Here is a 57,671-nt window from a genome sequence, read left to right on the forward strand (position 1 = left end):
CGCCGATGCTTTGTTCAATTTAGAGGGGGTTTTGTCCCAGCCTCTTTTTACTTTTGTCATCCTATACAGTTGAGCAGGTAATTTTTTTAGCACGAATATAAAGAAAAGTTTCTCGCCTCCTATTGTACGAACCAATGTTTACACAAGAACTTTATACTGTATTGCCTGCAGTTTACTGTGGGTGCAAATTTTTATAAATCAAACAATTAATACATTAAACAATTTATTTATAAATAGATAAATTCATATAGATAAATTTAAAATGGTTACTTTTTCACGTGTCATCGATAATAAACTATTTTTCACACCTTGGGCACCCATGCCTGATTTTTTTGTGCCGATAATTGGAAAGTGGTCAGGGCCGCGTTCTGTGCGTTGGCAATTGCGAACGCACGGTCAAGATTTTCTGTAAAAATACTTGCTTGTAAACCATATTCAGAGGCATTCGCCAGTGCAATGGCTTCCGCGTCTGAAGTGACACGAATAATCGGGAGTACCGGCCCAAATGGTTCTTCCCAAGCGATGCGCATGTTTTCAGTCACATGGTCAAATAATGTAGGTGCGATAAGATTATGTTGTCGTGTACCACCAGTGACAAGTGTCGCTCCTTGCTCGATTGCATCAGTAATTAGCCCTTCAACAAAATTGGCAGAAGCATCATCAATTAACGGTACAACGGTACAGCCATCTTCTGGGCGACCAACTGCTAGCTTTTTAATTTCATCATGTAATAAATCGACTAGTGCATCGGCAACTGATTCATGTACAAGGAGACGTTTTAATGCCGTACACCGTTGACCAGCATACGAAAATGCACCGCTAATAATTTGAGGAGCAATTTTCGCTAAATCAGCATCTTCACAAATGATGCCAGGGTCTTTGCCACCTAGCTCTAGTACGAGCGGAATCATTGTCGCTTTCTTGGCTAAACGCATGCCGGTATTTGTCCCGCCTGTAAAGGAAATCATATTAATGCCAGGATGTTCAACTAAATAATCACCAATTTCAGACCCACGACCTGTTACGGTATTTAGTACACCTTTAGGAAGCCCGGCTTTATGTAATGCTTGAATCATTTTAAGGCCGCTCATAGCCCCTTGTGTTGCAGGTTTAAAAATGACACTATTTCCCATCATCAGTGCTGGCGCTAATTTAGCAGCTGCTAAATTAACTGGATAGTTAAATGGTGGAATCGCTAACACGATACCAATTGCGACCCGTTCAACTACGGCAATTTTTGTACGACTGCCACCAGGGAACTGGTCGCCACGTGCACTTTCCCCATTTAAATGTAGTGCTTCTTCAACGGTATAGCGAATTAAATCAACTGTTCGTAAAACTTCATTTCGTGCGTCCTTTAAATTTTTCCCTACTTCTTGCATAATGAGCTGCGCAAGTTCATCTTTCATATGGAGCAGTTCATCTGCCCAGCGATATAAATAATGGGCACGTGTTTGAAGTGGCAACGCTTCCCAATCTTTTTGTGCTGCGTGAGCATAGACAATGGCTTCATTTACGTCTTGTTTTGTCATCGCTTGAATGTATCCAATGGGCTTTCTTGTTGAAGGTGAATACAGCTCAATCGTAGTGTTAGATGCATTGTTCACCCATTGTCCATTTATATAGCTATGGTATACGGGCAGATCGTGTGTTGTTGATGTTGTCATCATAATAAAACATTCCTCCCAATCGGTATTTGATAGATCATTTATGCTGCAGCGTCCTAATAAACATGTACTATATAAATGAGGGTTGAAAAACGTCCCTTTAAAAAGTAACGCGTCCCTCATTAGAAGTATTGTAGCAGAGGGGGAAATGAAGTATAATAAAATATTTTGAATAATCTAAAAATTATACTGTAAAATAATGAACTAATTGTGTGCAGAAAATGAGGATAACTGATAAAAACGCTATTGCTACATCGTAATCAAGTGGCTAAAATTTTTATAGTTTCTTCCTATTATAATAGTAGAAGAATGGTTAGCGAAAAACAGTATGTGTGCATAATAAAAGACAGCGAATTCATCGCTGTCTTTTATCATTATTTTGATTCGGTCATCATTAACAATTTTGTGACATGCTCTGTAATATTTTCGTACGCGCCTTCTAGTTCGTACATACTTGCAGAGAATTGTTGAGTGAAAGAGGCAATTTGTGTTGTTGTAGTTGTCACGACTTCAACGGAGCTACGAATATGTTCTAGCTGTGACGCAATTTGGTTGGCACTTTCTGTACTATTTTGCGCCATTTTTTGAATTTCATTGGCGACGACCGCAAAGCCACGACCATGTTCACCAGAGCGAGCAGCTTCAATCGAGGCATTTAAACCGAGAATTTTAGACATTTGAGCAATTTCTTTTACGAGCTGTACAATACTATGAATATGACGAATATCTTGATTCATTACATCTGCATAGTTCACTAAGCCGTCTAGCTGTTCCGAGACGTCACTACTTGCGGCAGTCAGTTCACTGTTTGTCGCAATCATCTGTTCGACAGCACTTGATAATTCATTGGCGACGAGTCGTAGTGTATTCATTTGATCATTAGAAATGACAACGCTTACAACTCCGATCAATGTAGTGCCATCAAAAATGGGCTGTGCTGTTGCAATATACGCAACGCCAAATTTTTCAGGACCTTTTTCTTCTTTCGTAAAACACTTTGTACGTAAAGCATATTCTGTCACTGTATTCGTAAAGTCTTTGATCTTCGTTCCAACTTGAATATGTAAATCAATCGTCTTGCCTGGCAAATAGCCAATGATTTCTTCTGTATTAGCGACAATAATACACGCATCATCTGGGAATGTAGTTTGGTACATCGGCATTGCTTCTATGACAGTTTGTAATTTTGGATGCAAAATGCCACCTCCTTTAAGTATTAGTTTTATTCTATTTTAATTTTCATACATTTACAATTATTCAGAAGGTTAAAATTTTACAATATAATCAAACTATTGGACTAAAAAAATTTGCGTTTTTGTACACAATTTGCTCGCTATTTTACTAAAATGCTGTATACTAGCATAGAGTAGAAACAGCTTATCGCATATGCTGGAAATATTTCTACATAAAAACAATCAAAAAATTTTACTAAAACATGTACGTTAAAAATTTTAAGGAGAGCGATTTTACATGACACCGCGTATCGAAAAAGACTTTTTAGGGACAATGGAAATTCCGAAAGAAGTTTATTACGGCATTCAAACAATGCGCGCACGACAAAACTTCCCAATCACAGGTTTAACAGTAGACCCGGAGCTAATCCGTGCGTTTGCGATCGTTAAAAAATCAGCTGCACAAGCCAATGCAGCAACAGGGAAGCTAAATGCGGAGCTTGCTGATGCGATTGTGCAAGCAGCAAACGAAATTATCGACGGCTTATGGCACGACCAATTTGTTGTTGACCCAATTCAAGGGGGAGCAGGTACTTCATTAAACATGAATACAAATGAAGTGATTGCTAACCGAGCACTTGAAATTTTAGGACATGACAAAGGTGCTTCATCAATCATTAGCCCAAACTCTCATGTTAATATGGCACAGTCAACGAACGATGCATTCCCAACAGCGATTCACGTATCAACTGTTGCATTATTAATCGAATTATTAAAAACGATGGAATACATGGTGGAAACGTTTGAGGCGAAAGCCCAACAGTTTGACCATATTATTAAAATGGGGCGTACACATTTACAAGATGCTGTACCAATCCGTTTAGGTCAAGAATTTTTAGCATATGCGAAAGTATTACGTCGTGATATTAAACGTATTAAGCAAACAAAAGAAGATTTATATGAAATTAACTTAGGTGCTACAGCCATCGGTACATGTTTAAATGCAGATGCAGCGTATATCACATCAGCAGTTGAATTTGTACGTGAAAACACTGGTTTACCATTTAAAGAATGTGAAAACTATGTAGATGGTACACAAAATACAGACATTTATACAGAAGTGTCAGGCGCACTTAAAATTTGTATGTTAAATATGTCGAAAATCTGTAATGACCTACGTTTAATGGCATCAGGGCCAAAAGCAGGTTTTGCTGAAATTAAATTACCAGAGCGTCAACCAGGTTCTTCAATTATGCCAGGGAAAGTAAACCCAGTAATGCTGGAAGTTGTTAACCAAATCGCGTTCCAAGTAGCTGGAAATGATGCGACAATTTCAATGGCATCAGAAGCAGGACAATTTGAGCTAAATGTAATGGAGCCAGTATTAGTATTCAACTTATTACAATCAATTCGTATTATGACAAATGGCTTCGAAGCGTTTACAGAGTATTGTTTAAAAGATATTGAAGCAAATGAAAATGTACTGCGTGCAAACGTAGACCGCAGTATCGGGGTTATTACAGCGATTGCACCACACGTTGGTTATGAAATTGCATCAAAATTAGCCCGCGAAGCGTTAGAAACAGATGAATCTGTACGTTCTTTATGCTTAAAGTATGAATACTTTACAGAAGAACAAATTGACGTTATTTTAGATCCGTTCCGCATGACAACATTACAAACGAAATAAAAATAAAAGAAATTGAGACAAAAAGAAATATCTTTCAGCAACGACAACTGCTGAAGGATATTTTTTTGCTTTTGGTGCTCCTCCTGCAGATGTCGCCGCTTGTGTCGGGACGCACCCGCACATTTTTTTCACCTCCATACATTCATTTTAAATAGGGCCTATCCGAGCCTCTTTGTTTATATATTGAAAAAAATAGAAAGTGGGTATTTTATTATTGAAACATACAATTTATTAGTAGTATTGGGCTAGTAGGTTACTACAATCGCTTATTTTATGCATTATATTCTTTTTTTGTATTTATTTTAAAATAAAAAGTTTATTTGGATAAAAATGTAGGTAATGTAGTGGTAGGTGTTTAAAATGAGCGCTGAGTAACATATTGCAGGGGGATGTTTTTTATGCGTTTAGAGCAAAAAGTAGCCATTATTACAGGTGGCGCAAAGGGAATTGGTGAAGCGGCTGTGCGACGATTTAGTGACGAAGGGGCAAAAGTGGTCATTGCGGATATGGATGATGCAGCAGGTGAAGCGTTAGTTTCATCATTAACAGATGCAGGAAAGGACGCCATCTATGTTCAAACAAATGTTGCCTCAAGTGAGAGTGTAGCTAATTTAGTCGAAAAAACAGTAGAAGCGTTTGGAACAGTTGATATTTTAGTGAATAATGCAGGGATTACAAGTGATGCGATGCTGACGAAAATGACGGCAGAACAGTTCGAGAAAGTATTAAGCGTTAATTTAACGGGCGTGTTTAATTGTACACAAGCAGTTGTGCCTCTTTTTATTGAAAAAGGCTACGGTAAAATTATTAATACATCATCTGTTAGCGGTGTATATGGTAATGTCGGGCAGACGAATTATGCGGCAACAAAAGCAGCGGTAGTCGGCATGACGAAAACGTGGGCAAAAGAATTAGGGCGTAAAGGCATTAATGTAAATGCCGTTGCACCAGGCTTTACAAAAACGGATTTAGTGGCGAAAATGCCTGCGAACATTATTGAAAAGATGACGGCAGTTGTGTCACAGCAAAGATTAGCAGAGCCAGTTGAAATTGCGAATGCTTATTTATTTTTAGCCTCGGATGAAGCTGGTTATATAAATGGTCACGTGCTGCATGTAGATGGTGGCATTATGATGTAAAGATGAAGCACGTGTTATCTGAAAAGAGCACGTGCTTTTTTGTGATTGTTGGAGCGCATATGGTAAAATAAACGTTTACAGTGAATTTAAAGAAAAGAGAGCAATTATGGTAGATGCATTAGTAGTGTTGTTACAAACAAATCCTGCTCTTGGCTTAGTAATCAGTTTTTTATTAATTGCTGTACTCGCATGTGTGCCATTTATGCCAACACCATTTGTGATTGTCGGACTGGCGACACAGTTTGATTGGTATATAGCAGCACTTGTTAGTATCGGCGGTAGCGTGTTTGGCTCGCTTATTATGTATAGTATTAGTAAATACTGGTTTACGTCTTGGGCACAAACGTATATCCAAAAGCGTCCGAAATTGAACGCATCAAGTAAGCTCGTAGCACAACATGGATTTACAGCAGTGTTAACAGCACGTGTATTGCCGATTATGCCATCAGCTGCCGTAAATGTTATTGCGGCGATTGTACATGTTCCGTTTATTGCATTTTTGGTGGCGACAGCGATTGGCAAAATGCCGAATACGATTGTGTATGCGCTAGCAGGAAGTGGTTTAGAGGAACATTTTAGCACAACATTATTAGCGATAATGATTTATATCGTTTGTGTGGGCGGCATTGCACGCGTTGTGAAGCAGCAAATTGGACGAAAATGAGCATTTGAACAACTAGACAGCCGCGAAAAGATATACATTTTCGCGACTGTTTTTTTGTGTTTACCAAAGAGGTGGTGGGAGGTCATTGTCTTCTGCTTCAATATATTCTACGCTATAGGGCATAAAGGCGCAGAATAAATAAATAATCATGGCAATAAATAAAATGGTAATCACCCAAACATTTAAGTCTATCATACGTACAAGTAGCGCGAAAAATGGAAAGCTTAATGTGTTTACAAATGACAGCTGATTTTCTTTTGGATTAATATATATTTTTTCATGACAATGTAAGCAGCGAATTGCTTTTAAACGGAATGACGTTTTCATAATTTCACGGTGTGTAAATGTAGTTTGGCAATGTGGGCAATGTTGCCGTACACGTTTACGAATAAGAAATTGAGTAACAGATATATACGTAAGGAATAGTATGCTTCCGAACAGGCCATGTGTAATATAGTCAGAGTGAAATAAACCGTTTGCTGTCCAAATAAGCGCCATACACGTAAGAAGTATCGTGGTACCGATGAAATTGCCCTGCCATGATTTGAAAAATTGGCTGAAGCGATGTTTGCGGCGTTGTGTATGTGCGGTCGCGACAAAAAAGCCGTAGCTAACCATTAATAAAAGCTGACTGCTAGCCGCATAAATTAGTTCTTCTTTTGATAAATACCAAGCAAGTGTAGCGGCTTGAACGGTGGACGTTGCAGAAGGGCTAATGAAGCTAAGTGCAATACAAGCGAGTGCGACGGCTGTAAAGCTTACATAGAGAAGCGGCATACGGTAAGAAGTCGTTCGTTTTTTACGTATATTTTTTTTGACATCTTCTTTACGGCGAAATGTTAACGTCTGAAGTTCGTCTTTCCATTTATGCATCATGTAACACCTCCCAAGAAATATGTGGTAGCTGGTCTTTTAATTTATGACGGGCTCGTTGTAAGCGAGATTTTACAGTCGATAAGGGCAAATCACATAATGTCGCAATCTGTTGCACGGATAAATCTTCATAGTAATAGTGAAGTAACACTTGGCGATATTTTAATGGTAGTGTTAATACAGCTGCTGTAATTTCTTGGCGCTGTTCGGTTTCAATAAGTTGCTGTTCAACGCTCGTCGTTGTGAATTGGTCGAATAATTGCATCGTTTTGTAACGAAGGCTTCGTGTGCAATCAATGCTCCGATTAATGGTCATCTTTGTTAAATATGTTTTCACGGAAGCATGCCCTTTAAAATCTGTATGAGTGTAAAATTTAAAAAAGACATCTTGTACAACTTCTTCAGCGAGGAAAATATCTTTTGTATAAATAAAGGCAATGCGAAATAAATAGTCACTATGTTCATCAATAAGTGCATCAATATCCACTGCGATTACCTCCTTTCATAGATTAGACGGACGAATAGGCGATTTGGACGCAAAAAATAAAAAAATTGTATTTCCTTTAAACTGTTGTAAAAATAGCGACTTTTCAAGGAATTGTCAATCATTTTATGGTACGCTAATAGTAATGAACAGATAGGAGTTTTGAATATGGCAAATCCAGCACAAGTCCAATACAACGGCATGATTTTATTACATTCTTATTTACAACGTATGTATGTATATGAAAATACAAAGTTGATTTTAAACTTTAATGGCCAACCAGACGTACTGACAGAAGTGAAAGGGTTCATGGAAGAAGTGAACTTGATGGTGACGATGTTTGAAGATACGAAAATGATGGCGACAACACAATATAAACGTTTACTTGTCATTACAACACGTATTGAGGCGTTATTAAAAGACTACTTTATCGATAATGAATATGATTTTTCCTATCAAGTAGCACTGGTCGCGTCTGCATTATACGGGGAGCGTGCGATGAACTCACATGTGATACGCTTAGGAAAGATTTTTGATGTAGAAGTAAGCGCTGATTTTGAACGTCGCATTAAATTTTATGAAGAACGTACAAAAGCAATTAATGCAGTTGTGCACATTTTAAAAAATGGTGAAGAGTTGCCACAAAAAATGATTGAAACGATTCGTTTATGGTTTGACGGTGTCGATAAGCAGCGTGAAACCGTGATAAAGGATGCAGATAAAATTAAGCCGATGTTATCGTACGGCATTCAGTAAAGTAGGCGGAGGTGTCCAGTTATTGGATACCTCTTTTTTCAAAGGGGTCGATAAAATGAAGCAAGTCGCAAGTGAAGTCATTCAATTTCGCGGAACACATTATGATTTTGGCATGATGCAAGGTGAACGTTTACGCGATTCTATCTTATTAAAGCGTCGTTATGCGTTGTATAAAAGCTTACAAAAGAAATTTCATGTAAATATTACAGATGTCCAGCAACTGCTGAGACGTTTCGCACCAGGCATTGACGAAGAAATTGCAGGGCTACAAGAGGCATTACAACTCTCGACAGAAGAAGCCTATTTCCGCTTCGGTGGCTATTATGCGAATAAGCGTAGTGGTTGCTCGATTATGATGTCTCCAACGTATATGATACGTAATTATGACAATGACCCGATCACATATGATGGACGTTACGTTCTATTTGCACCGAGTGATACAGGCTATGCAACCATTGGACCGACGATGCAAGGAACAGGTCGTACAGATGGTATGAATGAGCATGGCTTAGCGATGGGCTATAATTTTGTAAACTCGCGTAGTCACGGTGATGGCTTTGTATGTAATATGATTGGACGTATTGTGTTAGAAAATTGTCGCACCGTTGATGAAGCAATCACACTATTATCAGAAATTCCGCATAAGCATGCGTTTAATTATTGTGTAGTAGACGCAAGTGGACAGATGAAAGTCATTGAGGCATCTGCGCGACGCATTGCTACATATGACGCGGTTGGATGTACGAATCATTTCCGCGTGTTAACGGAAGAAAATCGTTATACGATGGCGGATTCTCTCGCACGTGAGCAACGGATTGATCAGCAAGCATATGCGCCGATTCGCGATGCATATAATGTACTAAATGATGTGGAGGAAGGCGTTTTTGCAACAAAATATGGTGCGTGGGACGGCACCATTCATACAGCTATGTACGAGCCACAAACAAAACGTGTTGGCATTGCATTAGGTAGCAATCGCCCACCACTGATAATGCCGTTTCATAGCTGGCTACAAGGAACGGACGTTGCAGTAACGAAAATTAAAGGACAGCTCGCATCGACAAATGGCTTTGCGAATGGAGAATAATAAAACGCTAGCAGCTACAAAAATGTGCTGCTAGCGTTTTTTAGTTTGTCGTCAAATAATGATAGATCGTTTCATTTATTTCATTTTTCAGTGTAAAATGGGCAGAAACGATGGGTACTTGTCTACCGCTCTTATTTTCAGTAAGATGTTCCTCTATGTTAGTTGCTTGTGGTGTTGCTTCCCCTAAATAGTAAAAGTCAGCTCCTTCTGCACCGTCTTTTTGAATGAAAATATGAAGCGTTAATGAGTCATCATAAAAAATACGATTTTCAATAGGCGAGGTGATTTTTTTACCAGGTCGTGTAAACCATTTAAGTTCATGTGTATTTATTAATTCATCTTCATATAAGACAGCTGTATTTAATGTATCGTCTTTATGATAACGAATAAAAAGAGGACAGGTTTTCGTTGCGTCATCAATTTTATAGCCATATATAACAGAAGACATATCTGAGCGCCAATTCATTAGGCGGCAATAATCTTTTCGTGAATATTTGGCGTTTATGGTGAAAGGATTTCGATCATATTGCTCGTTATTACGAAAAGCGCAATCTAATACATCGACAAATAATGTGTGGACGTATTTATCGTCTAGTACAGCTTGTATGTCTGGATGTAGTGCATAGTGTTCTTTGACTAGCAGGAGCGAAATATGCCCGTACTTTTGTCGGGATGGATTTGTGAAAAACTTTAACGTCAGCATATTTTCGACAGATGTTAATGTTTCAGCATCACTTTGTAATTGACATTGTACAAGGAGATGTTGAAAGGCACGTTTAGAAAGTTTAGGCGTCTGTAACAACAGTTTTAATAAAAGAATTTCATGAAGCCGTTTACCATTGATAAGCTCTTGAGATACAAATGTCAGTAAATGCTGTGCTGTTGCTGACAATGTAGAAGGTTGCTTTTGGATCGTACATAAAAATTCATCATAATTCGCTTTTTTTGTTAATAAAACATGAGGGTCTAATAAACGATGCTTGATAAAGTCTACTAGTAAAGGTGTATGTCCTAAACGACGTTGTAGCTCCTCAAATTGTACGACCATATGCTTAAAGGTAATGAGTGATGGGACTTGAAGCGATTCGAAAATACGCTTTTTCGCGATTTCTTCAAAATGAATGCTCGACACACCTTTAATATATGTTGCCTCCATTGTATGCCTACGTAAATTATCTTTATTAAAGCTATAATCACCAGCTAGCGCCATTGGAATCATGTAGTTATTTTTATAATTGCCAATGAAATCAATAATTGTGACATAGCTTTTAGAGGGATGTTTCCGAAGTCCACGTCCAAGTTGTTGTAAAAAGATAATACTCGATTGAGTTTGACGGAGCATGACAATTTGATTCAACATAGGTATATCAATACCCTCATTTAAAATATCTACGGTAATCAGATGTGTAAGTTGTCCATCTTCTAGTGCACGAATCGCTTGCTCTCGCTTTTCGATATGTGTATCCCCGGTTAACGCAATCGTTCGCAAACCTTTGTGATTGAGCGCATGACTTAATGCAAGTGCTTCTTCTTTACGACTACAAAAAATAAGGCCTTTTGTCTCGCTACCGTCATGCCCATAATAATGAATTTTGTCGATAAGATGATTTATACGCTCATCCATAATTAACTGATTGAAATCCGTTTTTTCATTAATGACGAGCCCGTCTTGTTGGTAATCGGTCACGCCGAAATAATGAAAAGGACATAACATTTCTTCTTCGAGTGCTTGTTGTAAGCGAATTTCATATGCAATATTGTAATCGAATAATTGGAAAATGTTATAATCGTCTGTACGTTCAGGTGTCGCCGTCATGCCCAATAAAAACTTCGGAGAAAAATGTTCAAGCACACGTAAGTAAGAACGTGCCCCAGCTTTATGTACTTCGTCAACAATGATGTAATCAAAATGCGAACGGGTAAATTGTGCTAAAACGTCGGGCTTAGAAATAGTTTGCACTGTTGCAAATAGATAACGGCAGTCACTCTGTTTAGACGCCCCTGTTAACAAGCCAATTTCATGATCTTGAAGTTGTAAAATCGTTTTAAATTGCGCCATCGCTTTTTTCAAGATTTGTTCGCGGTGCACCACAAATAATAATGTTTGAGGCGCAACCTGTTGTACATCAAAGGCAGATAGATAGGTTTTACCAGTACCAGTCGCAGATATAACAAGTGCTCGTTGCTCACCATGATCTCGAACGGTTTGCAGTTGCTGTAGAGCTTGTTGCTGCATTTTGTTGGGCGAAATGGTTGAATATACTTGTTGTTGTTCTGCAATTTTTTGACGGAATGGGGTTTGTGGCATATAGTTTGCTGCATAATGATCCAGCCAGTGCGGTGATAGCGGCATTGCTTTTTGCCAAACATGTTCAAATTGTTGCTTAAATTTTTTTAGTAAATCGCCGTTTTGAAGTGAATTCAATTTCACATTCCACTCGTAATTTGTTTTAAGTGCACTTTGGGTTAAATTAGAACTGCCAATAATCAATGTTTCATAATGCTGTTGTTCAAAAATGTAGCCCTTTGCATGAAAACCTTCAATCGCCGTAATCCGTACTTCTACGTTTGGAATACGTAATAATTGTTCAAAAACATGAGGCTGATTAAATTGTAAATATGTAGACGTCAAAATTTTTCCATGAATATTTCGTGCTGCTAAGTCAGCAAGCGCCGCTTTTAACATCGTTAGTCCACCGGATGTAATAAATGCAACTGATATACAAAAAGATTGACAGGACAAAAGCTCCTTTAATAACGTTGATAATACATTTGTAGATGTATCATTTGTTAATAGCTTTGGCTTTAACAATTCAGTTGTCGGTTGGGTATCATTTAGAAAACCGTATTCAAGTGCTGAGCGTAAAGATTGTAAGTGTGACATAAAAAGCCTCCTATCGTTGTAGTTTCCTTACAGCAGGAATATCAGCTGCAGCCCATTCGATTTGTTGTAACTCATGTCGTGCTAACCAACGTAGTTCCGCATGTTCGGTTGCTACCGGTACGCCCTGTACAATCGATGCTTTATATGTCTCTAAACGAACGATAAATGTTTCATATTCATATGTAGTATCTTCGACTTTTTGACCAACGATGATTTGACACTGCAGTTCTTCAGCGATCTCACGCGTTAAAGCTTGCTCCGCGGTCTCACCCTTCTCAATTTTTCCACCTGGAAATTCCCATAAGTTTGGTAAAGTCATCGTTTTACTTCGCTGTGCACACAAGATTTGTTGTGCATCATTTTCGATGATTGCGCCTACGACATGTACAAATTTTTTCATATTACGTCCACTCCATTTCTTTTTCTGTAATGATAGCAGCAATTCAAAGGAAAAGGAATAATTTGTATGAAACGAAAAAGAATCGCCTATATAATAAGCGATTCTTTCCATTATAAAAACTCATCCACATCTTCTTTACGTACTTGTATGTAATGCTCCATAATGGTTTGGTGCGATTTGTGTCCGGATTGTTTCGCAATTGTTGGAATGTCTGCGCCTTTATTATACATCGATGTAATTTGGGTTTTACGGAATGTATACGGAGCAAAGCCTAGCCATTTTGTTATCATGCGATTATAACTACTTTCATGTACCTTTGTGCTATGATAGTGTCCCCATTTGTCCACTTTGCCAACAAAAAAATGTTCAGGCTGTAACGAAAATGTACGAATATAACGGTCAACGGCTTGAATGCATTCAAGCGTTAAACGTTTTTCGACCATCGAGCCTTGTTTGGTCTGCATTGTCCATACAGTGCGTGCGCGTAAATCAAAATCTTTTAGTTGGATGCGTACCATTTCTGTCGGTCGGCAAGCTGTAATTAAGTTCACTAAACAAATTGCGCGAATGCGAATATCGAGCGAATCATCTGTATCGAAGCGGTCAATGAGGCGTAGCACTTCATCTTGCTTTTCAGCGCGTTGCCCAATTTGTGGTTTCAGTCGTAAATACTCGGGCTGGTTATATAAATCACGCAGCAAACGAATATCTTCGAGCTGCTGTTCCGTTGGTTGCTGTCCGTCTGCTTTTAAATGAAATTTAATGCCGGCAAGTCTACGTTCGAATGTTGAGAATTTAATGCGCTGTTGCGTAATTGAGTGGTGCAAGTAAAGCTTTAGACTGTCATATGTATGCGCTAACATATGTTCATCGCAAAATAATACGAAATGCTTCATATCGTATTTGTAACGGTCGCGACGTTTGTCTTGTATTTTTTGTAAATCGGCTTCAGCTTGTTTTTGAAGCAGTGAGGGATGAAGATGAATAATTTTTTCTTCCATAAAAGCGTCACTCCTTCGTTCATTCATCTTCTATATTGTAACGGAAATTGAGTGGACGAACAAATAAATGCCGTGCTAGTGCGAAAGACTTTAAAAGATGGCATGACAGAACGCATAAATATGACGGAGAGTGGCATGGAAGATTTATATCTTTTGATGCGCATATAAAAAGATAACAATAATTATTTGCCGAAAAAATGACTTTTTATTTAGAGAAGAATGTATAATAATGTAAAGAATGTCCCGTTTTGATGAAAGGTGAATAAAGTAATCTAACGAAAAGGGTGATACAGATGGAACATGTTTATATTGTAGAAGCTGTACGCACACCGATTGGCAAGTATAATGGTGTGTTTCGTCATATTCGTCCAGATGATTTAGCAGCACTCGTATTAAAAGAAATAGCCGCGCGTCAGCCAGCGTTGCAGCTATTACATATTGATGATGTTATTTTTGGCAATGTTAATCAAGCAGGTGAGGATAATCGAAATGTTGCGCGAATGGCCACACTGCTTGCAGGCTATCCTCAAGAGGTAAGTGCAACAACCATCAATCGTTTATGTGGCTCAGGTTTAGATGCCATTAGTTACGGTGCGCGTGCAATTCGTGCAGGTGAAGCGGATGTAGTCATTGCTGGTGGTGTTGAAAGTATGACACGTGCTCCGTTTGTGATGGCAAAACCCTCACAGGCATTTCCGCGTGGTTCGATGGAGATGTTTGATACAACGATTGGCTGGCGTTTTGTTAATCCAAAACTAGAGGCAATGTACGGGGCAGATGCGATGCCACAAACAGCTGAAAATATTGCACAGCGCTACAACATTTCGAAAGAACGTCAAAATGAATTTGCCGCAAGAAGTCAACAAAAGGCGCAGCAAGCCATTCGTAAACATCATTTTGCACGCGAAATAATGGCGGTAATGGGGCATGATGCGCAAGGAAACGAAATATGCGTGACCCAAGATGAAAACCCACGTCCGAATGTGACAGCTGAAGGTCTTCAAGATGTGCCGCCGTTGTTTAACGGGGGTACGGTCACGGCTGCGACGTCTTCAGGTATTAATGACGGAGCAGCAGCTGTACTGTTAATGAGTGAACGGTATATGAAAAAGCATGGTTTTACGCCACTCGCAAAATATAGCGGTAGTGCAACAGCAGGGGTTGAACCAGCTGTAATGGGGCTTGGACCAATTGCCGCCACTAATAAACTATGTAAGCAACTGAACATCGATATCGCACAGTTTGACATCATTGAACTAAATGAAGCGTTTGCGGCACAAGCAATCGCTTGTATCGATGCACTGCAGCTAGATGAGGCACGCGTCAATATAAACGGTGGTGCCATTGCACTTGGGCATCCAATTGGAGCGAGTGGTGCACGTATTATGACGACACTTCTTTATACGATGCAGCGACAACAAGCAGCAAGAGGCTTAGCTACAATGTGTATCGGTGTTGGGCAAGGGATTGCTCTTGCGATTGAAGCGCCATGAAGGCATTACAAAAGGTGGTTGACGGTAAATGAGAAGCTTATTAGTAAAAGTGTTCATTAGTATCGCAACCTTTACAGCCATTTTAATTATCATTATGTCACTTGTGACGAATCAAGCGATGCACCGCAATATTATTGAGCAGCAGCAAGAGGCGGAGCGAAATATAGAAGAGCATATTATTTCACAATTGCGCGAGATGGATAGTGCCCATGCTTATTTTGCACAGATAGAAGATGAACAAATGGAAAAAGGTTTGTACGAACTACGTGAATATTATGAACAAAATCCTGATTTTTCAACATGGGATTTAGCTGCGATAAAAGAAGATATTGGTGCACGTGAATTTTATGTGATTGACGCGAATAATCGTATTGTCATTACAACACATGCTCCGAGCGTTGGGATGGATTTTAATGAGTGTTGTACGGAGTTTGTACGGTTAATTCAAGAACGACTGCAAACAGATGAATTTTATTTCGATGGCTTAGAAAATTCAGCAGCGACACGCGATGCTTGGATGTATAGTTATTTGCCGACAAAAGACCATCAATATTTATTAGAGTATGGTATCCGGTTTGGTGATACATCAGTATCGAAGCACTTTAGCTATGAATCGACTGTTGAAAATTTAACGAAAATCTACACACAGCTTATCGATTTACGCATTATGACGATAGAAGGTTTTGTGTTAAATACAACTCCTGACTTTATGACAATTGATGATACCGATGAAAAATTACAGCATGCGTATAACGAAGCAGTAGATAAACAAAAAACGATGACTGTCGTGCAACAACTGGCAGATGGATATGTTGAAACGCATCGCTTTATTCCATATGAAGCAGAAGAAGCACGCGGGAATGCGACGCAGCGTATCATTTATGCCAAATATGATAATTCAACGGCACTCGCTTTATTGCAGCGCAATGAAGCGACATTAAAATGGATGCTTGTGCTCGGGATTGTTACGTCTCTTATTGTGCTCTTTATTATTTTGAAGCTCTTTAGTAAAACGATTCGTTTAGCAACATATGACGTTTTAACAGGTGCGTACAACCGTGCATCGTATTTGCAGTATATGGACGAAATTATTTCAAGCCGTAATAAATATCCGATTGGGCTAATGCTAATCGACTTAGATAATTTCAAGCAATTGAATGACCAATACGGGCATGCTGCAGGAGATGAAGTTTTGCAAGAGCTTGTGATGTTATTAAAAGAAGCCGTTGGGAAATCTGGTTATGTTGTACGCTTTGGCGGTGACGAATTTGCGATTGTGTTTGAGAAAGCAACACCGGACTTATTACATCAGTATGCCAATGCGATTTTAAAGAAGGTACGTGCAAAGCATGAGGACAATATAAAATGGACGAATTTGTCGGTTAGTATTGGCGCTGTTACACAGCACGAGCTGACGGAGCCAGAAGCAGATTTATTTAAACGCGCAGACACTGCGTTATATGAATCAAAAGAAACGGGGAAAAATCGCGCAACGATTCGATTTATTGCGTAATCAATATAGAGTATGAGACAAAAAGAAATATCCTTCAGCCGTTGTCGTCGCTGAAGGATATTTTTCTGCTTTAGGTGCTACTCCACATAGCGGACGCGTTTCGCAGGCATGGCTTGAGGCAAACACGATGTTTGTCACATCTGCCCTGCCACACGACGTGGCGTTCTTGGCAGATGTTCCTCTTAGTAGTCTCAAGCGCATGCTCCTGCGGTTACTCGTCGCAGAAAAACATTGCTTTTCCTGCTGAAGTCGCCGCTTGTGTCGGGACGCATCCGCACATTCTTATCATCTCAACACACTTATTTTCATCAGAAATAGGGTTTTGTCCCATCCTCTTTCCATCGTGTTTAAAATAATGCTACAACTAAAAACCACATCACTGGCACAACTAAAGCGGGTAATAAATTTAATGATTTACTATCTTTAATGCCTAAAATGGCTAAGCCTGAGCTTAAAATAAGGACGCCCCCGACAATTGAAATTTCTGTCATTAGCGCATCCGTTAAAAATGGCTCAATATAAATTGCTGCCAAATATAAACTGCCTTGCCACATGAATAAGACGATGGCAGATAGCGCAATGCCGAAGCCATATGTCGCTGCAAGTGCCATCGACGTCACTAAATCAAGTGTGGCATTTGTGAATAAGTATGTATGGTTGTCGTAAAGTGCGCTTTCAATCGGTCCGAGAATCGATAGCGTACCGACACAAAATAATAAAATAGCAGTTGACAAACCTTTACTTAACTCACTTTTCGCAAAGCGTCCAACGAATCGTTGAAACGCAGCATCAATATTGAGTATTGTACCGACAAGACCACCAATTGCTAAACTCATAATAAATAGCACAGGATACTGGCTATGTGGCATATTTTGCACGACAGCATTTATGCCGAGCACGGTTGCTGAAAACCCCATTGCTGTAAACAGTGCCGTTTGATATTCCTCTTTAATGCCCTTTTTTAACCAGCTGCCAACTGCACTTCCGATAAGAATGGCAACTACGTTTGTCATCGTTCCAATCATATGTATTCTCCTACCTTTCTTCTCTATCATCATAAACATTCAAGTTACATGAATGTCAATCTAAAAGAGGTAGTTGAATTTCTGTAATAAATTGTTGCGGATTTTGTGAAAGTCCATCGTCAATATAAGTAATTTCTAGTGCTTGCCCGTTAATCGTTAATTGTTCATCCTCAATGAATTGTAGTAATTGTGCATAGTACGGAGCAGCATCTGCATGCTTACCATGAAAGCGTATTGTAGCATATGTGCCAGCAGGTAACATAAGCATGTCGTCGACTACGTGCTGTTCAAGTAATAAAAAAATACCGTCATAAACAAGTGGTGCATCGGAACGCAGCGATGTTTCTGCTAAGCGAACACCAATTTTTCCTAAAAAGACAGACGCATGTAGCCCTGCTTTATTTTCTAATACGCGAATGGCTAGCTCTAAATCTGCTTGTTGATGGAGTGTTTGCTCCAGGAAGAGACAGGAGCGTTCCGGTAAGTGCCGAAGCATCACTTTTCCAGTAGGAGTTGTAAGTGCGGCAGTAATCTCTACAATACGTTGGTTGATCGTTTGTTGAATGTGCTGTAGCTCCGTAATTTTTTGTTCGGTAATATGCCGCTGTTGTATAAGCTGTTCGATTAATTCATACGGGTCGCGTGCATGGACAAATTGTTGAATCGCTTCTAAGGATAAACCTAATGCTTGTAAATATTTAATAGTATTTAGCTGTTCAAAATGTTGTGTCGTGAAGTAGCGATACCCCGTTTGAGGGTCTACTTTTACAGGGATTAATAAACCGATATCACAATAGTAGCGAATGGCACTGGTTTTTACTTGAAAAAGCTTAGCGATATCACCTATTGAAAAAAGTTGCATATGAAAACGTCCTTTTACAAATTACTATAGATGTTAGTATAACAGAAAAAAATGATGTATAAAAAATACAAATATTTGTAGTAACAGCATATTTTTTATTTGTTTATAACAAATTTTGTACATTTTAAAAGGGGAAGCATCATTTTGCAGCATACATACCGATGTAACAAGTGATAGGAAGGGGAGGGGTTGTACGATGAGTATTGCGAAACGATTGAGTCTGTCATTTTATGCGGTATTGGGCGTTGTGCTTATTTTATCAGCAGTGACATACTTTAATATGAATCGTGTAGAAGGATTAGTTGAAAACACAATGGATTCACGTATAAATCAAGTGCGTCTTGTAGATGAAATTCGTGTAGATTTAGGCATGCAGGGGTTATACGCACGCCAATTAGTAATTGAAAATTCAACAGAAAATCAAGCATTATTGTTGGATTATATGCAACAAGTTGACGAAAGTATCGCCACATTAAAAACATATTTTACCTCAACAGAAATGACAAATTATTGGGAAGAAATTAGTATATATAATGAACAGTTTAACAATGCAGCCGCGACATTAATGGCTTATGTAGACGAAAATAATGTAACGTCTGCGGCGCAACTTCTGACAGGAGAGTTAGAGGAATCGAACACAGCGATTTTAACTGTTGCGCAAGAAATGTTAGCATATCAAGACCAACAACTAGAAAGCAATAAAGATGGTGTATACGAAGCGGTGGCAACATCGAATATTACCTCAATCAGCTTACTGATTGTGAGTGTACTATTAGTTCTTTGGTTAATTCAATTTATTCGTAAAACCGTTACGCTGCGTTTACAGCAATTAGAGCAAGGGGCAAAAGTATTAGCGGCAGGTGATTTAACGCAAAAAGATTTTGATGTGAACTATCATGATGAAATTGGGGCAATTGCCGCGACATTTAATACGTTAAAAAATAATTTACATTCGCTTGTACATAATTTACAACTGAATGCGCAACAAGTGAGTGCTTCTGCACAACAATTATCAGCAAGTACAGAGGAAGTATCCGCCAGTGCTGAAGATATTTCAGGTCGTCTTCATGAAGCCGTCAATTTAAATGAAGGTGGAGCAGTTGCATCTCAGGAAAGTGCACTGGCTGTTGAAGAAGCAGCGCAAGGCGTTCATCGGATTGCTGAAGCGTCACAAGTTTTACAAAATAGCGCATTGGATGCAAATCAGTTAGCAACAAATGGTGCTGAAACGATTCACACAGCACAACAACGTATGAGCGAGATTCAAGCATCGACAACAGATGTTAATGTGCTTGTTAAAAAACTAGCTACGCAAATCGACGAGATTGAACATATTTCATCGGTGATTACAGGCATTACCGATCAAACGAATTTACTGGCGTTGAATGCAGCGATTGAAGCAGCTCGGGCAGGGGATGCAGGTAAAGGATTTGCAGTTGTTGCCGATGAAGTTCGAAAACTAGCAGAAGAGTCAAAGCAATCCGCTGCGATGATAACGCAATTAACGACAGAAATTAAAAAAGACACGTACAACGTCGCGACAGCGGTTGACCAATCAACACATGCGGTGGACGACGGGGTTATCGTCATTGAAGAAGCTGGACAAGCGTTTACGAACATTACAAATGCCGTTGCTCATATACATGCACAAATTCAAGAAATTTCTGCTACATCGGAAGAGATGTCAGCCGGTACAGAGGAAATATCTGCTTCTGTGCATGAAATTTCAACACTAGCGCAAGATTCTACACAAAATTTACGTGCTGTCTCTGCAGCGACACAAGAACAAACAACAACAATGGAGCAAGTGACGATTATTGCCGCGGACCTTGCAAAAAATGCAACAGAACTAGAACAAGAAGCGCACCAATTTAAAGTGTAATGGACAAATGAAAGCCCACTGGTATATCAGTGGGCTTTTTCTACATAAAAAATAAATGTATTAATGTCTTTATTTATTTGTGTGATGGCGACCAATTGGAATAATCAGCGGTGTTTGTGACACAGGATCGTCAATGACCTGACATTTTAGTTGAAATACATCGTCAATTAATGCGCTTGTCAAAATAGTAGCCGGCGTACCTTCAGCAACGAGTTGCCCATCTTTTAATGCAAATAAATAATCGGCATAGCGTGCGGACAAATTAATATCATGTAACACCATAATAATGGTTGTTCCGTGTTTTTTGTTTAAATCCGTTAATAAATCTAAAATTTCAATTTGATACGTAATATCGAGATACGTTGTTGGCTCATCCAAAAATAAAATATCGGTTTGCTGGGCAAGCGCCATCGCAATCCATACACGTTGGCGTTGTCCGCCCGATAATTCATCAATATGACGGTCTGCAAACGCTGAAATATTCATTAAGTCGAGTGCTTCTGCTACCGCTTCATAATCTTTCTTCGTCCAGCCTTTTAATAATGACTGATGAGGGTAACGCCCACGACCGACTAAATCGGCTACGGTAATGCCTTCTGGTACAACCGGTGACTGCGGAAGTAAACCGACCGTACGAGCGAGCTGTTTAGACGGAATCGTATGAATGGATTTGCCATCTAATACAACTTCACCTCCAGACGGTTTGATTAAGCGAGCCATCGTTTTCAGCAGTGTGGATTTACCACAACCGTTTGCGCCAATAATAATGCTCATTTGATTGCTTGGAATCGAAAGGCTAATGTTATCTAAAATAATGCGTTCATCATAGCCAGATGTTAGTTGCTTTGCGGCAAATGTATGGGCAGTTGTCAATTAAATATCCCCCTTTCGATTAATACGAATTAATAAGTAAATTAAATAAGGTGCACCGATAATGCCTGTAATGACACCAACCGGATAACGAGCTGTAAACGCAAACTGTCCGATTAAGTCAGCGGCAAGTACTAAAATAACACCGACTAATCCAGCCGGCAGCAGTGCAGAGAAGCCATGCCCAACTAATCGTTTGGCAATAGGACCTGCTAAAAAGGCAACAAACGCAATCGGTCCAGTCGTCGCTGTTGCGAGTGCAAGAATGATAACAGCGCTAACTAATAAGAGAACACGACTTTTATTTGTATCGACACCAAGAGCAGTCGCTGTCTGTTCGCCAAGTTCTAATATCGCTAAGCGTTTGCTTAACATCAAAATAATCGGTGTGAAAATGAAAACAGCCACTACAAGAGGCGTGAGTGTTTCCATCTTCGCGCCGTTAAGACTGCCGCTTAACCAACGCATCGCCGTCGGTAAATCATGCGTGTTGCCGATTAATAATAAATAGTTAATAAACGCCGTGAGCATCGCTTGAATACCAATCCCAATTAAGATTAAACGTCCAATGGAAAAGGAAGAGCCTTTTGATAAGAAGAAAATTGCGATGACGGTAATTAAACCACCAATCACTGAAGCAATAGAAATCATTGTGTTACTGGCTTGTAAAACAATAATGCAAAATACAGCAGCGGCACTTGACCCGCTCGTAATGCCGATAACGTTTGGGTTGGCTAAAGGATTGCGCAACATCGTTTGGAAGACATAGCCACCAAGGCCGAATGCAAAGCCTGCGAATAACCCAGCAAGCATACGAGGTAGACGAATGGTCCCAACAGCGAATGAAGCACCTTGTACGTCCTCGCCTAGAAGTACACGAATGACATCAGAAACGGGATAAATCGTATTTCCGAGCATCAGCATAGCGACGCAAAGGACAAGACTAATCGATGCTAATAAAGTTGTCAGCCATACAAAACGGCGTTTACGTTTTTGCTTTGCGGCAATAATAGATTGCATTGTGAAGTTTGTCATAAGGCACGTATTTTCGCTTTCATTGTAATTAAGATTAAAATGGGTGCACCAATAAATGCGGTTAAAATCCCAACTTCCAATTCTCCAGGGCTGCCAAGTAAACGACCAGCTACATCAGAGCAGGTTAAAATGATGCCACCGACAAAAGCTGAAAGCGGGAGAATATAACGAATATCTGGTCCAATAACTAACCGTACAACATGTGTCGCTAGTAAGCCGATAAACCCAATCGGCCCCGCAAGCGCGGTAGCTACACCACAAAGAAGTACACCTGCAAAGGCTGCGAATAAACGAATCATACCCGTATTAACGCCTAAGCCTGTTGCTACATCATCGCCGAGCGCAAGTGCATTTAATGCAGGTGCAGTCAGAAGCGCAATCGCAATACCCACGAGTAGAAATGGTATGAACAGTTGAATAAGGTCCCAGTTCCCAGCGCCGACACTTCCTACTTGCCAAAAGCGAAACTCATCCATAACGTTTGTACGGGGAATCATAATCGCTGTGACAAGCGATGATAAAATCGCACTTGTCGCTGCTCCGGCTAATACAAGTTTTAATGGCGTTGCGCCACTCGCGCCGAGCGAACCGATTGTAAACACAAAAATAGCAGTAATCATTGCCCCTGCTATCGCTAACCAAATATATTCATTTGCTGTACTAATATTAAAAAAAGCAATGCCACACACCACAAATAATGCGGCGCCTGTATTGACCCCTAAAATACTTGGGTCGGCAATTGGATTGCGCGTCACAGATTGCATCAGTGCCCCAGAAACACCGAGTGCCGCTCCGCACATAAAACTAAAAATCGTTCGGACAATTCGTTGTCGTACAACAATGGCTTCATGGGATTGGACATCTGGAGAAAATAGTCCATCCATCAGTCCATCCCAGCCAATTGTACGAGCACCAAATGCCAATGATGCCATCACGGAAACAATGAGTAATATGACGAATAACACCGTAACTTTCCAAAGATGTTTCGGTACGTGAGAAGGCATCGTTGCTCGTAAACGTGTCATTATTGAATGTTTGTTGCAACGTCTGAGATTAATGATACGTACTCGTCAATTGTGTACTCAATTGATAGTGGGTTTGGATTTCCGGCAGCAGCCAGTGGTGTGTTGTCTTCAATAATCACAACATTGCCATTTGCGATAGCTGGAATTTTCCCTAAAATTGGGTCTGCTTGTAATGCAGGTAATGTTTCGTCTGTGCCGTAAGCAATGAAAATATCGACATCTGTAAATGTATCTGTATTTTCTGCGCTTAACTCGATGTAGAAGCTTTCCTCATCCGCTACTTGTGCTTGAATGCTTGCAGGATATTCCATCCCTAAATCTGTTAACAGCTCGCCGCGTGGGTCAGCTGGTGTGTACACATAAAACTTCGATAAATCTGTTGTGTTAAACATTGCGAATGCTGCTTTCTTACCTTTAATATTGTCATATTTATTTGCGGTATCTGCAATTAACTGCTCGGTATCTTTAATTAATTGTTCGCCTTCTTTTTCCATTCCCATAGCGATAGCATTGTATTTTACTTGTTCACGCCATGAAGCAACCCAAGGCGTTTCTTGGTACGCTACAACGGGTGCGATTTGCGTTAATGTTTCATATTCTTCAGGTGTAATACCTGAATAAGCGGCTAAAATAACATCCGGATTTGAATCCGCAATGGCTTCAAAGTCTAGCCCATCTGTATCTTGATAAACGTTTGGCTCGTCTTCACCAAGCTCGTTTAGTTTAGCTTCTGTCCACGGTAAAATACTGCTGCCATCTGCCACACCGTAGTTTGCTGCTGAAAAGCCAACAGGAACAACACCTAAAGCTAACGCAACGTCATGATTCGCCCATGCGATTGTTGCGACACGTTCTGGTTTTTCTTCGATCACGGCTTCACCAAGCGCGTGTGTCACTGTAATTGGATATTGCTGCTGTTCAGTTGCTGTTTCTTCGACTGATGTGTCCGTTGTATCTGTAGTTTCTTCTGTTGATGAATCTGAGCAAGCTGCTAATGCGAATGTTAACGTTGCAGCTAACGGGAGTAACCAAGATTTTTTCATATGTAATTCCTCGCTTTATTTATATTTCTCAGTGATAATCATTATCACTCGCTTAGAAAATAATACGCTTTTTTGGCAGAAAGTCAATATTTTTTTATTTATTTCTGCGTATGTTCACGAGTTTTCTTATAGATGCGTTAAAAATATGCACAGATGTCAGTGAAACATAAAGATGGCGAGACGGACAATCGTTTGACAAGTTACGCTTGTTTTTGTAATGTTATTGAAAAAGATTCTCATTATCGATAGATGCGAACAGAACAGCTAGATTAGAGGAGTGAGTAGAATGAATGTGTATGACGTGACAATTATTGGTGGCGGTCCAGCCGGTTTATATAGCGCTTTTTATAGTGGTATGCGCGATTTGAAAACAAAAATTATTGAATTCCATCCGCAGCTTGGTGGAAAAATCAATATTTTTTTAGAAAAGATGCTATGGGATGTGGGCGGACAACCACCGATTGTTGCGCACCGTTTCGTTGAAAACTTAATTGAGCAAGCGATGACGTTTGAGCCAACTGTTTGTCTCAGTCAAAAGGTGAATTTAATTGAACGTCAAAACGATGTGTTTGTATTAACGACCGAAGCAGGCGAAGTCCATTATTCAAAGACGGTCATTATTGCCATTGGCGGGGGGATTTTTAAACCGATTAAGCTTGAAATTAATGGCGCTGAAAAATATGAAATGACGAACTTACATTATACCATTAATGGTATTGAACGTTTTAAAGATAGGCATGTATTACTGTCTGGTGGAGGAAATGCAGCCATTGATTGGGCTGTGGAGTTGTTACCAATTGCTAAAAAAATTACGGTCATTTATCGCAATGAGGAACTAAAAGCGCACGAGGCACAAATTAAAAAACTGACGCAGCACGGAGTAGACATTTTACTACATACAGAAATTGATGCGTTAGTATCGAATGCTGAAAAAACAGCGATTGAAAAGGTTGTATTACAACAGCATGGGCAACAATCTACACATTCATTTGATGAGGTGCTTGTATGTCACGGGTACAACCGCGAAGTATCATTGGCGTTTGCCGAAGGACTGCAACCTGTACGACTAGAGAATCAGTTATTTGAAAGTCAAGGACAATGTAAAACAACGGTTCCAGGAATTTTTGCAGTCGGCGATATTGTGTCGTATACGGATAAAGTCTATTTACTTGTAGGAACGTTCCAGGATGCTGTGTTAGCGGTAAATAGCGCAAAAGCTTATTTAGAGCCAGATGCGAATAGTTATGCGATGGTGTCATCTCATAATGAAAAGTTTAAAGAGCGTAATCAAAAAATTTTAGCTAAGGTATAGGAAGAAAAGAAGACTAGTCATCGGGCTAGTCTTCTTTTTGTGCAGTTTTTTGACGGAAATAATCATGGCAATGCTCAATAAATGCTTTAGAAATGGTCGTTTCATAGCTATAGCGATGCTTCAGTAAACCGATTGTTCGCGTGAAGCGACCGTTTTGAATTTTGACATGTTTTAAGCGGTTTTCATATAAATCGACCAAAAACGTATAACAAAAGGTCGTCTCACCTAGAGTGAGGCGGTTTTTTTATGGTATAATTTTTCTGAATATTGTTATAACATAGACATGGAAGGAGTTGGAGATATGCTGAAAACGATTTTAATCTATTTAGTCATTGGCGCAAGTGTCGGCGTAGTTGTTGCGATGCTGGATTTGCCGATTTATGTAGTATGGATTATTTTAATCGCGTTTATGCTGTGGAGTATGGGGCGCATTATATATGTATCGACAGCTGCAACCGACTTACGGGCGATTGAAAAGTTTGTGGATAAACATCAGAAAGATCCCGTATATGCGTATTTACATAAGCTACGTGATGGCACAAATGATGAGTTAAAAGATGCAGTGCAGCAAGTATTACAGAAGCATAAAAATGGCAAGTACCACGCTGCTTATGGAATGGTAAGCGCTATGTTAGAAGAGGATTTTGAAGCAGCGCAACGCTACAACAATGTGTTATTACCAGAAGAGAATGGCCGTTATAATGCGACGATTATTCAAATTTTAGCAGGGAACGAACTACATACAAAAGAACAATTTTCAAAGCCGTGGATGAATACGAGTATTGAAGCACATCAAGCGTATATGAAAAGAGATGCGGCGTATTTCCGTGATTTAGCCCAAGAAGCAGTTGAACAAACAAAAGGCGTTCAACGTTATATTAATCATTATTCGTTTCAGCGTATGATGGATAAATTAATATAAGGTTAGATGAAATGAGTTTGGGACAGAAGCTGAAAACCGCAAACCAACAGATGTCGGTTTGCGGTTTTTTGATAGTAGCGAGGTTCGTTTCGATGGACGATTTCCGAGTGAGTCACCATTTTCACGCCCTCGCCAACATATTGGTTGATGAAAAATAACATAGAACGCAATATCAGATCAATACAAATGAAACTTTATCGTTAGACGGGTAGCTTTGCTGTACGTTCTTTGTACGCAAGGCCTTGCGCTAAAATCAGTGCGCCAATCATTTGAATAACAGTTTTGACGATGATTTGCCCCATGATCGCAGCAGGTACCGCTTCCCATGGTAAGAAATTTGCGCCAAGTGGACTTAAGCCAATGACAACAAATACAACCGAATCGAAAAAGCCTCCAATGGTCCCACTATAAAAGACGCGCCAAGCCATTGGTAATTTTAAGCGTGTATAAATCTCCGTATCGGCTGTTTCAGCAATCGCAAATGATAAAGCAGAAGCTGCGACAATCATCAGCGTATCACCTAATGAGTAAGATACAGCGGCAGATAAAACAAGCGCTGTTAAAATAAAGAAGTATGTTTTTTTACGTCCGTATTTATTTTGTACGAGGTCACGTAAAATAAAAGTCGCCCCAACAAATAATGTCCCCATAGGTACGATAAACATGCCAAATTGAAGCGGTGCAAAATGTGCCGTGACAACGTTTGCAGTCACAATCGCAAGTAAGTAAAAGACAATGCGCATTTATTGTACCTCCTGCAAGTATGTCGTTAAACCATTTTGGCGTAATTGACAGGCAGGGCATGTCCCACAACCATCTGCAATAATGCCGTTATAGCATGTTAGCGTTTGTTCGCGAATGAAATCAAAGGCATTTAACGTATCTGCAAGTGCCCATGTTTGTGCTTTCGTTAGCCACATAAGTGGTGTATGAATGACAACAGGTGCATCAAGTGCAAGCTCTAATGTGACATTCAGTGATTTAATAAATGTATCCCGACAATCTGGATAGCCGCTAAAATCTGTTTCACACACACCTGTTACGAGATGCTTTGCGCCGATTTGCTGTGCTAACACGCCAGCAAATGATAAAAATAATAAGTTACGCCCCGGTACGAATGTGGAAGGGAGCGACTCTTCATCGCCATCTGTAATGGCAATATCATCACGTGTTAGTGCATTTACAGTGAGTTGCCCAAGTAGCGACATATCTAAAATGTGATGGCGTATGCCAAGCTGTGCTGCGATACGTTTGGCGCAGTCAATTTCAGCCGTATGTCGTTGCCCATAATCAAACGTTACCGCTTCAACTTCCCCGAACTGCTCCATTGCCCAGAACAGACATGTTGTACTATCTTGCCCACCGCTAAAGACAATTAATGCTTTTTGTTGTTTCATATGGCAGCTCCTCCTATCGGTTATCGATTGTTTCAGGATTCATATCATGATTCATTAAACGATAGTGTGCGATTTCCTCGTACTTTGTCCCAGGTCGTCCATAGTTACACCAAGGGTCAATTGAAATGCCGCCACGTGGTGTGAATTTGCCCCATACTTCGATATAGCGAGGGTTAAGTAGTTTGATTAAGTCATCCATAATGATGTTGACGCAGTCTTCGTGGAAATCGCCGTGATTACGGAAGCTAAATAAATATAATTTTAACGATTTGCTTTCCACAATTTGTTCATCCGGCACATAGGAAATATACATTGTGGCGAAGTCTGGTTGGTTTGTAATTGGACAAAGACTTGTAAATTCAGGGCAGTTGAATTTGACGAAATAATCGCGCCCTGTATGCTTGTTTGGAACTGCTTCTAATACTTCCGGTGCGTATGAGAAAGCATATTGTACGTTTTGATTTCCGAGTAAGGTTAAATCTTGTAATCCTTCTGTTTGTTTACGTGTAGACATAAAAAAATCCCCCTAAAAGTAAATTGGAAACTTTCGGAGGAGAGGGCATTCTATAGAAACAAGCATACATGTATGAAAAAAAGCCATGTCCGTGTATGGACATGGCGTAACGTCATGTATCCATAGTTTTTTATAGAGGGTATGCGCTATGAACCTCTCCTGATTGAAGTTTCAGGTATGTAATGTTGACAATCATATAAGTGATTGCATCTTTTGTCAACATTTTTATTGCTCGACAAGACGGTTGTATCGTCTGTTCATGCTAACGGACACACTTTTCCCTATGGCCAAGTTCTGCTCATATTTGTACGAATACAATATGGAATAACCGTGACATTGTCGAAAAAGCGCCTTTGTGTATACAGGGCACTTTTTTTATGTAAAAAAACGGTCGAGTGAGTCTTTTGTATTGAAAATAATCAGACTTATAGGCTGTTATTTAACGGTTGTTATTTTGAGAGGGGTAGTAAAAAAGTTTTATGAAAAAGAAATCGATACGTACGAAATTGATAGGGCTATTAGTGGTAGCTTTAACAATAATTATGACTTTTTCATCGGTTATGATTATTAACTTATTTAAAGAAGAAATTGAAACGATGTTACAAGAAGAAACGGTTGAGAAAGTGGCTTTTTTAAATACGTTTCTTGATAATTATTTAGAAACGCCGATTGCCCTTGTTGAGCATACTGCTACACATGTTATCGTGCCTGCAAATGAGGAAGAAAAAGCAATACTTCACACGCAATTGCAAGCAAAGGCAGAAGGCATTCAAGGGGTTTTAGGCTTGCACGTTGCGTATGATGGCGACCCACTGCTCTATTCATCAGAAGCATTAACGCTTGCATCAGACTATGATGCGAATACACGTGAGTGGTATATTGAAGCGAAAGAAAACCCGACAGAAATTCTTGTAACAGACCCATATGTTGATGCAATTACTGGTAAATTAATTGTCGGTGTTTCAAAAATGATGTCAAACGGTCAAGGGGTTGTGACACTTGATTTAGATTTGGCCTTTTTAGAAAATATTGCGTCTACTATTATCGTTGGCGATACGGGTTATACATTTGTATTCGATCAAAATGGGAAAGTTTTATATCATCCTAATTTTGAGCAAGGTGAACTCGTAACGGATGTTCCATTTTATGAAGCCTTTATGGAAACAAATTATTTAGAAACAGAAGATGAAGGTACACATATTTATATTAATCGCTTCTTTAACGAGACGATGAATTGGCAAATTGGCTCGATTTATACAGAAAGTGATATAGACAGTGCCTATAAGGATTCGGTTAGCTCGATTGTAGCGATTAATACCATTTGTATTGTAGTTTTATTAATGATCTTCTTCGTGATTGTGACACGTATTATTCGCCCATTAAAACAAGTAATGGCACACGCACAAGATGTAGCACAAGGAGATTTAACAAAGCAAGTAATGATTCAAACGACTGATGAAATTGGACAATTAAGCGCTAGCTTTAACGGAATGACGACGAGCTTACAAACGATGGTGCGTTCAGTCGATGAAACGTCAACACGATTGCATCACTTTACAACGGATGTATCGAGTAGTGTCGAAGAAAACGTACAATCGATTCACCAAGTTGTGGGACATATTCAAGCAGTTTCAGAACAGTCAAAAGACCAACTTGTCGCTACGCAAGATGTACAACACATCGTACAGCATATGGGGCAGCAAGTAGACCAAATTGCGCAAAATGTGAATGAAGTGCGTACAGCTTCAGCAAAAGCTGAACAAGAAACCTTATCAGGGGTCGAGATGGTAACAGCTGTGCGCCAGCAAATGCAACAAATTGCTACATATGCACAAGAAACAGCTATCAACTTTAATGAACTCATTACAGTAGCAAATCATATTCAGTCATTTAGTGAAGGCATTAGTGGCATTGCAGCACAAACGAATTTACTCGCGTTAAATGCCTCGATTGAAGCGGCTCGTGCTGGTGAGCATGGCAAAAGTTTTGCGGTTGTTGCAGAGGAAGTACGGAAGCTAGCAGAACAAACGAATACATCTGCAAGTGAAATTCAAACATTGGTTGCCACGATTCAAAAAACAGGTGCTGTAGCCAATGATTCTATGAAAGAAAGTGGCGACGCTGTGCAAGATGGCTTAGAAAAAATTGCTGATGCACATGAGCGATTTATCGTCATTCAACATGTGATGCTGACATTAGCAACGAGAGTAAACGAAGCGGAGACGATGCTCGCACAGTTAAATGATAGTAAAGAAACGGCAATTGAAGCAGTTTCGCATATTACGGAAACAACAAAAGAGGTTAGCCAAAATATTGAGCATGTTGCAGCGACAACGGAGGAACAAAATATGTCAATGGAGCAAATGGCGATTGCTGCAGAGCAATTAGCACAACAAGCACAACAATTGCAAGCGCTAATCCGACGTTTTACCGTTTAGCGGAATTGGTATCAACAACGTACAAGCTGGCAATTACAAGCTTGTACGTTTTTATGTTTGGGAAATGTTCTAGCATTTCGCGAAACTTGTGTCGTTAATTTATACACAGTTTATATAACCTTGATAAAGTAGCCAACGAGGAGGAATGACAATTTATGAATAAATTTTTAAACCCGATTACCGATTGGGTATCCACAAAGCGCGGTATGTGGATTACGATTATTGCGTGGCTTGTATTAATGATCGGTTTAAGTGCAGGGCCGATGTTAAGCGAGTTTAAAGTAACGAACTTCCAATCACTTCCGCATGATGCACAGTCGATTATTGCGCAAGAAAAAGTAGATGAATATTTCCCGAATGATCAAGGAACACCAGGGATTTTAGTCTTTACAAATGAAGATGGCGCGATTAATGTCGACGAAGTAAAAACGATTTTAGCTGCTATTGATGCAGCGGATGTAGAAGGTGTCGATGAAATTGTCGACCTTGAAAGTTTACCACCACAAGCGGTAGACACTTTTAAATCAGAAGACGGGACAACAATGATTGTGCCAATGGTGCTTGAAGCGGATTTAGGTAGCGGTGTATATGCGGATATAAACGATGAAATTACAAAAATCGGGAATGATACAGCAGCTACATTAGCAAGCACACAGTTTTACATTACAGGGCCAGCGGGAATTGCCGGCGATACAACAAAATTATTTGAACAAGCAGACTTTACCTTACTGTTAGCAACAATCGTTATTATTTTAGTGTTATTAATTGTGATTTATCGTTCACCATTACTTGCATTTATTCCATTATTAGCAACGATTATTGTATATCAAGTAGCAAACCAGTCTGTCGCACTATTAGGACTTGCCGGGTTAGAAATTAATAACTCGACGACATCGATTATGAGTATTTTATTATTCGCAGCAGTAATTGACTACTCACTATTTGTATTCTCACGTTATCGTGAAGAATTAAATCGTTATGAAAGTAAGTACGAAGCGATGAAATATGCGATGCGCGCAACAGGCGAGCCAGTATTCTTCGCAGGTGGTACGGTATTTGCAGCGATGCTTGTATTATTCTTTGCAGATTTCCGTGATTATCAAAACTTTGCACCGGTATTTGGGACGGCTATCTTTGTCATTATGATTGCATCTGTCACATTAGTACCTGCATTATTTACATTATTTGGACGCAAAGCATTCTGGCCAAAAGTGCCAAAATACGGTCAAGAAGTAGAAGTAAAACATGGTATTTGGGCACCAATTGCAAAATTTGTTGTTAACCGTCCAGGCGTTAGTGGTGGTGTTGTCGCAATTTTAATGGCCATTATGTCGCTAAACGTTTTTAACTTAGAGTTTGAATTTGATACAGTAAAAGCATTCCCAGAAGATTTACCATCACGTGTTGGGTATGAAATTGTTGAGTCAAAATTTGACAAAGGCGAACTTGCACCGACAACATTATTAGTCGAAGCAGATGATAAAGTAGACCAAACACAAATAGATGCCTTAACAAGCTTATTATCAGCAGAAGAAGGCATTGCAAGCGCACGTTTCCAAGGGGTAACGGATGATATGCAAAAGCTTAAATATAGCTTAGCGTTAAATATGAATCCATATTCACCAGAAGCTATTGAGTATGTTGAAACATTACGTACAATAGTAGATGAGCTAGTAGGTGAAGTAAATATTGCTGGAGATACCCACCTAGCAGGAATTACAGCGAAGCTTGTCGATGAGCGTGATGTGAACAATAGCGACATTATTAAAATTGTCATTTTAGAAACAATTTTAATTTTAGTGTTACTATTCTTCTTAACACGTTCATGGAAAATGCCATTATACATGATGGCAACGATTTTAGTGTCATATGTAGCAGCACTAGGATTTGGTTTATTCTTAGTTGATGTATTATTTGGCTATGAAGCGGTAAGTACACGTGTGCCAGTGTATGCATTTATTTTCTTAGTAGCGTTAGGTATCGACTACAACATCATTTTAGTATCTCGCTTCTTAGAAGAACGCAAAACGCATAAAGTGAAAGATGCACTTGAAATTGCGATTCGCAATACGGGTGGCGTAATTTCATCTGCGGGTATTATTTTAGCCGCAACATTTGCTGCCTTAACAACGATGCCAATTGCTGATTTATTCGTATTTGGCTTTATGGTTGCCATTGGTATTTTAATGGATACATTCCTTGTACGAGGCATGCTATTACCAGCGTTAATTTTATTGTTTGAAAAAGATAAATAATCGTGTAAAAGAGCATAGGACAGAACCCTATTTTTGATGAAAATGAGTGTATTAAAATGATCAAAATATGCAGGTACGTCCCGATACAAGCGGCGACTTCAGCAGGAAAAGCATGAGGTTGAGACTTTTAAGAGGAACATCTGCCAAGAACGCCACATCGTGTGGCAAGGCAGATGTGACAAACTTCGTGTTTACCCCAAGCCATGCCTGCGAAACGCGTCCGCTATGTGGAGTAGCACCAAAAGCAGAAACATATCCTTCAGCCGTTATCGTTGCTGAAGGATATTTCTTTTGTCCCAGTCTCTTTTTATATTCCCATGTACATTATTTTGGTATATAATTGGTAAAATAAAAGGAAGAAGGTGGATTTGTGGAGGTAAATTGGAAGATAATTAATGCAATATTGGTTATTTTACTAATTACTGTAGTTATTGGTGGGAAAGTGGTCGAAAAAAATCGTGCAGAAGACAATGCGATATTGTTTGAACAACGTGCAGCTATTGCAGTAAAGCAACCGGTATCGATTTACGATGCATTACAACAAGGTGATTTCCACGGCATTACATTAATCGGAGATAATGCAACGACAGGTATGAATAAAACAAGCATGAACGAAAATATGCAAGTTTATGCGAACGGAGATGAAGTACATTATGAACCTGTTCATGATAGTGCTACTTGGGCAAATGCATTTCGAGCGTTTACTGAGCAACAATTTCCGCAAATGACATTTACGAATGCTGCTATTACGAACAAATCTGCAGTATGGTTTAACGAACAAAAAGAATACATTCAAATTGGTGAAAACGAGCTCGTATTTGTGATGCTTGGAACAAATGATCGCTGGGCAACGGAAAGCATTGAGCAGTATGAGCAACATTATACAGAGTTTTTACAACATGTAAATGCACAAGCGAAGGACATGGTCGTTATCATTTCGCCACCAGCGATGACAGATGAGTTAGAGATGATGAACTTTGGAATGGATGAAGTAGCACAAGTGACGCAACAAATTTGCGACAAGCAGCAGTACACATGTATTTCGTTTTACGATGCTATTGAGCAGGCAACTACACAAAGTACGCCATTACAAACGTTTGTACAAACAGATGGTCCACATTTTACGGACAAAGGACATACAGTTGTGTGGCAGTATTTCCAACAACAAATATTACAATAACGATGTATAAAAAGATGTGCTGAGCGTTGGTTCTTAGCACATCTTTTTCTATGTAAGCAAAAGTTTATACTAACGTTATGTAAAGTGTTTATAATAACGACATGAAATGATAATTGAGGTGAACATGTTGCGAATTTTAGTAGTCGATGACGATGCAGATATTTTACAACTGTTGTCGATTCATTTAAAGAAAGAAGGCTATGATGTGCTACAGGCAACGAATGCCCATGAAGCATTACAATTACTTGAGCATGAAGTCGTCGATGTAGCGGTAGTAGATGTCATGATGCCAGGAATGGATGGCTTTGAACTAACGAAGATTTTGACACAAGATTTAGAAATCGCGGTCATTTTGTTAACAGCAAAAGGACAGCTGCATGATAAAGAATGTGGGTTTTTAGCAGGCTCAGAAGATTATATGGTGAAGCCATTTGAGCCAAAGGAGTTATTGTTCCGCATTGCAGTTATTGCTAGACGTTTAAAAAAAGCGCATCAGCAAAAAATTAGCTGTGGCAATGTATGTCTTCAACGTGCACATTATGAAGTCACCATTGCACAAAAGACCGTTATTTTTCCGATGAAGGAATTTGAACTATTAGCGTTATTAGCCGCGCGTGAAGGGACGATTACATCACGCGCATTATTGTTAGAGGAGATTTGGGGCGAGGATATTGCCTCAGAACTAACATTAAATACACATATTAATCGTGTGCGCGAGCGCTTAAAAAAATACGGGGCAAATGTTGAAATCATAACGATACGTGGCATTGGTTATAAACTTGAGGTGTGTGTATGAACACATTGTATCGTAAGTTAAGCATTGCGACAGTGATGATTTTAGTGGCGAGTACGGTTGTTGGTTTTATTATTGCTAATGTCGTTTACTACGGTAGTACAAAAGGAAAAGTGGATGCGCAAAGTGCTGAAGTTGCCGAAGAAATTGCAACAACATTAGCACAATATGAAGAAACTGCCTATGGCAAACAGTATTTACAGTCAGTTGGTGAAATGGGCTATCAAATACAACTGATGAAAGGGCAAGAGATTTTATCGTTTGGGAAACCTTTTACACAGCAGCAAGTATCCGAAAAAGCCCTACAGCAAGTCGAAAATGGCGAAGTTTATCATGGCATTGAAGAGTTTGATGGCAAATACTTTTTAATGGCGCATTTTTCGAATGATGTGCAAAATACAATTGGTATACCGGTGCGCTATAACGGAGAAACATATGCGATGTTTGTACGCCAAGATAATAATGTATTGTTTTCTGATATGCATATGATGCTTTGGAGTTTTTTAGTCGGCATTGTCTTTGTCAGTTTGCTAGGTGTATTTTTAATGACGCGTAAATTATTAAAGCCTATTTTACAGTTGACGGAGGCGACAAAAGCGGTTACAAAAGCGAACTATAATTACCCAATTCACATTTCACGAAATGATGAAATCGGGGAATTGGCTACAAGTTTTCAACTCATGCAGCAGCAACTGGCACATAATATTGAAGCGCGTAATGCCTTTATTTCAAATGTGAGTCATGATTTTCAGTCACCACTGATGAATATTCAAGGATATGCATCTTTACTACAAACAGAGACGACAATAGATGGCGCTGAATATGCGGCCATTATTGAACAAGAAGCAAAGCGGCTATCGATATTAACGAAGCAATTGTTATTATTAACGTCGTTAGAGCAGGCGAATCGTCCGGTTCAACGTGTAGAAGTGGCACTGCATACACAACTGCGTACAATTATTCGGAATCATTTATGGCGAGCGGATGAAAAAAATATTGAGTTGTCCTATGAATTAGAGGAAGTGTGTGTCAATGGTGATGAAGAACTGCTCTACATTGTATTTGACAATATTTTAGATAATGCACTTAAATATACACAATCAGGTGGAGATGTCACGGTACGTGCATATAAAAAGGATGGGTATGCTTACGTAGAGGTGGAGGACACAGGCATCGGGTTAACAGCTGAACAACAGTCACAAGTATTTGAGCGGTTTTATCGTGTAGATGTCGCGCGAAAAAAAGGCGGTACAGGGCTTGGATTAGCGATTGCAAAAGAAATTGTGCAACAGCATGAAGGTACTATTATGATCGTTAGTACTTTTGGACACGGCACGACGTTTCAAACGCAATTGCCAGCAAATGAAAAAATATCGTCCTCTATGTAAACACGTAGTAGGCATACAAGGCACACATATTTAGAAAAATAAGCATCCCTCAAACATTAGGAAAAATTTCACCGTTTGGGGGATTTATCATGGCTGAAAAGGTTTTTATAGCGACTTCATGAACGATAATATGTCACGTTAATTGGATTCATGCTCTATTAAAATAGGGTTTACATGTTGTAATTTCATGTAATAGAGCCGTGCTTTTTTCGTTGCGTTGTAAATGGTGTAATAAAATAATTTACGAATATGCAAGTTACTATGTAATAGCTGAGAAATATGGCGCCGGAATTCAAATAGTTGGTACATTTCAGCAGATTGTAGATCGCTATTTGTTAACGTATAAAAATGTTGGAGTTCTTTTAGTTGACAATCGTTCAATTTAAGATGCTCCGGTAATAGTGAATGGATCAATTCCACAATTTCATTTGATAAAAAATAAGCGAGTATAAATGCCGCATGACGATTCGAATAACGCGTTACGAATTCTTGAATTAATGAATGTTTCACCACTTGTTGATGAATGTCAATCGACAACCCGTGCATCATTAAAATATCAACTTTCGCAATACGAAGCTCGTCACTTTCAATCAGTTGAATCCAATAATTAAAAATAGAGGCGAGGAAATCTTCTGGAGCGTGGGAAAATACAGTAGAGGGAGGTAATTCATCTAAATAGAGATTAACCAACGCATTAAATTCGTCCAGTAGTTGTGGCGAATGCGTGTAAAGACTATATTCTTCAGAAATTTTTGGATAAATTCGAGTCATAAAGTCTCCTCCTTTTCAACATAATAGAAAGTATATAACGTATTATAAGACATATTCCCAGTAGAAAATAAAATAAACGTAGGTAAAAGGGTTTGCTCCTATTTAATAAAAATAATTTTATTTTACTATCTTTGCGAAGAAGTTCCAAATTTAGGGGAGCTTAATGTCTTTACAATATACCTTAGAGGGTATAAAATGAGGTCAATGAGTATTAAAGGAGCGAAAAAAACATGGAATATGATGTAAAAGTTGCGAATCGATTAAAGCGTATTGAAGGGCAATTACGAGCAGTACGTCGCATGATGGACGAAGGTGAGGATTGTAAAAGCATTATTACCCAATTAAGTGCAGTTCGTTCAGGTGTAGACCGAGCGATTGGGGTTGTTGTGACGGAAAATTTAGTGCAATGTATGCAGGAAACACTCGATGAAGGCGAAAAAAATGAACTTGTCAAGCAAGCGATGGATTTAGTCATTAAAAGCCGATAATTTTGGGTATATATATTTATTAGACAGAGACAAAAAGAGCTTGAGACAAAACAAAGTGTTAGGAGAAATGACGAGATTTCTCCTAACACTTTTCTGCTTTCGTCGCCGCTCACTTCCGAGCAGGCAATTCTTTTGTCGATTCTTTTCTATGCTTGTTCTTTTGTAGGGCCCATTACGCCAGGAACTTCTAGACCGGCTTGGCGTAGTAGTACGGTCATTTGTCCACGGTGATGTGTTTGGTGGTCAATCATCATACGTAATACAGCGCCACGCGGCATCGGTTGCTGCAAGCCAGGAACTTCTGTTAATAAATCTTCATCGCTTAATGCAGAAACTTTTGCTAGTACTTCAGCTGAAACCGCTTTATACGCTTCAACAATTTCGCTTGCCGATGTAGGATGTGGTTGCTGTGGATCAATCGATGTTTCTAAATTAAGTTGAGCAAGCATATTGCCAAAGAATAATGGCGCCCCTGTTAAATGCCATGCTAGCCATCCTAATGTATTATGACCTTCAACAATTGCTTGGTTTAATGTATCATCTGTTAATGCTTTAAAAACATTTGTTGTGCCTTTTGCAGCATTCGTCCATTCAAATGTGAAATCTTCAATTTTACGGTACATGAAAGTAGCCTCCTTATGTATATATACATACATTGTAGAGAAGGATTTATTTTAGGGCAACTATTTACACTTTTTGCGAAATGTTCAATCGCTTGATTATTTTTGGTATAGTAACGAAATAGTGCATTAATTTTTCATCTAAATGTAATATATACTATTGTAAAGTGAGGTAAATTATATGGAATTATTATCAAATAATGTTGTAGCGTTAATACCGATTCAAAAAGAGCACGCGAGCGGAATTTTAACAGCAGCACAGTTTCCCGAAATTTGGACGTATATGAGTGTAACGTTAAGCACATTACCAGAAGTAGAAGCCTATATTGGTTTATGGCAACAGAAGGCGCGACAAAGCAGTGCTTGCGCCTTTACAGTTGTAGACCAACAGACACAACAAATTGTCGGCGTGACAACATTTATGGATATTTCGACTGCTCATCGTCACTTAGAAATTGGGTCGACATGGTATACACCTTCAGTTTGGCGTTCAGCGGTAAATACGAACTGTAAATATTTATTGTTGCAATATGCTTTTGAAACGATGAATATGCAACGTGTACAAATTAAAACGGGGCATGAAAATAAACGTTCTCAGCGAGCAATTGAACGAATAGGAGCAACGAAGGAAGGTGTGCTACGTAATCATATGGTGCAGCGAGATGGACGAACGCGTCATACGGTTATGTACAGCATTATTGCGGAAGAGTGGCCGCATATAAAACAATATTTTAAAGATGTTTTACAGGTGAATTAAAAATTTTTTTAAAATAATGTTTGGGCGCTAGAAAAACGGGGAAATAGTAACGGTGACAAAAATATTTGAAGGAGATCGATATGAAGAAACTAGGTGTAGTTTTTTGGGGATCTGTTTCACTCATTTTGTTTGCCGTACTATTTGGTTTAGTCGCGCCAACAATGTTTGAAACGGTAACCGGTAATATTCAGGCGTTTTTAACGACCTCGTTTGGATGGTATTACCTACTAGTCGTTATTATTGTTGTAGTTTTTTGTGTGTTTTTAATTTTAAGTCCTGTAGGGGCGATTCGTTTAGGAAAACGAACAGATAGACCGGAGTACAGCAACTTATCATGGTTTGCGATGTTGTTTAGTACCGGAATGGGGATCGGGCTTGTGTTCTACGGCGCGGCAGAACCATTATCGCACTTTGCAGTTAGTGCGCCAGTAGCAGAAGAAGGTTCTCAAACCGCTTTAAAAGATGCGTTCCGTTATACATTTTTCCACTGGGGTATTTCAGCATGGGCTATTTATGGTATCGTAGCGCTTGCACTAGCGTATTTCCAATTCCGAAAAGGATTACCAGGTTTGTTAAGTTCGACATTATATCCTATATTAGGTGAGCGTATTCATCGTTGGCCAGGGCATCTCATTAATATTTTAGCTGCATTTGCAACAAGTGTTGGTATAGCCGCTACATTAGGTACAGGTGCTAGTCAAATTAATGGTGGTTTAGCTTATTTAGCAGATATTCCAGTATCATTTACCGTTCAATTTATCATCATTATTATTGCGACATTTTTATTTATTGTCTCCGCATCAACAGGCCTCAATAAAGGTATTCAAATTTTAAGTAATGTTAATTTGTATATTGCATTTTTCTTATTAATTATTGTATTTACTATAGGTCCAACAATATCAATTTTAAATAACTTTATGAACGGCATGGGCTCTTATTTACAAAACTTTATTAATATGAGCTTCCGTACAGCACCAAGTCATGCAGACCAACGTGAGTGGATTAATAGTTGGACAATTTTTTATTGGGCATGGTGGATGTCATGGTCTCCGTTTGTAGGTGTATTTATTGCACGTATTTCACGTGGTCGTACAATACGTGAGTTTTTAATGGGAGTTATTTTATTACCAACTGTGTTAAGTGCAATTTGGTTTGCAACTTTTGGTACGACGGGGATTCAGGCGTCACTTGAAAACTCACATATTGCATCATTACCGACCGAGCAAGTATTATTTGGTATTTTTGAGCAACTACCGTTAGGCACAATTCTTTCGGTCATTGCGATTTTATTAGTGCTAATTTTCTTCGTTACCTCTGCTGACTCGGCTACATTTGTATTGGGGATGCAAGTAACAGGAGGGTCATTAAACCCACCGTTTAAAGTGAAATTGATAATGGGGATACTTCAAAGCTCGATTGCAGCTAGCTTACTGTATACAGGAGGATTAGCGGCCGTACAAAATGCGGCAATTATTGCAGCTTTCCCATTCTCTTTCATTGTGTTACTGATGGTTTATTCATTGTATAGTTCATTGATGAAGGAACAAAAGGAATTAGGTTTATATATTCGTCCACGTGATAAGAAGCAAATTAATGTGGAGCGAGAAGAAAAAGATATACCTAAAAAATAAGCATTGAAAAACGCCCTAAATGAGAGAAAGCCTCTTCATTTTAGGGCGTTTTTGCATAAAATGATGTACAAAGGCTGTGAAAAGAAGGTACTGTAGAAAAGATAGAATGTGAGGGAGTATATATGAATATTGGAATTATTGGCGCAGGGGCAATTGCGCAATTTTTAATAAAGGAATTACCACCAGCATTTACGGTTTGTAGCATGCTTGTTCGTGACAAAGAAAAGGTAGCCTCGTTCATTACATCGCCGCATGTGGCAGTATACACAACGGTCGATGAATTTTTAGCTTCACCAATTGATATTGTGATTGAAGCGGCAACAATTGAAGCGGCTTCGTCCATATTGCCGACTGTGTTGGCTAAAAAGCCTGTCATTATCATGAGTGTAGGTGTACTTGCTGATGAAGCAGTTCGCGCCAATTTGCAAGCGATTAGTACAAAGCATGGGCACGCAATTTATATCCCATCCGGTGCGATTGGGGGCATAGATGTATTACAAAATGCAGCAAGTTTAGGTGCAGTAACAGCTGTCCATTTGACGACCTGTAAACCAGCAGCATCGCTCGGAGCAAGTGTAACAGAGCCAACCGTCATATTTGATGGCAATGCAGCACAAGCGATTGCTAAATATCCTAAAAATATGAATGTCTCGATTATATTAGCGCTTGCTGGTATTGGCTTTGAGAAAACGCACGTAACCGTAATTGCAGACCCACAAGCGCAAGTGAATAAACATGACATTAGCATATATGGCGACTTTGGCACAGCTCGTATGACATTTGAAAATGAAGCGCTTGCGATGAATCCGAAAACGAGCTATTTAGCTGCATTAAGTGTGATTGGCACACTGAAAAATATGAAGCAAGCTATTCGCTTTCAATGAATAGTCTAAAAGGACTGATCTTTATTACCTATTTAAATTCCAATTAAATCGGAAATCGTTTATATTTAGTACGACGATAGACGGTAGGAGTTGGCGAAATGAAGTTAAAGCTAGGGATGTTATTATTAGCAACAGTACCATTGATGAGTGCGTGTGATGCTGAAGTGGATGGTCTGATTGATGCATCAACGGAGCTGATTGAAGCAATCACATCGAAGTTAAATAATAGTGAGACACAAACAGGTACCTCGCAAAATGTGACAGAGGAGAAAGCAGCGGGCTTCTTATACGAAGAAGGCATTATTCCTTCTGATGCTCAAGTGCGTTCATTTGGCGCAAGTGGCGATAACAGTGATACGTATGTTTTTCAAGCGGTTGAATATAATGAATACAATGAGGAGATTTTCTTATGGTATGAAGTAAATGCTTCAACCGGTGATATTTATGCCATTGATGATGATAGTTATTATGATTTCACCTATGAAGACAATACATCGTACACACAATATAATGACGATATTCAATATGTATACGACGATGAAAGTTATGAAGACGAAAGCTATACTGATGACAGTTCAGACGTTGTGTATACAGCGGCTGAATATGAGGACGAAATATCTTATGTAGAAGAAGAAGCATCTGCTTTGTCAGAACAAACATCGACACAAGCAGTCGAGACTTACACAAGTGAAGATGTTGTCAGTGATGAGACGAGCGAAATCGATTCGATAGCAGAAGAAGTAGTTTATACCGAAGAGGACGCAGGGTATTTAGTCGCAGACATTGTACCAGAGGGATACTCCTTAGCGTTAGAGAGTGAAGAAGGGTTTATGTACCGTTACCATGTGTATATCGAAGTGGATGGTATACAAGAGACCTATGATTATTATGTTGTTGATGCGTATACAGGAGAGGTAACAGCTGAATCTACGCTATAAGTGAAGCTAAAGAACGTGGTAGGAGAAATGAGCACATTTCTTCTATCACTTTTTTTATGAGCATAGTCATGTATGCCGTGACGATGGAATTGCCTTGAAAAGAGGCTGCCTTTTTTGCTGCATACAAGCCAATATCAAAGTGATTTTTATATGCCCTACTTTTTCAAGACATACTTGTATAAAATAAGCGCTAATTTAATGGAAAAGACATATTAAATTAACAATTATTTCATTTTTTAGACACGAAATGGTCTATGAATTTAGAAGCATTAAATTATAATAATTGTATAGGACTAAAAAACTAAATAATTGGAATTGATGTAAGGAGGGCTTACATGAAAAAGCGAACTAAAATTGTGAATGTATCGATTAATTACAAATTAGGCTTTGCGTTTTTAATGGCACTATTTATACCTACAATACTTGTCGGTGCCACGTCTTATTATTCAGCGAAACAAGAAATTGAGTCTCAAATTCAAACAAGTGAATTACAAAGTGTTGAAACGGTCGATGCTTATATTGATAAACACGTGTCGCCGATTGTAAAGGATGTGGCCTATTTTGCTACGATATTTGAGCAAGCACAGTGGCAACAACAAGATTGGACAGCGTTATTAGCGCAACTGACGCAATATTATGAAACGAGTGAAGGCGTTGTGTCGTCGTTTATCGGTACGACAGCAGGAAATATGATTCAATCACCGGATCTAGGTTTAATGAATAATGCGGATTTTGATCCACGAACACGCGCTTGGTATAAAGACGCTATGGCGAGTCCAAATGACGTTATTATTTCGGACCCTCATCAGTCAGCTTCTACAGGTGACTGGGTTGTAACGATTTCAAAGCAATTAGCAGATGCAAGTGGTGTCGTGGCTGTCAATTTAGGCATGGATACGTTATTTAACATTATTGCAGACGTACAAGTTGGCACAAAGGGCTATCCATTTTTAATGACAGATGGGCAAGTCATCATTGCACACCCAACGATTGCTGCGGGAGAAGATGTATCGCAAGAAGAATGGGCACAGCAAATGGTAGCGGTCAATGATGCGTCCTTTTCTTACGGTTTTGACGGAGAAGAAAAACAAATGCAGGTAGAGACAAATGAGCTAACGTCGTGGAAAATTGGCGGCACCATGTTTGTGAGTGAGGTACAAGCAGCGACTGCACCGATTTTATATATGACGCTCATCATTATGACCGCTTCGCTATTAATTTTAGGCATCTTTGTGTTTGCGATTATTCGTTCCATTACGAAACCATTACAGCAAATGACCGAAGCAGCCGCGATTATGAGCAGTGGCGATTTACGCGATGTACCAGCGATTAAAAAGAAAGATGAAATCGGTGTGCTGAGCCGTTCATTGAGTACGATGCGAACGATGCTAGCCGGCATTATTCAGCAGTTACATGAAAAGTCTTCGGTTATTTCTGCATCTTCAGAAGAATTATCCGCAACATTAACAGAAAGTCGCCAAGCATCTGAGCAAATTACGATTGCAATGGCAGAGGTAGAAGACGGCTTTGATCGACAGTCTCAACAGTTAGAAAAAAGCTTTGCCTCTCTACGAAAAGTAACAACTCATATTCATACGATTTCAGATCAGACGCATACGGTTGCGCAAAATGCTGAACAAGCGGTAAAAGTAGCGGAGGAGGGGCATGAACTTGTCCATTCGACACAGCAGCAAATGTCCACAATCGAAGAAACTTTCCAACATTTATCAGGAAATATTCATACGGTAAATAATTACGCACATGACATTCATGAAATCGTCAATGTGATTACGTCGATTGCTGACCAAACAAATTTATTGGCGCTGAATGCGTCCATTGAAGCGGCTCGTGCTGGTGAGCATGGGAAAGGATTTGCCGTTGTGGCAGAAGAAGTACGAAAGCTAGCAGAGCAAACGAATCATTCATCTGTTCAAGTGAAGGAGCTTGTCGCAGCAATTCAACAAGAGTCGTCCAATTCCGTATATTCGATGACATCGAGCTTAGAAGAAGTGACAAAAGGTTTAGCGATGTTTAGTCGTACTGAAACAAGCTTTATGGATGTGAAAGCATTCATCTATGAATTGAAGGAACAACTGCATACGATTCAAGAGCGCGCACAGCATATTGCACAAGATAGTGATTATGTTGTTGGTGACATTGAAAAGGTTGAAGCGATTGCACAAAGCTCGCGTCAATTATTAGCGCAAGCGACAAATGCAACCGAAGAGCAACTTTGCTCGATTGAAGAGATTTCAGCAACTGCTGATGCACTAGAAGCAATTGTAGATGAACTGTTAGCGGAAGTAAGTACGTTTCAGACAACATCTACCTAGTGAAAGATAAGTAGGCTCGGACAACCTCTTATTTCTGATGAAAATGAGTGTGTTGAGGTGCTAAATATTTATTGGTGCGTTCCGATACAAGCAGCGACTTTTATAAGAATATCCTTCAGCACGTATCGTTGCTGAAGGATATTTTTGTTTCCACTCTTTTTTGGCATGGCAAAACGATGTCGTTTAGTTACTGCATCATAAATTGATTATATATAAAATATATAATTAGTTCATAAAAGAGATATTTTTTGTATATAAAGAAAGGTGGTACGATAACGCATATAGTAGGAGGGTGTTTTAATCGTATGAAAAAAAGAGTGCTCATTTATAGTATCGGTTTATTTTTATTGGCATTAGGTGTTGGCTTTTCGATTCAAGCTGATTTGGGCGTATCGCCGGTATCTTCGTTGCCATATGCACTCGCATTAATTGTACCGTGGTCAGTTGGGACAATGACATTTGTCGCGAATATGTTATATATACTGCTTCAAAAATTATTAGGGACAACGGTGACATGGAAAGATTGGTGTGTCCAAATCATTATTTCTTTAGTTTTTGCGGTATTTATGGACAGTGCTTTAGCAATCATTACAACTATTTTACCGCCAGCACAAGGATACGTCATGCGATTTTTTTATGTAGGCATTAGTTTAATGATTATTGCATGTGCATTGTTATTTTATTTTACAGCGAAGCTACCATTACTTGCCTACGATGGACTCACGTATGCCATTAGTGAACGCTTTTCGATTCCTTTTTCAAAAGCAAAAATATCAGGAGATTTAATGAATGTAGCGGTTTCCGTCATCATTTGTCTATTCTATTTAAGAAGTTTAGGCTCGATTGGTATAGGGACATTTATCGCGGCGTACGGGATTGGTAAAATTGCAGGCATTTTTTTAAAACGATGGCAACCACGTGTCATTGCGTGGGTGGAACGATAAAGATAGCGTGAGGTTTGCATAGGGAATTCTATGCAAATCTTTTTAATTTGGCTAAAAATGATGATATATGCTAGACAAAATAAGATACTTAGTGTTATTTTTATTTTAGAATAAAATCGAATAAACGACATAAAATACTTCTTTTTCGAGTTTTTTGGAGGCGTTGCGATGAAGGGAACAGTGAAACACCGCGTCATTGAAGCGGCCCTTGATTTATTTTATGAGCGTGGCTATCACGGCGTATCGGTTGATGATATTGTCCAACAAGCAGGCACATCTAAAGGTGGATTTTATCATAATTTTAAATCGAAGGAAGCTTTACTGTATGACATTCACGACGTATTTATTTCTCACGTATTAACGGAAACAAAGCAAGCGATGTTACAGTCGACAACACCGATTGAACAAATTCAGCAAATGCTCTATGCATTTACAAATGTCTTTGATGTGTATAAGCGGCACATTACGGTTTTTTATAATGAAAGCGTTTACTTAAAAGGGGCATATGAACAGGCGATTAACGACAAGCGAACGCAATATCGTAAATTATTTGAAGCGGTATTAGCGACAGGGAAAGAACAGCAAATGTTTCGTGCAGAGTTGCATACGACGATTACAGCGATGGCCATTATTGGCATGGTCAACTGGACGTATAAATGGTACCAGCAAGATGGTGCACTCACGATGACGCAAATTACGCATTACTTTAATGATGTCATATTGCATGGCATTGTGACACCTACGTATGCGGCAACAATATTTTTTTCGACACAACAAACCGACTAGTCGGTTTTAATTTGAAGGGGGCTTACAACATGAATTTTGAACTGACAAAAGAACAGCAAATGATTAAACAAATGGTCCGTGAATTCGCACAAGCTGAAATTGCACCACATGCAAGAGAATTAGATAAGACGCATGCATTTCGCAAAGAAAGCTTTGATAAAATGGCGGAACTAGGACTTTTTGGTATTCCATTCCCTGAAAAATATGGCGGCTCTGATGGCGGGACGATTGCATATGCGATTGCTGTAGAGGAAATTGGGCGCGCATGTGGCGGAACAGGTTTATCGTATGCGGCTGCTGTGTCACTAGGTGCTACACCGTTTTTACATTTTGGAACGGAGCAGCAAAAGGAAGAATTTTTAGTACCAATGGTCGAAGGAAAAACACTTGGATCATTTGGTTTAACAGAGCCAAATGCCGGCTCTGATGCGGGTGGAACACGCACAAAAGCGTATATAGACGGCGATGAGTGGGTCATTAACGGTGAAAAGTGTTGGATTACGAATGCAAGCTATGCACGCCAAGTTGTTGTTACAGCTGTCACTGGTCAGCGAGAAGACGGGAAAAACATCATTACAGCAATTATTGTCCCAACCAATACACCAGGCGTAACGATTCGTAGCGACTATGAAAAGATGGGCGTACGTGCGTCGAATACATGTGAAATTGTGTTAGAAAATGTTCGTGTGCCACGTGCAAATGTGCTAGGAGACGAACAAAAAGGATTCGGGCAGTTTTTAAATACATTAGACGGCGGACGTATTTCGATTGCCGCCCTATCCGTAGGTATTGCGCAAGCTGCTTTTGATAAGGCGAGACAGTATGCAACGGAGCGAATTCAATTTGGTCAATCGATTTCGAAATTTCAAGCCATTCAATTTAAGCTCGCAAATATGGCGATGGAAATTGAATTAGCACGGAATATGGTGATGAAAGCAGCGTGGCTAAAAGATCATGATAAACCATTCAAGTTAGAAGCGGCATATGCGAAATTATTCGCTTCTGAAATGGGCTTCCGCACATGTAATGAAGCCATTCAAATTCATGGTGGCTATGGCTATATGGCGGAGTATGATGTCGAGCGTCATTTACGTGATATTAAATTAATGGAAATTGGCGAAGGCACATCTGAAATTCAGCGTGTCGTCATTGCGCGACAATTAGGCTTATAAGGGGGATTTGAGATGTTTCAAAAAATTTTAATTGCTAACCGTGGTGAAATTGCGCGACGCATTATAAGAACATGTCAAACACTCGGTATTGAAACAGTTACCATTTACAGCGAAGCGGATGCGGACAGTTTACATGTGCAAGAGGCGACAGAAAGCTATTGTGTAGGTCCTGCCCCGGTTGCGAAAAGCTATTTACAAATGGATGACATTATAGCCATTGCGAAAAAAAGTGGTGCTGAAGCCGTTCATCCAGGCTATGGTTTATTATCTGAAAACGCACATTTTGCACAGGCAGTTGTCGATGCAGGGCTTGTGTTTATTGGACCACATGCAGATGTTATTGCGGCGATGGGCAGTAAAGTAGAAGCTCGAAAACGTATGGAGCAAGCGGGTATCCCGATTGTGCCAGGTGTAAATGAGGCGTTAGCAGATGCAGAAGAAGCGGTAGCAGTTGCTGCACGCTTTGGCTATCCAGTGATGTTAAAAGCTTCAGCAGGTGGCGGCGGTATTGGGATGCAACTCGTTCACGATGAACAAACATTGCGCGAGGCGTTTGATAGCAACCAAAAACGCGCGACCAACTTTTTTGGTGACGGTACGATGTTTATCGAAAAATTCATTGAAAATCCGCACCATATCGAAGTCCAAATTATCGCAGATGCATCTGGTCAAGTTGTGCCACTATTTGAACGGGAATGTTCGGTGCAACGACGCAACCAGAAGGTCATTGAAGAAGCACCATCACCATTTATTTCCGCACATACCCGTGAGAAGATGCTTGATGCAGCAGTGAAAGCCGCCGCTTCAATTGGCTATACAAATGCTGGGACGATTGAATTTTTAGTCGATAGTGAACAGCAATTTTACTTTTTAGAGATGAATACACGCTTACAAGTAGAGCATCCGGTGACAGAAGAGATTACCGGTCTTGATTTAGTCGAGTGGCAGTTACGGATTGCGGCAGGGGAAAAGCTAGCCTTTACACGTGAGCAAGTCACACGTAACGGTCATGCGATTGAAGTGCGCATTTATGCAGAAAACCCAGTCACATTTTTCCCGTCACCGGGCACAATTACAGCGCTATCTTTACCGCAGGGTGAGGGGGTTCGCCATGAAATTGCTGTACAAGCAGGTAGTGTCATGACACCATTTTATGACCCTATGCTTGCCAAAATGATTGTCACTGGCGCAGACCGCTATGATGCATGCGAAAAATTACTCGTCGCGTTAGCTAACTATAAAGTAGAAGGTATTCAGACGAATATTCCAATGCTCCTTCATATCGCTGCACATGAACAATTTAAAAATGGCCATACAACAACGAAATTTGTCGAGCAGTATTATACACCAACATTAACATAAAAGGAGAGCGATCAATATGACAACAGTAAAAGCAACAATGGCAGGTACAGTATGGAAAGTATTAGTGACTGAGGGACAACATGTAACAGCAGGGGAAGATGTTGTGATTTTAGAGTCAATGAAAATGGAAATTCCAATCGCGGCAGAAACAGACGGTATCGTGAAAAAAGTACTTGTAGCTGAAGGCGATTTTATTAATGTGGATGACAATTTAGTCGAGGTGGAATAAAGGGGGCATTTATATGTATCCAGCGAGTGTACACATTAAGGAAGTGGGACCACGAGATGGTTTACAAAATGAAGCACAATTTATTCGAACGGCTGATAAAGTGGCACTTATTGACCGCTTAAGTGACACAGGGCTTGATTATATTGAGGTAACGAGTTTTGTGCATCCAACGTGGATTCCACAGCTTGCGGATGCAGTCGAGGTGTTACAACAGATTAAACGTCGACATAATATAACGTATGCCGCGCTCGTACCCAATATGAAAGGCTTATACCGTGCACTTGAAGCAGACGTTGATGAGGTCAGTGTCTTTATGTCTGCAAGTGAAGGGCATAATCGTGCCAATATTAATAAGTCGATTGATAACACATTTCCGGTATTACAAGAAGTGGTTACAGAGGCACTTGCGGCAGGAAAGACGGTAAGAGGTTATATTTCCACCGTTATCGGGTGTCCGTATGATGGTAAAACATCACCGGAACAAGTCCGTTACGTAGCGGAGCATTTATTTGAAATGGGCGTTCAGCAATTATCGCTGGGGGATACGATAGGTGTTGGTGTACCAACAGATGTCGATGCATTACTGACGTATTTATTAGAGTATTACGAAGCGGAGCAATTTGCGATGCACTTTCATGATACACGTGGCACAGCACTAGCGAATGTTGTTGCCAGCTTATCACATGGAATCACAACATTTGATAGTGCGGTAGGTGGTATTGGTGGCTGTCCCTATGCACGCGGAGCTTCTGGGAATGTCGCGACCGAAGACTTAGTCTATTTACTTGAGCAAATGGGCATTGAAACAGGCATTGATTTAGGGAAAATGCAGCAAACAGGCTTATTTATGGAGCAATTACTACAAAAGGAACTGCCGTCAAAGCTGACAGCGGTCGCAAGGGGGGAGCAGCGTGACTAATGTACAACTTCATATTGAAGGGCATGTCGCAACGGTTACATTAATGCGTACGGCTTCTGCCAATGCTTTGTCTGTTCACTTATTAGACGAATTGTCACAATTGCTCACGACCGTTGCTACGCACGATGATATTTATGTAGTCGTGCTGACCGGGGATGGTGAGAAAGCATTTTGTGCCGGTGCAGATTTAAAAGAGCGACAGACGATGAATGACACACAAGTAAAGCAAACGGTTGCCAAAATAGGTGCATTAATGACGCAAATTGAACAATTGCCACAGCCTGTCATTGCGGCAATAAATGGCGTAGCCTTTGGTGGCGGTCTAGAAATGGCACTTGCGAGTGATATTCGCGTTGCAGCAAAACATAGTAAGCTCGGCTTAACAGAGTCTTCGCTCGGTATTATTCCAGGTGCGGGAGGGACACAGCGCCTACCGCGTTTAATCGGGATAGCACGCGCGAAAGAATTAATGTATACAGCGCGTCGTATTTCAGCCGATGAGGCGTATGCGTACGGTATTGTTGAATATGTCGTGCCATATGCAGAGTTACAAGTGTTTACGCAACAGCTTGCGCAAGAAATGGCGCGCAATGCACCGTTATCATTACGTCAAATTAAACTAGCTGTCAATCAAGGCATGCAAACGGATTTGACAACAGGCTTAGCCATTGAAACATTAGCGTACAGCCGTACATTGTATTCTGAAGACCGCTTAGAAGGACTCGCGGCATTTCAAGAAAAGCGTGCACCACATTATAAAGGGCGATAAAGGGGACGATGATTATGCAAGGTACAACGACAACATATACGACATATCGTGGACAAATTGCGACAGGTGGTGCTCCGAAATACCACGACAAAAATGCGGCGCAAGGTAAACTCTTTGTACGTGACCGTTTAGCACTCTTATTTGACGAGGGCATCTTAGCAGAGGACGGTGCGTTTGCCAATATTTTAGCAGGAAATTTACCAGCAGACGGCGTCGTAACGGGCATCGGTAAAATTCATGGGCGTACCGTATGTGTCATGGCGAATGATTCAACCATTAAAGCGGGTTCTTGGGGCAAGCATACGGTCGAAAAAATTATTCGCATTCAAGAAACAGCTGAAAAGCTCGGTGCACCGCTCTTATATTTAGTCGATTCAGCGGGCGCGCGCATTACCGATCAATTAGAGATGTTCCCAGGGCGTCGCGGCGCAGGACGTATTTTTTACAATCAAGTGAAGCTATCAGGGCGTGTTCCACAGCTTTGTGTATTATTTGGCCCGTCTGCTGCAGGTGGGGCGTATATTCCAGCGTTTTGTGATGCGGTCATTATGGTAGAGGGGAATGCCTCGATGTATTTAGGTTCACCGCGTATGGCGGAGATGGTTATCGGTGAAAAAGTAACGCTCGAAGAAATGGGCGGTGCTAAAATGCACTGTTCGGTCTCAGGATGCGGGGACGTGCTTGTACAAACGGAAGAAGAAGCGATTGCGTACGCACGCCATTATTTAAACTATTTCCCTGATAATTATCAACAGAAGCCACAAATAACGGAACCGAAATTGCCAGCACACTTTGACAAAACGGTAGCGGAGATTATTCCGCACAATCAAAACGCAGCCTTTAATATGTATGATGTCATTGACCGTATTATTGATGAAGGCTCTTGGTGTGAAATTAAAAAATTATTTGCCGCAGAGCTTATTACAGGGCTTGCTCGTATTAATGGTCAGGCAGTTGGGATTATTGCGAATCAGCCACGCGTAAAAGGTGGCGTTTTGTTCCATGATTCGGCTGATAAAGCGTCAAAATTTATCTCTCTTTGTGATGCGTTCCATATTCCGTTACTGTTCTTAGCAGACGTACCAGGCTTTATGATTGGTACACAAGTAGAGAAGGCGGGCATTATTCGTCATGGTGCAAAAATGATTTTTGCGATGAGTGAGGCCACAGTGCCAAAAGTGACCGTAATTGTACGCAAAGCATATGGCGCGGGCTTATATGCGATGGCAGGTCCAGCATTTGAACCGGACGTTTGCATTGCGTTAACCGGTGCGCAAATTGCGGTGATGGGACCAGAAGCGGCAGTCAACGCGGTCTATGCCAATAAAATTGCCGAGCTACCAAAAGAGGAGCAAGCGGCATTTATTGAGCAAAAGCGTGCTGAGTATCGCGAAGAAATTGATGTATATCGTTTAGCGTCGGAATTAATTATTGATGACGTTATCGAACCGAATGAACTACGTCAAACGCTCGAAGCACGCTTTGCGTTATATAAAAATAAAGAGATGACATTTACGGAGCGAAAGCACGGTGTACGCCCAGTATAGGAGGAGGTGCTGTTGAATGGAAAAAGTATGGGAAAGCGCACAGGCAGCCGTCGCAGATATACAAGATGGGGTGACGTTACTTGTCGGGGGCTTCGGTTTAAGTGGCATTCCAACTTCATTAATTCAAGCTTTATACACAAAAGGTACAAAGCATTTACGTGTTGTCAGCAATAATTGTGGGACAGATACAGCCGGGTTAGGTATTTTACTAGAGCGTCGTCAAATTGACCATGTGAGCGCTTCGTATGTCGGTGAAAATAAGCGCTTTGAACAGCAATTATTAAATGGTGACATTGAAGTAGAGCTTATCCCACAAGGTACGCTTGCAGAACGTATTCGTGCAGGCGGCGCAGGCATTCCGGCATTTTATACGGCCACAGGTGTAGGTACACCGGTTGCTGAAGGGAAGCCGACTGCTGAATTTGATGGGAAAACGTATATACAAGAGCGTGCGATTACAGGCGATGTGGCATTTGTAAAAGCGTGGAAAGCAGATAAAATGGGCAATATCGTATTTCGCAAAACGGCACGTAATTTCAATCCAATTGTCGCGACTGCGGCGACATTGACAATTGTCGAAGTAGAGGAGCTTGTTGAAGTGGGCGAGCTAGATGCGGATCATATTCATGTACCAAGCATTTATGTCAATCGTATTATTGTGACCGAGCATCCCGATAAACAAATTGAGCGCCTGACGACAAGGGAGGCGACGATATGACACGTGAGCGCATTATTCAACGTGCACTTCAAGAAATCCAGCCGGGGATGTATGTCAATTTAGGAATTGGTATGCCAACATTGATTGCGAATGTATTGCCACATGATTTTGATGTTATGTTGCAGTCTGAAAATGGCTTACTCGGCATTGGACCGTACCCAACACACGATGAAGTAGATGAGGATTTAATTAATGCAGGGAAAGAAACAGTAACCGCAAAACAAGGTGCAGCTTTCTTTGATAGTGCTACTTCATTTGCGATGATTCGCGGAGGGCATATTGACGTTGCTATTTTAGGTGGCATGGAAGTGTCGCAAACGGGTGATTTAGCCAACTGGATGATTCCCGGTAAAATGGTTAAAGGCATGGGCGGCGCGATGGATTTAGTACACGGTGCGAAGCATGTCGTTGTCATTATGGAGCATGTCAATAAACACGGGGAATCGAAAATAAAGCCGAGCTGTACATTGCCATTAACAGGTAAACGGGTTGTGAACCGATTGATTACGGATTTAGCGGTATTTGATTTTACCGAAGAAGGCATGGTATTAATCGAAGTTGCCAATGGACATACGATAGAAGACGTGCGTGCTAAAACAGATGCAGCATTTATCGAGCGAATAACATAAATGCTAAAAAATCACATGTGTATGCGGCATGTGATTTTTTAGCATGATATTTCAACGTCTACAAATCATCAACAGCAATCGATTACAAATGTCGTTGCGAAAACAAAAGCGTTAGGGAGTAAGTAACAATGATTTAAAGTGTCAACAAAAGCCCGTCCAAATAGGCTTTGGGCGGCTTCTTTATGTTTATTTTCAACAGATAGCACCAACGATGCATTTGACGCTCGATTTTACGATACGAAGAGTCAATTCTCTAGATAATAGATCATATTAACTATATAATGGGTGTATCTTTTTAATTAGTGGAGGGGTTTTAATGAGTATTTATAATTATTTAGTAGAGAAGCCAAATGGAGAAATTTTGTCGATGCAAACGTATCGTAATCAAGTGATGTTAATCGTCAATACAGCGAGTAAATGCCAATTTACATATCAGTATGAAGATTTACAGAAGTTATATGAGAAGCTTTCGGATAAAGGGTTTGTCGTTTTATCATTTCCATGTAATCAGTTTGGGGAACAAAATCCAGAAAATAGTGAAACATCAGCGGCACAGTGTAAATTACAATACGGCGTAAGTTATCCAATCTTTGAAAAAGTAGAAGTGAATGGCGAAAAAACACACCCACTTTTTAATTATTTAAAGCATGAAGTGGACTGCTCAGAATTTGCACGACATACGATGCAACAAAAAATGTTATTCGACCATATTCAGTCACATTATCCAGATTATTTAATTGGCCGTAACATTCGATGGAATTTCACAAAGTTTTTAGTGGACCGTCAAGGCAATGTCATTCAGCGTTTTGAGCCAGATGCATCAATGCTTGATATTGAACAGGCAATTCAACAATTACTGTAAAACTCATTGACAATGATTATCAATTGCATTATGCTGAGACAGCAAGAATGAGCACAACTTAGAACAGAAAGCAGAGGCAATACATATGGTAGAACCAATTCGTATTTATGACAACGGAGATTTATTAGAAATTCATTTTGAACATATTGTGAATTATCACGGAAAAATGGCTTATATGGCTGTCGGCGCAGGATACCGCGTTGTACAAGCAGCATTTGAAGCTCTATACGGTGAAGACATTCCAGACCGTGAAGATTTAACGGTTTTCTCAGCACACGGTGGTCCAGGTTTCCGTGATGTGTTTGAATTTGTAACACGTTGTAAAACACGTGGTGTTTATACAGTAGACCCGGAATATCCAGTCGCACAATATGACCCGCACCGTCCAACAGGTTATGCGTATATTTTTACACGTAAAGACGGGAAAGCAGTAGAAGTATCATTAAAAGAAGATTATTTACCAGCAGAGTTTTATGATTTTTTAAAAATTAGTCGTGAACGTGACTTAACAGCTGATGAGCGTGCATACTTTACAACGTTAAAAAATGATATGTGTGAAAAAGCGTTAAACACACCACTTGAGCAATTCGTGGACGTGCGTTTCGTTTAATAGATCGAAAAACAGCCGTAGGGACATCGCCACGGCTGTTTTTTTTTATTGCTTGTGTATTCGTTTCGTCAATAATAATGTCTGAAATATATAATGGATTGTTACGGTCTAGTTGGATAATGTAACGTTTTACACGTTTGTCTATAGAAAGTATTGTTCATTTATGATGTGTGTTTTTGTTATGTTACATTAAGGTTTCTCTGTTTCATCGCCAGCTGTGACAATTTCTGTTTCCCAGCCGTTATACTGCGCCTCGTGCTGTTCACACATGTGGAGTAAATGCTGTGTAACGGTATGAATATGCCCATCTGCTAATGCATCTGTTCGAGTAATCGCCAGCGTATATTCAGAAATAGCAGGGTCTTCAATAAAATCAGCAATTGCAAACCCCTGCGCCAAAGCCTTCTCTTGAAATGCCTCAATGGTAGTCATGTCACGAAATAAAATAATATGCGTAATCGGTCTAGCAATGTGTAGCTGGTCTTGTTGTTCGCGTAACTGTGCAAGCAGTACGTCATTTTGTTTTGTGTAAGTATGCATTGTAAAAGCTCCTTTTTTACGTGAGTATGGTTGTATATATACCCATCTCATCTATAAAAAAACAACCGTTCTTGAAGGTGCGGTTGTTTAACGTTGTTGTTACGGATAATACCGGACCGAAGATTTCTTCAAGGAGGAGAGCAAAGAAAATCGTGTAGAAGTTTAACAAATAGAGGGTAAATCCGCTACAATAGATAGAGAAAGAAAAAAGGGAGAGAATACAATGAAAAGTTGGAAAGTATATGCAACGGCCGTTGCAACTGTATTAACATTAGCTGCATGTAGCGATGAACAGGTGACCGAGGACGCGCCTGTAGATTACGCACAAGATGTCACAGAAAAACCAGTCGTGACAATTACAATGGAAAATGACGCGCAAATTATTGTGGAATTAGACCCAACCATTGCGCCAAATACAGTCGCCAACTTTATTGCGTTAGCTGAAGATGATTTTTATGATGGCACGACATTTCACCGCGTTATTCCAGACTTTATGATTCAAGGGGGAGACCCAGAAGGAACAGGTATGGGTGGACCTGATTATGCGATTGAAGGTGAATTTACCAATAACGGCTTTGACAACGAACTAAAACATGAGCGAGGTGTTATTTCAATGGCGCGTTCGAATGACCCAGACTCAGCTGGTTCACAATTCTTTATTATGACGGCGGATGCTGAAAGTTTAGACGGAGAATATGCAAGCTTTGGGCATGTACTAGAGGGAATGGATGTCGTGGATGCTATTGTCAATACACCACGGGATGAGCGTGATAAGCCACTTGAAGCACAAGTAATGAAAACGGTGGAAGTTGATACAAAAGGATTTGACTATCCAGAACCAGTAAAAAAATAGCAGGGCTATTTTTAAAACGAATAGCGACAAAATACGCTATACTTTAATGTATAACTGATTAATGATGGGGGTTGTATTGGTGAATGTAAGAGGGATAACAATTGGTACGCTTTTAAGTGCAACACTAATGCTAGCGGCATGCCAAAATGATAGTGAGCAACAAGGGATTGCTGCTGAGCAACAATTACCAGAACGTTACGTAGAACAGCAACAATTATATGATGAGGCATTAGTAGCGATTCAAACATTGCATAACGACTTTGATTCGGCTGATGCACAAGAAGTAGAGGCATATTATACGAACCGTCTCAATGTATGGCGCGATGTTATGAATGACTATTTAAATGGCTTAAAAGAAGTGTACCCAGAAGAGCAATGGACAGCGCTTGCGACTGCACAAGAAGAGTGGCGTAAAAATATGGAAAACTATGCGAATATTGTTGCGAGCACATACGAAGATGAAGCGGCAGCACGGACAGCTTATTTAACTGAAAAAGAGCAACGAACAAAAGTGCGCGCGCGCGAATTGCTAGATAATTATTATT

General features: G+C 39.9%; 54 protein-coding genes, 1 pseudogene and 1 riboswitch (1 of these 56 running past the window's edge). Of the genes and pseudogenes, 35 read left to right on the forward strand and 20 right to left on the reverse strand.

Going from position 1 to position 57,671, the window contains the following annotated elements:
- Positions 1-243 precede the first annotated feature (243 nt).
- Together A6M13_RS09170 and A6M13_RS09175 are read right to left on the reverse strand one after the other, a co-directional pair.
- Positions 244-1,667: pseudogene (locus tag A6M13_RS09170) on the reverse strand (NADP-dependent glyceraldehyde-3-phosphate dehydrogenase).
- A gap of 374 nt (positions 1,668-2,041) precedes the next feature.
- Positions 2,042-2,863 carry a methyl-accepting chemotaxis protein gene (locus tag A6M13_RS09175; protein ID WP_066545208.1) on the reverse strand — a complete coding sequence of 274 codons (822 nt, stop codon included), beginning with the start codon at positions 2,861-2,863 and terminating at the stop codon, positions 2,042-2,044.
- A gap of 274 nt (positions 2,864-3,137) precedes the next feature.
- Between A6M13_RS09175 and A6M13_RS09180 the strand changes: the two genes are divergently transcribed.
- The 3 genes from A6M13_RS09180 (at position 3,138) to A6M13_RS09190 (ending at position 6,332) form a co-directional block, all read left to right on the forward strand.
- Positions 3,138-4,529 carry an aspartate ammonia-lyase gene (locus A6M13_RS09180; RefSeq protein WP_066545209.1) on the forward strand — a complete coding sequence of 464 codons (1,392 nt, stop codon included), beginning with the start codon at positions 3,138-3,140 and terminating at the stop codon, positions 4,527-4,529.
- Between the two features lie 398 nt (positions 4,530-4,927).
- Positions 4,928-5,668: a 3-oxoacyl-ACP reductase FabG gene (gene fabG, locus A6M13_RS09185; RefSeq protein WP_066545210.1), complete on the forward strand. Its 741-nt coding sequence runs from the start codon at positions 4,928-4,930 to the stop codon at positions 5,666-5,668.
- Between the two features lie 106 nt (positions 5,669-5,774).
- Complete coding sequence (locus A6M13_RS09190) at positions 5,775-6,332, forward strand: TVP38/TMEM64 family protein (protein WP_066545211.1); 558 nt, start codon at positions 5,775-5,777, stop codon at positions 6,330-6,332.
- Between the two features lie 60 nt (positions 6,333-6,392).
- Here the strand turns inward: A6M13_RS09190 and A6M13_RS09195 are convergent, their stop codons facing one another.
- A complete protein-coding gene (locus A6M13_RS09195; protein ID WP_066545213.1) occupies positions 6,393-7,208 on the reverse strand; it encodes a TIGR04104 family putative zinc finger protein in 816 nt (271 codons plus the stop codon).
- Positions 7,198-7,692: an RNA polymerase sigma factor gene (locus A6M13_RS09200; protein WP_066545215.1), complete on the reverse strand. Its 495-nt coding sequence runs from the start codon at positions 7,690-7,692 to the stop codon at positions 7,198-7,200. The genes A6M13_RS09195 and A6M13_RS09200 overlap by 11 nt, the downstream gene beginning before the upstream one ends.
- Before the next feature lie 165 nt (positions 7,693-7,857).
- Here A6M13_RS09200 and A6M13_RS09205 point away from each other — a divergent pair, with 165 nt between their 5' ends.
- The gene (locus A6M13_RS09205; protein WP_066545217.1) at positions 7,858-8,445 is read left to right on the forward strand and encodes a hypothetical protein; all 588 of its coding nucleotides are present in this window, start codon (positions 7,858-7,860) and stop codon (positions 8,443-8,445) included.
- Positions 8,446-8,500: 55 nt separating this feature from the next.
- Entirely contained in the window at positions 8,501-9,532 is a 1,032-nt protein-coding gene (locus tag A6M13_RS09210; RefSeq protein WP_066545219.1) for a C45 family autoproteolytic acyltransferase/hydrolase, read from the forward strand.
- A gap of 40 nt (positions 9,533-9,572) precedes the next feature.
- On the opposite strand, the gene A6M13_RS09215 is transcribed toward A6M13_RS09210, so the two are convergent.
- The 3 genes from A6M13_RS09215 to A6M13_RS09225 form a co-directional block, all read right to left on the reverse strand.
- Complete coding sequence (locus A6M13_RS09215; RefSeq protein WP_066545221.1) at positions 9,573-12,416, reverse strand: DEAD/DEAH box helicase; 2,844 nt, start codon at positions 12,414-12,416, stop codon at positions 9,573-9,575.
- Positions 12,417-12,426: 10 nt separating this feature from the next.
- Positions 12,427-12,816 (reverse strand): (deoxy)nucleoside triphosphate pyrophosphohydrolase, encoded by a 390-nt coding sequence (locus A6M13_RS09220; protein WP_066545223.1) that lies wholly within the window; start codon positions 12,814-12,816, stop codon positions 12,427-12,429.
- Between the two features lie 110 nt (positions 12,817-12,926).
- Positions 12,927-13,817, reverse strand: a complete 891-nt coding sequence (locus tag A6M13_RS09225; RefSeq protein ID WP_066545224.1) for a tyrosine-type recombinase/integrase — start codon at positions 13,815-13,817, stop codon at positions 12,927-12,929.
- Positions 13,818-14,110: 293 nt separating this feature from the next.
- Between A6M13_RS09225 and A6M13_RS09230 the strand changes: the two genes are divergently transcribed.
- Entirely contained in the window at positions 14,111-15,310 is a 1,200-nt protein-coding gene (locus tag A6M13_RS09230) for an acetyl-CoA C-acyltransferase (protein ID WP_066545225.1), read from the forward strand.
- 28 nt (positions 15,311-15,338) lie between these two features.
- Positions 15,339-16,823, forward strand: coding sequence for a GGDEF domain-containing protein (locus tag A6M13_RS09235; RefSeq protein WP_066545226.1), 1,485 nt, complete (start codon positions 15,339-15,341; stop codon positions 16,821-16,823).
- Between the two features lie 347 nt (positions 16,824-17,170).
- Here A6M13_RS09235 and A6M13_RS09240 read toward each other — a convergent pair whose 3' ends face one another.
- Both A6M13_RS09240 and A6M13_RS09245 read right to left on the reverse strand, forming a co-directional pair.
- A complete protein-coding gene (locus A6M13_RS09240) occupies positions 17,171-17,848 on the reverse strand; it encodes a DUF554 domain-containing protein (RefSeq protein ID WP_066545228.1) in 678 nt (225 codons plus the stop codon).
- 55 nt (positions 17,849-17,903) lie between these two features.
- Complete coding sequence (locus tag A6M13_RS09245; RefSeq protein ID WP_066545229.1) at positions 17,904-18,710, reverse strand: MerR family transcriptional regulator; 807 nt, start codon at positions 18,708-18,710, stop codon at positions 17,904-17,906.
- Positions 18,711-18,906: 196 nt separating this feature from the next.
- Between A6M13_RS09245 and A6M13_RS09250 the strand changes: the two genes are divergently transcribed.
- The gene (locus tag A6M13_RS09250; protein WP_066545230.1) at positions 18,907-20,592 is read left to right on the forward strand and encodes a methyl-accepting chemotaxis protein; all 1,686 of its coding nucleotides are present in this window, start codon (positions 18,907-18,909) and stop codon (positions 20,590-20,592) included.
- A 69-nt stretch (positions 20,593-20,661) separates the two neighbouring features.
- Here A6M13_RS09250 and A6M13_RS09255 read toward each other — a convergent pair whose 3' ends face one another.
- From A6M13_RS09255 to A6M13_RS09270, 4 genes are read right to left on the reverse strand one after another with little or no spacing between them, the layout of a single operon-like run.
- Entirely contained in the window at positions 20,662-21,465 is an 804-nt protein-coding gene (locus A6M13_RS09255; RefSeq protein ID WP_066545235.1) for an ABC transporter ATP-binding protein, read from the reverse strand.
- Complete coding sequence (locus A6M13_RS09260) at positions 21,466-22,497, reverse strand: FecCD family ABC transporter permease (RefSeq protein WP_066545237.1); 1,032 nt, start codon at positions 22,495-22,497, stop codon at positions 21,466-21,468.
- The gene (locus A6M13_RS09265; RefSeq protein ID WP_083998298.1) at positions 22,494-23,522 is read right to left on the reverse strand and encodes a FecCD family ABC transporter permease; all 1,029 of its coding nucleotides are present in this window, start codon (positions 23,520-23,522) and stop codon (positions 22,494-22,496) included. Before A6M13_RS09265 ends, A6M13_RS09260 begins: the two co-directional genes overlap by 4 nt.
- Positions 23,522-24,565 carry an iron-siderophore ABC transporter substrate-binding protein gene (locus A6M13_RS09270; protein WP_066545239.1) on the reverse strand — a complete coding sequence of 348 codons (1,044 nt, stop codon included), beginning with the start codon at positions 24,563-24,565 and terminating at the stop codon, positions 23,522-23,524. The genes A6M13_RS09265 and A6M13_RS09270 overlap by 1 nt, the downstream gene beginning before the upstream one ends.
- A gap of 286 nt (positions 24,566-24,851) precedes the next feature.
- On the opposite strand from A6M13_RS09270, the gene A6M13_RS09275 reads away from it, so the two are divergent.
- Entirely contained in the window at positions 24,852-25,877 is a 1,026-nt protein-coding gene (locus tag A6M13_RS09275) for an NAD(P)/FAD-dependent oxidoreductase (protein WP_066545242.1), read from the forward strand.
- A 25-nt stretch (positions 25,878-25,902) separates the two neighbouring features.
- Here A6M13_RS09275 and A6M13_RS16310 read toward each other — a convergent pair whose 3' ends face one another.
- Entirely contained in the window at positions 25,903-26,076 is a 174-nt protein-coding gene (locus A6M13_RS16310) for a type 2 periplasmic-binding domain-containing protein (protein ID WP_169817434.1), read from the reverse strand.
- Between the two features lie 102 nt (positions 26,077-26,178).
- Between A6M13_RS16310 and A6M13_RS09280 the strand changes: the two genes are divergently transcribed.
- Positions 26,179-26,799, forward strand: a complete 621-nt coding sequence (locus A6M13_RS09280) for a hypothetical protein (protein ID WP_066545244.1) — start codon at positions 26,179-26,181, stop codon at positions 26,797-26,799.
- 200 nt (positions 26,800-26,999) lie between these two features.
- Here the strand turns inward: A6M13_RS09280 and A6M13_RS09285 are convergent, their stop codons facing one another.
- From A6M13_RS09285 to queF, 3 genes are read right to left on the reverse strand one after another with little or no spacing between them, the layout of a single operon-like run.
- Positions 27,000-27,542, reverse strand: a complete 543-nt coding sequence (locus A6M13_RS09285; RefSeq protein ID WP_066545246.1) for a VUT family protein — start codon at positions 27,540-27,542, stop codon at positions 27,000-27,002.
- Positions 27,543-28,196, reverse strand: a complete 654-nt coding sequence (gene queC / locus A6M13_RS09290; RefSeq protein ID WP_066545248.1) for a 7-cyano-7-deazaguanine synthase QueC — start codon at positions 28,194-28,196, stop codon at positions 27,543-27,545.
- A gap of 13 nt (positions 28,197-28,209) precedes the next feature.
- Complete coding sequence (queF, locus tag A6M13_RS09295; protein WP_066545250.1) at positions 28,210-28,710, reverse strand: preQ(1) synthase; 501 nt, start codon at positions 28,708-28,710, stop codon at positions 28,210-28,212.
- Between the two features lie 116 nt (positions 28,711-28,826).
- A riboswitch (PreQ1 riboswitch) is annotated at positions 28,827-28,873 on the reverse strand.
- 316 nt (positions 28,874-29,189) lie between these two features.
- Between queF and A6M13_RS09300 the strand changes: the two genes are divergently transcribed.
- The 5 genes from A6M13_RS09300 (at position 29,190) to A6M13_RS09320 (ending at position 36,764) form a co-directional block, all read left to right on the forward strand.
- Positions 29,190-31,148, forward strand: a complete 1,959-nt coding sequence (locus A6M13_RS09300; RefSeq protein ID WP_066545252.1) for a methyl-accepting chemotaxis protein — start codon at positions 29,190-29,192, stop codon at positions 31,146-31,148.
- 155 nt (positions 31,149-31,303) lie between these two features.
- On the forward strand, positions 31,304-33,403 hold the full coding sequence (locus tag A6M13_RS09305) for an MMPL family transporter (RefSeq protein WP_066545254.1): 2,100 nt from the start codon (positions 31,304-31,306) through the stop codon (positions 33,401-33,403).
- A 370-nt stretch (positions 33,404-33,773) separates the two neighbouring features.
- Complete coding sequence (locus tag A6M13_RS09310) at positions 33,774-34,583, forward strand: SGNH/GDSL hydrolase family protein (protein WP_141680937.1); 810 nt, start codon at positions 33,774-33,776, stop codon at positions 34,581-34,583.
- Positions 34,584-34,710: 127 nt separating this feature from the next.
- Positions 34,711-35,379, forward strand: coding sequence for a response regulator transcription factor (locus A6M13_RS09315; protein ID WP_066545354.1), 669 nt, complete (start codon positions 34,711-34,713; stop codon positions 35,377-35,379).
- On the forward strand, positions 35,376-36,764 hold the full coding sequence (locus A6M13_RS09320; RefSeq protein WP_066545265.1) for a sensor histidine kinase: 1,389 nt from the start codon (positions 35,376-35,378) through the stop codon (positions 36,762-36,764). The genes A6M13_RS09315 and A6M13_RS09320 overlap by 4 nt, the downstream gene beginning before the upstream one ends.
- A gap of 138 nt (positions 36,765-36,902) precedes the next feature.
- On the opposite strand, the gene A6M13_RS09325 is transcribed toward A6M13_RS09320, so the two are convergent.
- The gene (locus A6M13_RS09325) at positions 36,903-37,535 is read right to left on the reverse strand and encodes a hypothetical protein (protein ID WP_066545267.1); all 633 of its coding nucleotides are present in this window, start codon (positions 37,533-37,535) and stop codon (positions 36,903-36,905) included.
- 230 nt (positions 37,536-37,765) lie between these two features.
- Between A6M13_RS09325 and A6M13_RS09330 the strand changes: the two genes are divergently transcribed.
- On the forward strand, positions 37,766-38,023 hold the full coding sequence (locus A6M13_RS09330; protein ID WP_066545269.1) for a metal-sensitive transcriptional regulator: 258 nt from the start codon (positions 37,766-37,768) through the stop codon (positions 38,021-38,023).
- A gap of 146 nt (positions 38,024-38,169) precedes the next feature.
- Here A6M13_RS09330 and A6M13_RS09335 read toward each other — a convergent pair whose 3' ends face one another.
- Complete coding sequence (locus A6M13_RS09335; protein WP_066545271.1) at positions 38,170-38,646, reverse strand: DinB family protein; 477 nt, start codon at positions 38,644-38,646, stop codon at positions 38,170-38,172.
- A 178-nt stretch (positions 38,647-38,824) separates the two neighbouring features.
- Between A6M13_RS09335 and A6M13_RS09340 the strand changes: the two genes are divergently transcribed.
- From A6M13_RS09340 to A6M13_RS09420, 17 genes are all read left to right on the forward strand, one after another.
- A complete protein-coding gene (locus A6M13_RS09340; protein WP_066545272.1) occupies positions 38,825-39,400 on the forward strand; it encodes a GNAT family N-acetyltransferase in 576 nt (191 codons plus the stop codon).
- Positions 39,401-39,480: 80 nt separating this feature from the next.
- The gene (locus A6M13_RS09345) at positions 39,481-41,031 is read left to right on the forward strand and encodes a glycine betaine uptake BCCT transporter (protein ID WP_066545274.1); all 1,551 of its coding nucleotides are present in this window, start codon (positions 39,481-39,483) and stop codon (positions 41,029-41,031) included.
- A gap of 122 nt (positions 41,032-41,153) precedes the next feature.
- Positions 41,154-41,915 carry an aspartate dehydrogenase gene (locus tag A6M13_RS09350; protein ID WP_066545275.1) on the forward strand — a complete coding sequence of 254 codons (762 nt, stop codon included), beginning with the start codon at positions 41,154-41,156 and terminating at the stop codon, positions 41,913-41,915.
- Between the two features lie 98 nt (positions 41,916-42,013).
- A complete protein-coding gene (locus A6M13_RS09355; RefSeq protein WP_066545277.1) occupies positions 42,014-42,853 on the forward strand; it encodes a hypothetical protein in 840 nt (279 codons plus the stop codon).
- 335 nt (positions 42,854-43,188) lie between these two features.
- A complete protein-coding gene (locus A6M13_RS09360; RefSeq protein ID WP_066545278.1) occupies positions 43,189-45,186 on the forward strand; it encodes a methyl-accepting chemotaxis protein in 1,998 nt (665 codons plus the stop codon).
- Between the two features lie 305 nt (positions 45,187-45,491).
- Positions 45,492-46,130: a YczE/YyaS/YitT family protein gene (locus A6M13_RS09365; protein ID WP_066545280.1), complete on the forward strand. Its 639-nt coding sequence runs from the start codon at positions 45,492-45,494 to the stop codon at positions 46,128-46,130.
- A gap of 168 nt (positions 46,131-46,298) precedes the next feature.
- Positions 46,299-46,916 carry a TetR/AcrR family transcriptional regulator gene (locus A6M13_RS09370; protein WP_066545282.1) on the forward strand — a complete coding sequence of 206 codons (618 nt, stop codon included), beginning with the start codon at positions 46,299-46,301 and terminating at the stop codon, positions 46,914-46,916.
- A 29-nt stretch (positions 46,917-46,945) separates the two neighbouring features.
- A complete protein-coding gene (locus A6M13_RS09375; protein ID WP_066545284.1) occupies positions 46,946-48,088 on the forward strand; it encodes an acyl-CoA dehydrogenase family protein in 1,143 nt (380 codons plus the stop codon).
- A 12-nt stretch (positions 48,089-48,100) separates the two neighbouring features.
- Positions 48,101-49,450 carry an acetyl-CoA carboxylase biotin carboxylase subunit gene (locus tag A6M13_RS09380; RefSeq protein ID WP_066545285.1) on the forward strand — a complete coding sequence of 450 codons (1,350 nt, stop codon included), beginning with the start codon at positions 48,101-48,103 and terminating at the stop codon, positions 49,448-49,450.
- A 16-nt stretch (positions 49,451-49,466) separates the two neighbouring features.
- Positions 49,467-49,679 (forward strand): acetyl-CoA carboxylase biotin carboxyl carrier protein subunit, encoded by a 213-nt coding sequence (locus A6M13_RS09385; protein WP_066545287.1) that lies wholly within the window; start codon positions 49,467-49,469, stop codon positions 49,677-49,679.
- 13 nt (positions 49,680-49,692) lie between these two features.
- Positions 49,693-50,598, forward strand: a complete 906-nt coding sequence (locus tag A6M13_RS09390) for a hydroxymethylglutaryl-CoA lyase (protein WP_066545288.1) — start codon at positions 49,693-49,695, stop codon at positions 50,596-50,598.
- Positions 50,591-51,367, forward strand: coding sequence for an enoyl-CoA hydratase (locus tag A6M13_RS09395; protein WP_083998299.1), 777 nt, complete (start codon positions 50,591-50,593; stop codon positions 51,365-51,367). Before A6M13_RS09390 ends, A6M13_RS09395 begins: the two co-directional genes overlap by 8 nt.
- Positions 51,368-51,381: 14 nt before the next feature.
- Complete coding sequence (locus tag A6M13_RS09400; RefSeq protein WP_245669278.1) at positions 51,382-52,914, forward strand: acyl-CoA carboxylase subunit beta; 1,533 nt, start codon at positions 51,382-51,384, stop codon at positions 52,912-52,914.
- A gap of 16 nt (positions 52,915-52,930) precedes the next feature.
- On the forward strand, positions 52,931-53,632 hold the full coding sequence (locus A6M13_RS09405) for a CoA transferase subunit A (protein WP_066545292.1): 702 nt from the start codon (positions 52,931-52,933) through the stop codon (positions 53,630-53,632).
- Positions 53,629-54,261, forward strand: coding sequence for a 3-oxoacid CoA-transferase subunit B (locus A6M13_RS09410; protein WP_066545294.1), 633 nt, complete (start codon positions 53,629-53,631; stop codon positions 54,259-54,261). Before A6M13_RS09405 ends, A6M13_RS09410 begins: the two co-directional genes overlap by 4 nt.
- A 316-nt stretch (positions 54,262-54,577) precedes the next feature.
- Positions 54,578-55,123 (forward strand): glutathione peroxidase, encoded by a 546-nt coding sequence (locus A6M13_RS09415; RefSeq protein WP_066545295.1) that lies wholly within the window; start codon positions 54,578-54,580, stop codon positions 55,121-55,123.
- Between the two features lie 85 nt (positions 55,124-55,208).
- Positions 55,209-55,733: an FmdE family protein gene (locus tag A6M13_RS09420; RefSeq protein WP_066545297.1), complete on the forward strand. Its 525-nt coding sequence runs from the start codon at positions 55,209-55,211 to the stop codon at positions 55,731-55,733.
- 189 nt (positions 55,734-55,922) lie between these two features.
- On the opposite strand, the gene A6M13_RS09425 is transcribed toward A6M13_RS09420, so the two are convergent.
- On the reverse strand, positions 55,923-56,273 hold the full coding sequence (locus A6M13_RS09425) for a ribonuclease E inhibitor RraB (protein WP_066545299.1): 351 nt from the start codon (positions 56,271-56,273) through the stop codon (positions 55,923-55,925).
- A gap of 223 nt (positions 56,274-56,496) precedes the next feature.
- Here A6M13_RS09425 and A6M13_RS09430 point away from each other — a divergent pair, with 223 nt between their 5' ends.
- Both A6M13_RS09430 and A6M13_RS09435 read left to right on the forward strand, forming a co-directional pair.
- On the forward strand, positions 56,497-57,126 hold the full coding sequence (locus A6M13_RS09430) for a peptidylprolyl isomerase (RefSeq protein WP_066545301.1): 630 nt from the start codon (positions 56,497-56,499) through the stop codon (positions 57,124-57,126).
- 79 nt (positions 57,127-57,205) lie between these two features.
- A protein-coding gene (locus tag A6M13_RS09435) for a lysozyme inhibitor LprI family protein (RefSeq protein WP_066545303.1) crosses the window boundary here: on the forward strand, positions 57,206-57,671 show its 5' portion. Its footprint extends 23 nt past the window's final position; 466 of the gene's 489 nt are visible here — the first part of the coding sequence; the start codon lies at positions 57,206-57,208; its stop codon lies off the right edge, out of view.

The sequence above is a fragment of the Caryophanon tenue genome (genome assembly GCF_001700315.1).
Taxonomy (GTDB): Bacteria; Bacillota; Bacilli; order Bacillales_A; family Planococcaceae; genus Caryophanon; species Caryophanon tenue.

Bases quoted from the DNA above. Each gene is read 5' to 3' on its own strand.
- A6M13_RS09275 (WP_066545242.1), top strand. From the start codon at position 24,852: ATGAATGTGTATGACGTGACAATTATTGGTGGCGGTCCAGCCGGTTTA.
- A6M13_RS09335 (WP_066545271.1), bottom strand. From the start codon at position 38,646: ATGTACCGTAAAATTGAAGATTTCACATTTGAATGGACGAATGCTGCA.
- A6M13_RS09215 (WP_066545221.1), bottom strand. From the start codon at position 12,416: ATGTCACACTTACAATCTTTACGCTCAGCACTTGAATACGGTTTTCTA.
- A6M13_RS09300 (WP_066545252.1), top strand. From the start codon at position 29,190: ATGAAAAAGAAATCGATACGTACGAAATTGATAGGGCTATTAGTGGTA.
- A6M13_RS09360 (WP_066545278.1), top strand. From the start codon at position 43,189: ATGAAAAAGCGAACTAAAATTGTGAATGTATCGATTAATTACAAATTA.
- A6M13_RS09190 (WP_066545211.1), top strand. From the start codon at position 5,775: ATGGTAGATGCATTAGTAGTGTTGTTACAAACAAATCCTGCTCTTGGC.
- A6M13_RS09205 (WP_066545217.1), top strand. From the start codon at position 7,858: ATGGCAAATCCAGCACAAGTCCAATACAACGGCATGATTTTATTACAT.
- A6M13_RS09425 (WP_066545299.1), bottom strand. From the start codon at position 56,273: ATGCATACTTACACAAAACAAAATGACGTACTGCTTGCACAGTTACGC.
- A6M13_RS09355 (WP_066545277.1), top strand. From the start codon at position 42,014: ATGAAGTTAAAGCTAGGGATGTTATTATTAGCAACAGTACCATTGATG.
- A6M13_RS09365 (WP_066545280.1), top strand. From the start codon at position 45,492: ATGAAAAAAAGAGTGCTCATTTATAGTATCGGTTTATTTTTATTGGCA.
- A6M13_RS09195 (WP_066545213.1), bottom strand. From the start codon at position 7,208: ATGATGCATAAATGGAAAGACGAACTTCAGACGTTAACATTTCGCCGT.
- queC (WP_066545248.1), bottom strand. From the start codon at position 28,196: ATGAAACAACAAAAAGCATTAATTGTCTTTAGCGGTGGGCAAGATAGT.
- A6M13_RS09325 (WP_066545267.1), bottom strand. From the start codon at position 37,535: ATGACTCGAATTTATCCAAAAATTTCTGAAGAATATAGTCTTTACACG.
- A6M13_RS09385 (WP_066545287.1), top strand. From the start codon at position 49,467: ATGACAACAGTAAAAGCAACAATGGCAGGTACAGTATGGAAAGTATTA.
- A6M13_RS09345 (WP_066545274.1), top strand. From the start codon at position 39,481: ATGAAGAAACTAGGTGTAGTTTTTTGGGGATCTGTTTCACTCATTTTG.
- A6M13_RS09410 (WP_066545294.1), top strand. From the start codon at position 53,629: ATGACACGTGAGCGCATTATTCAACGTGCACTTCAAGAAATCCAGCCG.
- A6M13_RS09305 (WP_066545254.1), top strand. From the start codon at position 31,304: ATGAATAAATTTTTAAACCCGATTACCGATTGGGTATCCACAAAGCGC.
- A6M13_RS09250 (WP_066545230.1), top strand. From the start codon at position 18,907: ATGAGTATTGCGAAACGATTGAGTCTGTCATTTTATGCGGTATTGGGC.
- A6M13_RS09415 (WP_066545295.1), top strand. From the start codon at position 54,578: ATGAGTATTTATAATTATTTAGTAGAGAAGCCAAATGGAGAAATTTTG.
- A6M13_RS09270 (WP_066545239.1), bottom strand. From the start codon at position 24,565: ATGAAAAAATCTTGGTTACTCCCGTTAGCTGCAACGTTAACATTCGCA.
- A6M13_RS09420 (WP_066545297.1), top strand. From the start codon at position 55,209: ATGGTAGAACCAATTCGTATTTATGACAACGGAGATTTATTAGAAATT.
- A6M13_RS09265 (WP_083998298.1), bottom strand. From the start codon at position 23,522: ATGACACGTTTACGAGCAACGATGCCTTCTCACGTACCGAAACATCTT.
- A6M13_RS09260 (WP_066545237.1), bottom strand. From the start codon at position 22,497: ATGACAAACTTCACAATGCAATCTATTATTGCCGCAAAGCAAAAACGT.
- A6M13_RS09370 (WP_066545282.1), top strand. From the start codon at position 46,299: ATGAAGGGAACAGTGAAACACCGCGTCATTGAAGCGGCCCTTGATTTA.
- A6M13_RS09230 (WP_066545225.1), top strand. From the start codon at position 14,111: ATGGAACATGTTTATATTGTAGAAGCTGTACGCACACCGATTGGCAAG.
- A6M13_RS09430 (WP_066545301.1), top strand. From the start codon at position 56,497: ATGAAAAGTTGGAAAGTATATGCAACGGCCGTTGCAACTGTATTAACA.
- A6M13_RS09390 (WP_066545288.1), top strand. From the start codon at position 49,693: ATGTATCCAGCGAGTGTACACATTAAGGAAGTGGGACCACGAGATGGT.
- A6M13_RS09405 (WP_066545292.1), top strand. From the start codon at position 52,931: ATGGAAAAAGTATGGGAAAGCGCACAGGCAGCCGTCGCAGATATACAA.
- A6M13_RS09235 (WP_066545226.1), top strand. From the start codon at position 15,339: ATGAGAAGCTTATTAGTAAAAGTGTTCATTAGTATCGCAACCTTTACA.
- A6M13_RS09330 (WP_066545269.1), top strand. From the start codon at position 37,766: ATGGAATATGATGTAAAAGTTGCGAATCGATTAAAGCGTATTGAAGGG.
- A6M13_RS09210 (WP_066545219.1), top strand. From the start codon at position 8,501: ATGAAGCAAGTCGCAAGTGAAGTCATTCAATTTCGCGGAACACATTAT.
- queF (WP_066545250.1), bottom strand. From the start codon at position 28,710: ATGTCTACACGTAAACAAACAGAAGGATTACAAGATTTAACCTTACTC.
- A6M13_RS09285 (WP_066545246.1), bottom strand. From the start codon at position 27,542: ATGCGCATTGTCTTTTACTTACTTGCGATTGTGACTGCAAACGTTGTC.
- A6M13_RS09380 (WP_066545285.1), top strand. From the start codon at position 48,101: ATGTTTCAAAAAATTTTAATTGCTAACCGTGGTGAAATTGCGCGACGC.
- A6M13_RS09180 (WP_066545209.1), top strand. From the start codon at position 3,138: ATGACACCGCGTATCGAAAAAGACTTTTTAGGGACAATGGAAATTCCG.
- A6M13_RS09340 (WP_066545272.1), top strand. From the start codon at position 38,825: ATGGAATTATTATCAAATAATGTTGTAGCGTTAATACCGATTCAAAAA.
- A6M13_RS09320 (WP_066545265.1), top strand. From the start codon at position 35,376: ATGAACACATTGTATCGTAAGTTAAGCATTGCGACAGTGATGATTTTA.
- A6M13_RS09245 (WP_066545229.1), bottom strand. From the start codon at position 18,710: ATGCAACTTTTTTCAATAGGTGATATCGCTAAGCTTTTTCAAGTAAAA.
- A6M13_RS09350 (WP_066545275.1), top strand. From the start codon at position 41,154: ATGAATATTGGAATTATTGGCGCAGGGGCAATTGCGCAATTTTTAATA.
- A6M13_RS09240 (WP_066545228.1), bottom strand. From the start codon at position 17,848: ATGATTGGAACGATGACAAACGTAGTTGCCATTCTTATCGGAAGTGCA.
- A6M13_RS09400 (WP_245669278.1), top strand. From the start codon at position 51,382: ATGCAAGGTACAACGACAACATATACGACATATCGTGGACAAATTGCG.
- A6M13_RS09280 (WP_066545244.1), top strand. From the start codon at position 26,179: ATGCTGAAAACGATTTTAATCTATTTAGTCATTGGCGCAAGTGTCGGC.
- fabG (WP_066545210.1), top strand. From the start codon at position 4,928: ATGCGTTTAGAGCAAAAAGTAGCCATTATTACAGGTGGCGCAAAGGGA.
- A6M13_RS09375 (WP_066545284.1), top strand. From the start codon at position 46,946: ATGAATTTTGAACTGACAAAAGAACAGCAAATGATTAAACAAATGGTC.
- A6M13_RS09220 (WP_066545223.1), bottom strand. From the start codon at position 12,816: ATGAAAAAATTTGTACATGTCGTAGGCGCAATCATCGAAAATGATGCA.
- A6M13_RS09225 (WP_066545224.1), bottom strand. From the start codon at position 13,817: ATGGAAGAAAAAATTATTCATCTTCATCCCTCACTGCTTCAAAAACAA.